Raw genomic sequence first — 51,643 nt, 5'->3', positions numbered from 1 at the left:
ACCGCGTCCTGGCTGTTCCTCCGCATGAACACCTGGCCGCCGAGCCCGACGATGGCCTGGTCGGGGTCGCCGTGGCCGTAGTGCGCCCAGCGCTCACGGTAGAGGCCCACCATGCGCTGGGTGTGCGAGGCCGGCCAGAAGATGTGGTTGGCGAAGAAGCCTTCGCCGTAGTAGGCGGCCTGCCCAGGTCTGCATTGCCCGGGTTGCGTCATCTATGCTGCGTAACGTGCTTGCCGACCTGTACGCGAGGAAGTCGTCCGCCGATGGCGGGAAGCCTGTCGAGCGGCAGGAGCGTGCGTGGCGGGCCGACTGCGCCGATCTTGAGGTGGGTCCGGGTCGGGTGTTCGTCGACCCCGACTTTTCGGCGAGCCGCTACGCGAAGCGAGCCCGCCCCGACTACCTGGCCCTCCTGGAGCACATCCGCGCCCGGCAGTGCGAAATGGTGTGCATGTGGGAGACCTCCCGCGGCTCCCGCGTTCCGGCGCTCTCACTGCCGGGCAGATCCCGAGGTGTCGCGCGGATGGCGATCGAGATCTGCGCTCTCGGCGATTCCCCGCGCGATGCCGAGCTCCACCAGGTCCTGAGGCCGCAGCCGCAATCGCTCGGTGGTCGCCCGCACCTCGGACGGCGGCCGCTTGAGGATGGCCGTGGCCGCCTCGGGTGAGATCACCGCGAAGTAGCTGTCCGGCGTGACCCACATCCGGCCCGGGGCGGCGAACGCGAGGGCACCGCCGGAGCCGCCCTCGCCGATCAGCATTGTGGTGACCGGCATGGCGGCTGACGCGATCGCGGTGAACATGTCCGCGATGGCGGCGCCCGCGGCGGTCTGCTCGGCTTCCGGGTCGTTGGCCGCGCCCGGCGTGTCGACCAGGGTCAGCACGGGGATGCCCATTCTGTCGGCCAGGCGGACCAGCCGTGCCGCCGTGCGGAACCCGGCGGGCCGCGTCACCGTTCCGCATTGCGCGGCATAGGCGACGGTGACGCCGTCACGATGGCCGAACCCGCAGAGCACTCCGGGGTCGACGCCGCCGCACCGGTCACCGCTGATCGATTCGCGCCAGTCGAAACACTCGTCGAGGTACGCCTGCGCGCGCGGACGATCGGGTGCGCGCGCGCGTCGTACGGCATCCCAGCCGGTCTCGGGCAGCGTCGCCGAGCCCAGCGCACCCGGCACGAATGCGGGCGCTGCCGAGGGCGTTGTCAGCAGCCGCAGCCAGCGCTCCAGCCGGCCCCTCAACTCAAGGTGGGATACGACCTGGTCGACCTGCCCCGCAGCGAATTGCTCCGCGACGGTGTACCCGGGTGGACGCACCCGCGATCCGGCGAAGCCGACCTGCGCTCCGTTCAGCCCGATGATGACGTCCGCGCCGGCGCCGAGCGTGGCCCAGCCACCGCCGGTCGCCGGGTCGCGCAGCACTGCGATGTGCGGAAGCCCTGCGTCACGGGTGAGAGCGAGCTGACGGGCGATGCGTTGCAGCTGGGTCAGCGCCGGCGTGCCCTCCTGCATCCGGCTGCCGCCGGTCGCGATCAACGACACCACCGGCACGGTGAGCTCGCGCGCCCTGGTGAACGCCTGCTCGATCCGCCGGCCGGTCCGGGTGCCGAGCGAGCCGCCGAGGAAACCGAATTCGAATGCCACCAGTACGGCTGTGACACCGCCGATGTCGGCGACACCGCAGACAACCGACTCGCGTTCGCCGGTGCGATCGCGCGCGCGTGCCAGCGCCTCGTCGTAGCCGGGCCAGCCGAGCGGGCCGTCCACTGCGGGCGGTTCACTCGCATCGGGCAGTTCGGTGAACGCCCTGGCCACTCGACTGATCATGGCGCGTGCGGGCTCACGCACGGAGCGCTCGCTTCACGACCTTGCCCATCTCGTTGCGCGGCAAGGATTCGACGAAACGGACGATTCTGGGGCGCTTGTGCGGGGTGAGTAGTCGTGCGACGTGGTCGACGAGCTCGCGTTCCTCCGGCGCGGCGCCGACCGGCACGACCCAGGCGACGATCCGCTCACCGACGTCGTCGTCCGGCTCGCCGGTCACCGCCGCTTCCGCTACGCCCGGATGCTCCAGCAGCGCGTTCTCGATCTCGCCCGCACCGATCTTGTATCCGCCGCTCTTGATGATGTCGGTGGCTTTGCGGCCGACGATTCGGTAGTGGCTGTCGGGGTCGCGCATGCCGATGTCCCCGGTGCGGAACCAGCCGTCGACGAACGCCTCGGCTGTGGCGTCGGGCTGGTTGAGGTACTCGGTGAAGAGGTTCGGTCCGCGTACCTGGATCTCGCCTATCGCACCGGATTCCTGGATCGGCACACCGCTGTCGTCGACGAGCCGCACCTCGACTCCCGGCAGCGGGACGCCGATCGAGCCGGGCTTGCGGTCGCCGTCCGCGCGGGTGCTGGTGTTCATCAGTGCCTCGGTCATGCCGTACCGCTCCACGACCAGTTGGCTGGTCGCCGCGGCGATGCGCTCGTGGTCGGTCGCCGGCAACGCCGCCGAACCCGACACGAGCAGCCGTGCCTGCCGCAGCGCCGCGACGAGTTTCGGGTTGCCGTTCACCTCGTCCGCGATGCGGTGGTACATCGTCGGCACGCCGAACAGCATCGTGCCCCCGTCCGCGAGCGCCCGTGCCACCTGATCTGTGGAGAAACCGCCGAGGTGGTGCAGCGTGCCTCCGCGGCGCAGCGGACCGAGCACGCCGAGGATGAGCCCGTGCACGTGGAACAACGGCAACGCGTGCACCAGCACGTCGTCCCCGGTCCACTGCCATGCCTGCGCCACTGCGTCCAATGTGGATATGATCGCTCGGCGCGGCAGCACGACGCCCTTCGGCGCTCCCGTGGTGCCCGAGGTGTAGACGATCAACGCGGGTGCCCCGGCATCCGGCTCCGGTAGCAGCTCGGCCCGTCCGGGGTCGAGCGTGACGTCCCGGCGGGGCACCGGCAGCAGGCCTTCCGGCAGTCGTGTGCCGGGAGCCGCGAGCACACCGGCGGGCGCGCTGTCCGCCACGATGTGCGCGAGTTCCCGTTCCCCGATTTTCGGGTTGATCGGCACGGCGGGCACCCCGGCGAACCAGGCGGCGACGACCGCCACGCACGTCTCGAGGGACGGCGTCGCCCAAACCGCCACCCGAGGCAGCCCCGCCAACTGCTGTGCCAGGGCTCCCGCGCAGGATGCCAACTCGGCGTGGGTGAGGGTGCGATCGCCGAAGCGAAGCGCGACGCGGTTCGAAGGCGATGCGATAAGCAAGACGCTCACCAGCCTCCGGGGACGACAAGGGCGAGCCACACCAGCGGCGGCGCCGCCGCCACCACGATCCCGCCGTAGACCATGAGCTGCTTGAAGAACCGGTCGCGGTCGACGTCCTGTGCACTGGCCAGCACCAGCGCGCCGTTGGTGGAGAACGGGCTCACGTCGACCACCGTTGCCGACACCGCGAGCGCCGCGATCAGCCCGACCGCGCTGACGTCACCACGCAGCAGGAACGGCACGGCGAGCGGGATGAGCGCGCCCATGATGCCGACCGACGAGGCGAACGCGGACACGATGGCGCCGATGTAGCAGATCAGCAGCGCGGCGATCAGCGGGGCGCCGACATCGGCGACGGAGTTGCCCGCCCACTTGATCGTGCCCATCGTCTGCAGCACGCCGACGTAGGTGAGGATGCCGCAGATCAGCAGCACGGTGGGCCAGGTGATCTGGGTGATCGCCTGCTTGCTCTGCTCCGGCCACACCACGCTGAGCAGCACCGCCACCGTGATGGCGGCGAGGCCGACGTCGAGGTCGAACACCAGCGTCGCCGCCACCAGCGCGGCCAGGCCGGCCAGGGTGGCGATGCGCGGTGCGGTCAGGGTGACGCGCTCCTCGGCCTCGGCCTCGGCCTCGGCCGCGTCGCCGTTGCCTCCGCCGCCGCCGGTGCGGACGAGCGCGGGCGCGTCCAGGGGACGCCTGGCCAGTTTCAGGCCACCGAGCACCACGTACACCACGACCGCGATCGCCAGGTTCACCACGGCGCTTGCCAGGAACAGCACGATCTCGTTGCCCGGCAGGCCCTCCTCGGCGACGATGCCGTTGACGATCGTGCCGTAAATGCTGATGGGGGAGAACCCGCCCGCCTGCGCGCCGTGCACCACCATCACGCCCATCAGCAGCGGGCTGATCTTGTATTTCGCGGCGAAGCCCATCGCGATCGGCGCGACGATCGCGACCGCCGCCGGGCTCACCGCACCGATCGCGGTCAGCACACCGGTGATCGCGAACATCACCCACGGCATCAATGCGATCCGCCCACCGACCAGCCGGATCGCCATGTGTACCAACCAGTCGGTGGTGCCGTTGGCCCTCGCGATGGCGAACAGGAACGTCACGCCGACCAGCACGACGAACAACGAGCCGGGGAAGCCCTCGAAGATGTCGTCGGTCTCCATGTCCGCGACGAGCGTGCCGACACCGAAGGCCGCGGCGAACGCGAGCGCGCCCATGTTGATCGACCGGGTCGTGGCGATCACGAACACCACGACCAGCACGAGTATCGAAATCAGTTCGGGGGACATCGGGCGCTCCCGTCGTTGGGACCCCAGTGGCGCAGTGGCTCAGCCACTTTCCCTCCGCGGCCCGGGAACTGTCAAGAGGTGGTCTAATGGCTGAGCCACTTCACGGGATACGCTGGACCGATGTCAGAAGCACTTCGGCCGGTGGTCAAGCCCCGCCTGTACGAGCAGGTCCTGGAACGCCTGCGCGCACATGTGGCGGAGGCGGGCCTGCGCGCGGGCGACCGCCTGCCCGCCGAGCGCGATCTGGCCGCCAGCCTCGGGGTGAGCCGCGCGTCGGTGAAACAGGCGATCGTGGTGCTCGAGGTCCAAGGCCTCATCGAAACGCGCCACGGCGGCGGGACCTACCTGGTGCGCGGCACCCTCGACGTGGAACCGGTCGAGCAGCTTGTCGAACGCCGCAAGCAGCTCCCGGACGTGCTGGACGCGCGGGAGGCGCTGGAAACAAAACTCGCCGAACTCGCCGCCGAACGCCGCACCGCGGACGAACTGGAGGACATCCGGCAGGCACTCGACTTCATGCGCGACGAGGTCGCCGAGGGCGGTTTCGGCATGGAGGGCGACCGGCGGTTCCACGCCGCGGTCACGGCAGCCGCGCACAGCTCGTTGCTCGCGGAGTTCATGAAGTCGATCGCCGGCCAGATCACCGAGAGCCGCACCGAGTCACTGCGCCAGCCCGGCCGCCCGCCCCGTTCGCTCGCCCAGCACACAGCCATCTACGAGGCCATCGCCGCAGGCGAGCCGAAAAAGGCGGCCGCCGCCATGCGCAAACACGTCCGCACCGTCGCGAAGGTGCGGCTGCTGACTTGGGAGCCAGAGGCCTGAGCCGAATCGGGCCGCGCCACCTACGGTGGCGCAGGGTGAACGTTGCCCCCTTGCCCAGCCCAGCGAATTCCGCGGGTGAAGCCAGATAGGACGTCACGGCCGAAGTACGTGATTCCCGGCCGCCGCCAGCGAGAAGCCCTCTCGTACCACTGCCCAAACTGTTGTCGGCGATTTCCATGACGGCAAGGACGGCCGCCGATGGCAACGGGGCTGGGTGATTAACGCCGGAACCCGCGCCGGCTGTCACGCGGTGTCGCGTTGAGGAACGGCCGGAACCACGCCTCCGGGCGGTAGTCCCCCATGCCAGCGCTCCGATTGGCCTCCGACTCCGGATCCTCGATGCCGTCCAACTGCCCATCGAACAACCGCAAGATGTCGTCGTCCTGCAGCAACACGTCAAACAGAGATTCCCAGTCGTAGTCGACGCCGTGCTCCGGCAGCGCGGCCAGGACATGCGCAGGTGTCCCCCACCCGTCGCGCGCCGCACCGTCGGCGGAACGAAACATCAGATGTACCGCCATCTCCTCCCCCGGGCACGTCGGCAACGGCCACCGCCCAACGGCAAGATCGGCGGCCAAGTCGTCGAAAGCACGAGCAGCCTGCCGGCGCCAGATGGCATCCTGACCCCACGTGATCCGGGGATAATCGGCGAACGCCACCCATCCCCCGTCCTCAAACACCCGGGCATCGCCGTACTGCGTGACATCGTCGTAGGCGAAGTCGGCATGCAACTGCGTGACCGACCACAACACCGCCGCCGTGCGCGGCGACACCTGGAAGCCAGAACACGCCTCACAATCGTCTACCGCACACCGGCACACGGGAAAAAGTCTCCCGAAGTCAGGATGTCCGCTGGAATCACCGCCGGCGCCACCGTCGCCTTCGGCGATGGATAGGTGAGAACCGACGACCTCGACGCCTACCCCAGTCTCGACAACCGCGTCTGCATCCGTCACCCAGCTAAGAGCAGCTGCGGTATCGCCACGTACGTCTTCGCGCTCAGCGGCAAGGACCTCGTCAGGGCCACGGTCTCCGTTCGCCACGAACGTGCCTTCAGCTACACGACTTAACGCCGCCTCCTGCAGAACCGCCGCGTCAGCCACCTCGACGGTCACTTCGGCTCTGATCGTGAACCGACGTCCTCGCTGACCCATCGGCGCAGCATAATCCGGCTCCTCGCCGGTCGGCCTACAAGGTTGTCCGAGGGCGGACAGCAGCGATCACGTTCGCAAACTGTGGGCATCCTAGGAACCCATCCTGAAGCCGCCCAGTCAAGTGTTTGGTATCCGCAAGAACGTCGAAGAGAATGGGAATTACCAAAGACACCGATCTTCGGTGCGGGCAAGTGGCCCGCCTGAAACTACGATGCGTAACGAAGCAGAAGTTCGACCCCCACACTGTCAGTGTGGTGCGCAGCTGCGGCGCCGGCTCAGGAGCAGGTGGCTTGGCAGGAGCGTACTCGGTCCTGCGGTAGAAGCTCGGGACGGATCACGACCCCCGACGCGCGGGCACCGGGAGTGGTTGCCTCCCCAAGGCGAACTCGGCGCGGCTCAAGCCGACCAAATCAGGCCCACCTCGAGCAGGGTACCCCAAGAGCCGGGATGACGGCGCGCGATGGCAATGGATGCAGATGCGCGGGGCAGCGCGCTTTACGGATCTGCCGAGATGAGGTGCGACACGATGTCGCTCGCGGTGAGTGAGCTGCGTTGATTGGAGGTCGGGTATATGCCCGGAACGTAGTTCCCGGTCAGTGTCCGCGACCGGTCCCCGCCCTGACGTGCGTGGCGAGTAATTGCCGGGTGCGAAGCTCAGGGAAAAGCCCAAGGGTTGCCGTACCGTCCGGGGACCACAGGTGAGGGGAAGGCCGAAAGGGTGAATATGGTGAACCCTCGTTGATGCCTCGTCACGGCAACTCTCCGGGACGGCCTGTTAAGACCGGGGAGACAAAGAGGCTGGCCGCTGAAAGTCGGCAGACGGCAGCCGCGGACTCTTCGATGGCTGTGTGGACACCGTCACCTCCGGGGTCAAGAGGGCACCCGACCCGGCCGTAGCTCACGCGTGGGAAACGTGGAAACCCCGTCTAGGTCCACCACCGTCTGGTGGTGGTAAGCCGACCGTGAGGAAGGCCCAACTCCTGGGCGGGAACAGGATGCCCAAGAAGCGAACGCCGGCAGCCGAAAGGAAACCGGAAGACGAGGAACGTGGTGACCGGTCCTTCAACCCGGTCGTTTCTCGTATAACCAGCCGGATACCGGGCTTGGTGCCCGGCTGTGAAAGCAGGCTGACGTGGGCAGGTGAGCCTGTGACGACGAAGCACCGGCACCACCGGAACCGAGGGACAAGTTAGACACCTGTAATGGGTGAACAGACCCGGGGACGTAGTCCACGACGGAGACGCCACCAGCTGACGTCTCCACCAGGACGACGCACGGCGGATACGGGACGGGATCGTCACGGCGACACGGGCAGGTGGGCTGGCCGACTGCCAGGTACACCGCACAGCCCAAGCCGCCATCGGGCTTGCTTGAGCCGTATGTCGCGACGAGTGACACGTACGGTTCTGAGGGGGCCTCGGCGCAGCAATGCGCCGGGGCTACCCGACTGCGTTGCGCAATCGATAGATAGCGGTTGGAAACACACAATAAATCGATCGATGATGGATTCCATAATATCTATTTAGCGGGATCGTCAACTGGCGCATCTGGCTTTAGGTCAATGTCGCCGAACAGCGCATCTTCATCGACTTCGTCAACCGAACCCACAATTGGCTCAGTCGCCGTCGCTGAACGATTCTGGCCAAGGGTTAGGCCCTGCTCGTCTTTCCATGAAACATTCCCGCTTAGACTTCTTCCCGCGATCACAGACGCTGCCGCAGAAGGGCTTCCGAAAAGATAGTCTTCGCCCAAGATATAGTTTTCGCCTTGCGGCTGAAGAACCTTGGTCTCAACGAGCCGGGCGCGTAGCGTCGAATATGACGGCGACATGACTTTTTGAGCGGTTGGGCCGCTGGCTCCCTTCGTCACCAAGAATCCGCTAGGGCCATCGTAGCCAACAGCTTGCGCTGCACCCGCCTGGAGTTCGTACTTGCGGGCAGAGGTGGTCGATCCACCAGTACTAGTTCGGTCTGCTCCGAAGGTCTGCGCTGCAGGAGCCTCGAATACGGACAGACCAAGGACCGGCAGCAGTACGAGCATCTCGTTCAGGTAGGCGTCCATGTCAGCCTGTTCGGGCTCACTAAGACGCCCTTCCGCCTCAGGTTCGGTATCGTTGTCTATTGCTGCAACGCCAGCCGCGCGAGCGAGTTCCAGAAGTCGAGCCTCTAAATAGAGAACGTGGGCCTTGTTTAAGGACTCAGCGTTCGACGTGAAGACAAATGCGCGGCTCCAAAAATCTTTTTCGATGTGATGCTTGTCTATCCGTACGCGGATGACATTCGACTCTCCTATATAAATCCTAGTTTCCTTGCCGTCCCCCTCGTTCGGGCCAACCAGGATATATACCCCAGTACGCTTTAGCTCGGTCTGCGTTCGGGCTTTATTGTAATCAGATCGGGCGAAATCGAAACTGCCGCCTGTCCACTGAGACAGACCGGAAAGTCTCCTACCGGTAGGTGTTCGATCGATAAGGAATATTCGAATTGATCGTCCCGGCTCGCGACTCGGCACCTGAACTTCCTCCGCAGTGGAAACCTATACTACCGCTGCCATGCTAAGCGAAGCATCGAACTCGTGCGCTAACTCTGCGAATAATCTGTATGCTGCGCCCAGGTCGACGCGCTGATTTGCCGCTGACAAGGCGCGGTCGAACGGTCTGCCGCACCGTAGCGGCAGCCAGCGAGGTCAGTGGACCGCTGAGACCCGCGTCAAGCCCGCGCCCGCTCTCCTGCCGCCGAGTGTGCGCGGCCGCCGGTGGACAGCCGTACTTGGTCTGATGCCAACAGCGGTCGGTGCGGTACGCCCCCCATGCCGGTGCCGCACGGCGGTCATCGAACGAGGTAGTCAGCTTCTACTGGGTCTGCGTCATCGACCAGATCTTGGTTCACTCGCCGGCCAGGCTTGAACGAAAGTTCTTGCTTCGTCGACGACCTTGGTCTGGGCGTCGAGCACCCGGCTCGTGTAGCCGGTGTCCCAGGTCGCCCAGTACTCGGCCGTGTCTTGGTGTTGCACGATGCTGGAGATCAATGGTTGCAGTGGCTCGGACTGGTCGTACGGGATTTCGGACCAGCCGTACCAGTAGATGTAGTGACCGCCACTGCGCACATCCAATACTCCGTCGACGATCAGCTGCGCCCACCACCGCACCAGCGCCCATGCTCGAGGTATCGGTAAGGTAGGCAGGTCGTCCGGAATCAATCTCAGCTCAGCCATTACCTGTCTGAACAGCTCCTGCGAATCCGGTTCTTCCGCGCGGTTCAACCCCGCAAGTAGAGGAAGTGAAGGACAATCGACTCCCGAAAGCAAGGCGTCGAGCCCGAGTTGGATAAGTCTGTCGGACCCGACGTGATGTCCCACTAGCTGATCGATCGCTACTTTACGCAGCGCCGCGATCGCGGCTTCGACGTCCATGACGTCACCAAGTATCGCCCGCCGTACTGCGCGAGTGTACGCACTTCACGTTAAACCAGCTCGACAGCAACCTCGATCGGGTTACGTGTAGAAGTACGTTGATCTCGGCACGCACTCATTTGCCGCAGATAATGCGCATTGCGTTGCTCGTCGTAGTAGGGACGAGATCCCGTCTCGCCTGATGGCCGAGGCCAAGACGGCGCCGTCGGGCCACGTCCGGCGTCATGTCAATGACGCCCGGCCGAACGCGAGCGCAGCGGAGACTTCCTCGGCGCGCTCGGCGCTTCTACTGTTCAGCCGAGCTCAGGCGTAAACGAAGGGGTGGACCGGCAGCTCTGATGTCGGTTCGAACCACGACCGCAGTACAGCGTCGAAGGGTGTGGGTCGCGAGCCTTCGGGTGCGGTAGTCCGGGTAACTCGGTAGAGCCACTCGTGATCCAGGTCCTCGAACGCTACTTCTTCGAATGTGGAGTACAGGTCCCGTGCCTGCTGCTCGTCGACGCATCCGTGGTCGACCAGAAGTCCTTCGGCGCGGCGTACGACGAGATGCATGGCGAGGGCTTCGGCGACGCTGGCCGGCGAGTTCCACTGGGGTTCAGAGAGCCGGCCGGTGACGGCGACCGCGGCGATCAGGAACTTGCGTGTGAAGCGGCTGTCGTAATGGTTGGCGAACTGAGGCGGTAGTTCCCCCAGCGTCAGGAGCCCGTCCACGCCGGCTCGGTCGGCCGGGTTTCGCTGCGCGAGGGTCACGATGTCTTCGATCAGCTCGTCGACAAGCATCGTGCCTGCCACAGCAAGGGCCCCGGCAGCGAGAACAGCGCTGTCGCTGCCGGCTCCCCCGTCGCCCGCCGCGAACACCGCCAGGTCAAATGCGCGAACCGACGCCGCGTGACCGGCGACCGGGGCCGACCAGTCGACCACTTCACCCTCACCAGGTCCATCAGTCGTGGCGGGTTGCTCACGAGCTGTCGGTGCGGCCCGCCCTGCGGGCTCAACGGGCTGACGACCAGGTTCTGTTGAGCTCGTCTCGGCATTCATTGGTCCCCCTCGGAGTTTTCGACGCCCAGGAGCGTCAGCAGGTTCTCGACCGCAATGACATAGCGTTTGCCCACCCGTAGGACCGGCACGGGGAAGTCTCCTTCGCCGACCAGTTTGTAGGCGGTGGTCCGTCCTATCCGCAGGATCGAGGCGGCGGTCTCGATGTCCGTTGCCATGCCAAGGCGGCGCACTTCGTCGACCGTCCAGACTCGCTTGGCCATGCTTTCTCCTCCCGCCGTGCCGCCAACCGCCGCAGCGATCGGCGCCACGTCAAGCGCACCACGACGCGGACGCCAGTCATAGATGCCAGGGGGTGACGGGTCATGACGCGCCGGGGCGCAGCGCGACGTCTCCGATCCGTGGACCCTCAGGCCGCGACCCACACGGTGGCCAGCGGCGCCGCCAACGACCGTGGGCTTCAACCAAACGCCGCTAACCCGCGTCGTCCCCCAATGCGGAGTCCATCAACTCTGCCGCCCTGCGCTCGCTTTCCGGCAGGACGTGGGTGTAGACCTCACGGGTTGTGCGCGCATCCGCGTGGCCGAGGCGTTTCTGCATCACGTGCTCCGGCACACCGGCATCCGCGCCGGCCGTCGCCGAGGTGTGCCGGGCGTCGTGCAACACGATGACCGGAACGCCTGCGGCCATGCAGGCGTCTTCCCACTGGTCGGTGTAGTAGCGCGGGTAGTACGGCTCACCGTCCTCGCGCGGGAAGACGTAGTCACGGTCGCGGTAGAGGATCCCCGCCTCCGCCTTCTCCGCGTCCTGGCGGGCTTTGTGCTCACGCAGCACTTTCACCATGGCCGGGCCGATAGCGATCGGCCGGCGACTCTTGCCCTTCGGAGATTTCTCGATGACCTTGTTCCCGCAAATGGTGCGCTGGATGTGGATGTAGACGATTCCCCGGTCCAGGTCGACCTTGGCCCATCTCAGCCCGGCGATCTCACCGCGGCGGGTCCCGGCGACCACCGCGAGCGCCCACGCCGCATACAGGCGTGCCTCACGGTGGAACTTGAGGAACGCCTTGGACTCGCCCGGCGTCCAGACCCCTTTGCGCCCGTGATTCTCCCGTTCGGCCGGCCGCGGCTGCCGGACCCCGTCGAGATTGATGCCGAGATCCTTGAACGCCTTCATGATGACCCGGTGCACAGTACGCACGGTGGTCGGCGACAGCGGTTTCTTGCGGTTCCCGCCCTCGCGCAGCAGCGTCTTGTACATGTCGTGGATGACGCGCTTGTCGATGCTGTAGAGCTGCCGGCCGCCGATGTGCGGGATCACGTACATGCGGAACAGGTTCCGGTAGTTGTCCAGCGTTGTTTCCTGGATGTCGAGTTCGCGCTCGGCCAGCCAGCCTTGAAGTTCGGCGGCGACGCTGCCGTCAACGTTGATGCTGGCTTCGCCGTAGGCGTGGCGTGCTTCGGTTTCCGCTGTCTCCGCAATCGTCTTGGTGGGGAAGCCTCGGCGCTTGTACTGGCGGCGTTTTCCGTCGTCGCCGACGGGTAAGTCGATGACGAAGAACCAGAGGGTCTTGTTGTTGGCGAGGGTGTACGAGCCGACGGTCATCGGACCTCCCGTGGTCACAGAGCGGAGCTGACCTCATCCACGGTAGGCCCGTCTGTGACCACGCCCGTGACCACAAGATCCACTAGAGCGATCTTGGGAGCGCGATGCCGATCAATGAAAAAAGCCGCTGACCAGGACCTTCGTCCTTGCCAACGGCTTCAAAAAGCTGGTCGGGCTGACAGGATTTGAACCTGCGACCCCTTGACCCCCAGTCAAGTGCGCTACCAAGCTGCGCTACAGCCCGCAACCACGCCCTACCGGACGCGGCAACCCCGACAGACTACCAAAGCCCTACCCATGCGCCCGACCGCGACCCCCCGGTCCCAACTTCTTCCGAGGCTTGACCGCGATCTCGATCGGCGAGCCCTCGAACCCGAACTCTTCCCGCAGCTTCCGCTCCACGAACCGGATGTACCCAGCGTCCAGCGGCCCGGTGGTGAACAGGATGAACTTCGGCGGCGCCACGCCGGCCTGGGTGGCGAACAGGACGCGCGGCGCGCGACCCCCTCGTACCGGATGAGGGGTCTGCTGTGTCACCGCCGTCAGCCAGGTGTTGAGGGCGTTGGTGGTGATCCGCTGCTCCCAGGAGCCCAGCGCCCGGCGGATGGCCGGCGCCAGCTTGTCGACCGCGCGACCCGTGCGGGCCGAGATGTTCACCCGCACGGCCCACGGGATGCGCTTCAGCTCGCGGTCGATCTCCTTGTCGAGGTAGAACCGGCGGTCCTCGTCGACCAGGTCCCACTTGTTGAAGGCGATGACCAGGGCCCGCCCGGCCTCGACGACCGAGGTCAGCACCCGCTGGTCCTGCTCGGAGATGGGCTCGGCGGCGTCGAGGAGCACCACTGCCACCTCGGCGGCCTCGACGGCGCCGGCTGTGCGCAACGAGGCGTAGTACTCCGTACCCGACGCCTGGTTGACCCGCTTGCGCAGGCCGGCGGTGTCGACGAACTGCCAGACCTGGCCGTCCATCTCGACCAGGCTGTCGACCGGGTCGACCGTGGTGCCGGCGACCGAGTCGACGACCGCGCGCTCCTCGCGGGCCACGCGGTTGAGCAGCGACGACTTGCCCACGTTGGGACGGCCGACCAGCGCGACCCGGCGCGGACCGCGCGGACCGGACTCGATGATCGGCGGCGCCTCGGGCAGCGCGTTCATGATGGCGTCGAGCAGGTCACCGGAGCCGCGGCCGTGCAGGGCCGAGACCGGGTACGGCTCGCCCAGGCCGAGCGACCACAGGGAGGTGGCCTCGAGTTCGAGGTTCTGGTTGTCGGTCTTGTTGCCGACCAGGATCACCGGCTTGTTGCTTCGCCGCAGCATCTTCACGGCGGCTTCATCATCGTCGGTGGCGCCGACGGTGGCGTCGACGACGAACAGGACGACGTCGGCGGTCTGGATGGCCATCTCGGCCTGGTTGGCGATGGCCAGCGCGCGGTCGCGGGCGTCGGGCTCCCAGCCGCCGGTGTCGACGACGGTGAAGCGGCGGCCGTTCCAGTTGGCGTCGTAGGGCACGCGGTCGCGGGTCACGCCGGGCTTGTCCTCGACGACGGCCTGGCGGCGGCCGATGATGCGGTTGACCAGGGTGGATTTGCCCACGTTGGGGCGCCCCACCACGGCCACCACGGGTACGGCGATCGACACCGCGGTCGGCGGCTCGTCGATCTCGAAGACGTCGGTCACTGATGCACCTTGTTCAGTAGGTTCTGCAGGTGCGCCACGACGTCGTCGATGCCCATCCCGGTGGTGTCCACCTCGATGGCATCGCCGGCGCGGCGCAGCGGGTCGGCCGTACGCGAAGAGTCAAGCTTGTCGCGACGCTCCAGGTCAGCCTGGGTGGCCGTCACGTCGGTGGCGTCCTCGGCACTGCGCCGCGCGGCACGGGCCTCGGCGGACGCGGTCAGATAGACCTTGAGGTCGGCGTCGGGCGCCACCACGGACGCGATGTCACGCCCCTCGACCACGATACGCGGGTGCCGGGCGATGATCGCCTGCTGCTGCCCGACCAGGTGACGGCGCACGGCGGGCACCGCGGCCACGGCCGACACGGCGCCGGTGACCTCGGGCCCGCGGATGGCCGCGTCGACATCCACCCCGTTCGCCCGGAAATGCGGGGCCTTGGGGTCGGTCCCGATCGCCAGCTCGGTCGCCAGCGCGATCTTGGCGATCCCGTCCGGGTCGGCCAGATCGCCGCCGGCATCCAGAACCGCCCAGGTCACAGCCCGATACATCGCGCCCGTGTCCAGATAAACACCATCCAGGGCCGTGGCCAGACGCCGGGAAACGGTGGATTTGCCGGACCCCGAAGGCCCGTCCACGGCCACGACACACCGCTCCGGCCGCACTACCTCACCCAACGCAGTCTCCCAACGCTCTCCAGCCCAACCCACCCATTGTGCCCGCTGGCGCGAAACACACCAAAAATCAACCTCTTGATGTACGGGCACAGGACCTGCTCGTCCTCGAGCCCGGCCAGGTGGGTGGCCAAGCTCACCACGCCGCTTCCGGGTCGGGTTGAGACCCGCGCCAGTTGCCTACCGTCATTGCGCGCCTCCGGAGCGCACATCTAGGGTGGGCCGGTGCCTTCGGCCGATGTCGATATGTTCTTCGATGACCGGAATACCGCACGGCCCACTCGCGGCCGCTTCCGCTACCAGGACGAATGTGTCGCCCTCCGCTGCATTCCCAACCTCGCGTCCGAGGGGATCACAGCGGTCCTGGTCGAGTGGTCGACCGACTACGTCGCGGTGCCGGCCGACGGTGATCCCGAGCTGGTCTCGGTCAAGCATCGGGAACCGCCACTCGGCGCGTGGCCCCTGAGTGATCTCGGTCCGGTGCTGGCCGACCTGCACCGCGTGTGGCGCGCCATGGATGAACGTTGCAGCTGCGCCTTCGCTTCCAACGCGGCGCCGTCCAGGAAAGCCCACGAGGAACTCGGGGCGAAGCTCAACCGCTACATCAAGGCTGAACCGGATGAGCTGGCGCGGTTCCTGAATGTGACGACACTCCCGCGTCTGCCGCTGCCGAGCCGAGTCGACATCACCGCCGTCGGTATCCGCGACATGGCCGGCGCGCTCAGCGTTCTCGGGCGTGACCCGCAGTTCGCGGAAGCCTGCTATCTCACGCTGGTCGGCCGGATCGCCTCGGTCGCAACCGAGGAACCCGACACGCCCGAACAGCGAATCGCGAAGCTGACCGGCTCGCTGCGGGAAGTTCGCGACCGGGACCGGCCCCGCCCGGGTGACCAGACGCTCCGGATCGCCGACCTCCGGGAGCTGGTTCTCGCCACGGAGAGAGCGCGGGCCCGGACCGTTCTCCCGCCGCTACGTGCCACCGTGCATTCCCGAGCCCCCGCGCCGCGAGTTGTTGTCCTCGGCGGTGACCGGTTACTACTCCCCCGCGCCGCCGCCGACCGCGACGCGCCGGACGGTTCCTACCGGGAGCTGCGCACGAACGCTCGCGGTGACTCGGGCGCCGGGGCCCGTCGCCGACTCACCCGGCTCACCGTCACCCGGGACAGCACGGAGTCGGCCCGTCGGCGGGCTGAGATCGCCGCCGAAGTCGAGCTGCACGCCCTCATCACCGACCTGCCCCGCGTGTTCGCACGCGTCGACCAGGACACGGTGCTGATGTTCGCGACGACGCTGCCCGACGCCCGCCCGCTACTGACCGAGTACGGGCAACCGCCCTACCCTGGCATCGTCCTGGACTCCGTGCTGGCCGCGCTGCCGCACCTCGCGGCAACTCTCGGTCGGTTTCACGACAGCGGCCGGGCTCACCGCGCGCTGGATCTCGAGGGGCTGCTCGTGCACGGAGATCGGATGTGGCTGCGGGACGCGGGACTCGCCACGACCGCTCCGGCGCCTGGCGAGGGCCCGACTGATTACCGGGCGCCTGAGCAGCAGCGCCCCCTGGTGATGCCGATCGGTCCGGCCACCGACGCCTATCAGGTCGCCGCCATCGTCTACCACCTCGCGACCGGGCAGCCGCCAGGGAACGACCCACCTCCGCCGTGTGTACTACGGCCGGGACTGGCACCGGGGCTGGACGAGCCGTTGCTGAGCGCCTTGAGGGAGGACCCGGCCTCGCGCTCATCCTTGGCCGGCCTGGTCTCCGGGCTACGAGCGGTGCGTCATGGCGGCGGGACCACGCGGTGCTGACGGGCGAGGTCCTGAAGATCGCTGCTCCGATCGTCATCGTTCCTGGGCTCAAGCTCGCCGCGAAGTTCGCGACCGCACGCCGGGACTTCCCCTATCTGCCCGACCCGGTGCGGCTGGTGAACGAGCTCAACCAGCTGAACGGCGAGGGCGGCGTGCCGGTGACCATCGACGAGGGCAAGCCGTGGATCCGGCTGTACGTCCGGCGCTCATGCGTCGCGCTGAAGGTGACGAACCACCAGGACGCCATGTCGGTCGAGTTCATCGAACCCATGAAGCTGGTCAATCACGGCAGGCTCGCGCGGAGCCGGCTCCGCCTGACCACACCATGCTGGTACTACGCGTCGCAGCTGAGGGAGGTGCCACCCGGATACCGGGTGCCGGAGCGGGACATCCGAGCAGCGTGGAAACGGACGTCGGGTGAGCCGGCGGCCGACCGTGGGCCGACCGACCTGGACCGATTCTGCGACGCGATGGATCTGGTCATCGAGGGCGGCCGGCAGATCGAGGCTCAACGGAATCCGCCCGACCGCATCGTGCCCTACTACGAGGTGCTCGCCACCGCGGAGCGCCGGCGATCCGCCGCCGGCGTCTATGTCTTCCGGCTGTCCCGCCCCAGCTCGACGCCGAGGGGCACCCTGGTTCACCTTCGCCGTGACGAGGCCCTGCGCGGTCGGGTGCTGGGAACTGACGGAGACCGGCTGACGGTCGCGTTCGACGACGCGGTCGACCGCGCGCGTATCCCCGACGAGGGCGAGCTCGTCGCCGGTACGAGCGACCTCGTCCAGCGCATCCAGAAGAACGCGGTGGCACGCGTGCGGGCGGGCACGACTCTTCATCCCCGCATGGTGGCCCTGTTGGTGGATGGCCAGTTCGGCGACTATCGCCCGTCAGCGGAGAGCCCGCGCGACCGCCTCGACGAGTTCCAGACGGCAGCGTTCCAGCATGCACTGGAGGTTCCCGACCTGCTCTGCGTCGTGGGCCCGCCCGGTACGGGCAAGACCAGAACAATCGTGCAGATCGCGACGGCCGCGGCGGCGCGTGGCGAACGCGTTCTGATTGCGTCGCAGACGAACACCGCGGTGGACAACGTCATCGAGAAGATGCCCTCCGAAGTCATCTCGGTCAGGGTGGGCAACGCTGAGCGGTTCACCGAGTCCGTGAGGCACAAGACGATCGCTTCGACCGCCGCGGAGCTGCAACGGCAGACCCTCGAGCGAACTGACGTGTCCCGGCGGCGGCTCGCGCCATGGCACGCGGATCCATCCCCGGTCACCGGATGGCTGCGGCGACTCGACGGCGCGTTGGCCGACGCCGACCAGGCGGAGACCAGGCGGCGAGCGGCCGAGTCGGCTCGCGATGCCGCCGCGGCCGCGATCGACGCCCGCGTCGGGGGCCTTGCTCGCAGCGCGGAGGGCACGGCACGCCGGTTGACGGCCGAGGCCGAGAAGGCGTCGTCGCGAGTCAAGCGGATCGCGTCCAAGCTGGCCGACGCCGAGACGCGCTCGGCCGGACCGTTCGGGGTGATTCATCGCTGGCGGGCCGGCCGGCTCCGGGCACGGCTGGCGACCGAGGAGCCGCGACGGATCCGGGCCGACGTCGCGGCGGAAGAGGCGAGATCCGCTCACGGGAGGCTGCGGGACGAACTCCGGCGGCAGATCGACGACCATCCGTCGGTACGTGAGGCGGCCGGCTTGGCGGCCGGCGCGAGTTCCGCGATCGAGCAAGCTCTCCATGTGGCCGGTCAAGCAGGACGGGAGCTCGTCCGCCTGCACGCAGTGGTGCTGGGCGCGCCCGGCTCGCCGCCCACCGACCGGGCGGCATTGGGCGATCTTGCCGGTTGGTGCCGAGCGTGGGAGCCGTTCCTGCGGGAACGCGCCGCCCTGCTGGACGAGTGGCGGGTCGTGCTCGCTCAGCCGACGGAGCGACTCCATGCCGAGCTGATTCGCTATTCATCCGTCATCGGAGCCACCTGCATCGGTGTCGGGGTCCAGGCGAATCTCCTGTCGGACCTGGACTTCGATCTCGCCGTGATCGATGAGGCGGGCCAGATTCCGGCCGCGTCGGCGCTGGTTCCGATGACCCGTGCGCGTCGGGTCGTGCTGGTCGGCGATCATCACCAGTTGCCGCCGTTCGTCGACGACGATGTGCGGCACTGGCTCACCCGGAAGGACCTGTCCGGAACCGGCGTCGATCCTCGGCAGCTGTCGGACCTCCTGACCCGGAGCGCCTTCGAGCGGCTGTTTCAGCGGGCGCCGGCCGGTAACCAGCTCCTTCTCAGCCGGCAGCGGCGGATGCCCGCCGTCCTCGCCGACTTCGTGTCGGCGGAGTTCTACGGCGGGCGGCTCATCAGCGATACCGAGCCGCGGCCGCCAGCGCCGATCTTTCGCAGTCCGCTGGCCGTGGTCGACACCAGCGGACTTCCGGCATCCGAACGAGCCGAGAACCGGCGGCGCCAGACCGAAACCTGGCAGGAGGCCGGCTGTGACAACCGGGCCGAAGGCCGAATCATCCTCACCCTGATCCAGCAGTACGCGTCGCTCGACTGGGTGGTGATCGCGCCATACCGTGCGCAGGTCCAGCTGATCAACCTGTGGGCGACGGAATTGCTCGGTGCCGAAGCCGTGCGCGACCGCATCGGCACGGTGGACTCGTTCCAGGGCCGCGAGAGAGACATCGTGCTGTTCAGCTTCACCCGCAGCAACCAGTCGGGGAATGTGGGCTTCCTCAGCGAATTGCGCCGCCTCAACGTCGCGATCACCCGAGCGCGCCAGCAGCTGGTGCTGGTCGGTGACCGCGACACTCTGACCGCCGCCCGGGACCCGGCGTTCCGGGGCCTGGCGCAGAGGATGTTCAGGTACGCCGACGAGCACGGCGATGTCGTGCCCGCTCAGCGACTGCGAGAGCGGCTACCGTGAGCAGACCCGCACACGTATCGGCTCGACGAATCCTCGAACGAGTCGCGGCGCTGCCCGACATCCGCCCGCTCCGCATCTTTCCGCTTCTGCTGCCGATGTGGCGTGTGGAGATCAAGACCGAGGTCCGGGAGTCACAACCGTACGAACTGTTCGATCAGTTCCTCTCCCGGGCGATCGCTCGGGCCGGGCTGCTCGACGTCTCACAGCTGGCCACGTTCTTCGGCGTCGACCGTGCCCTAGTCGACCGGGTCATCACCTTTCTCGAAACCATCGGGCACGTGCGGCGCTCCGGCGACGCGCTGACGCTGACCGGCATCGGGCAGCAGTCGGTCGCCGACGGCTGCCGCTACGTCGAGAAGAAGGGCCGGCAGGTCCTGTACTTCGACGGCTTCACGTCCGAGCCGATGCCCGCGACCCATTACGAAGGCACGGAATGGATCGACGACATCGAGCTGACCCTGAATGCGGACGGCACCCGGTTCCGCGTCGTCACAGGCTCGCGGTCCTTCAACTTCGAAGCGCTGGAAAGGCTCGCCTCCAGACCCGACCGGGAGGAGTTCAATCTCCCCGGATCGGTCAGCTCGATCAAGCCGATCGACGTGGGAAGTGCCTTCCTCCCGGCGTACGTCGTCGAATGCACCGAACGGCTGTTGGTGTTCGTCAAAGCGATGGACGGGCCGGATGAATACCTGGCCGACCTGGTGTCGACCGTTCTTCCCGACGTTCTGGCGGCCGAGGACAGGGTCGACGACATGCGAACGTGGCAGGACTGGCTGCGCGCTCGCGGGCTGGAGAACATCCGGCCGGAGCGTCTGCCGAACAACATTCTGCGAGCGTCGTTGCCCGCGAAGGAGTACGGCCGCCGGATCTCGTGGTGGCAGCTCGGTTCGTTCGAGGTGCACCGAGCCTCCTTCCTGCAGCTCTGGTGTGACGACGCCGAAGCCAGGCAACACGCCGTCCTGGACCGGGTGGGGCGCATCGTCAAGACGCGTGTCATCCGGGACGCCGACGAACTGGGCCGGCGCTTGTCCGATCTGGCCGGACAACTTCAGGTGACCACGCCGGGCATAGCGGACCTCCGGCGATTCGCTCGCGAGGAGAACGACGAATCGTTGCTGTCCATGGTCGAAGATCTGCTCACCACCTGAGCACGCCTCATTCGTTGATCCACCATGCGCACTTCTCCCGGCTCTCGGATCCTGAGTGTCGGCGCCTACCGCCCCCGCACCCGGGTGGGCAACGACGCGATCGCCGCGCGCATCGACTCGAGCGACGAGTGGATCCGCCGGCGCAGTGGCATCGAGTCCCGGCGTCGCGCCGCCGACGACGAGGACCTGGTCACGATGGCCACGGCGGCTGCGACGAAGGCTCTCGCCGGGGCCGGCGTCGCCCCGCGCGACGTGTCCGCCGTCCTGCTGGCGACGATGTCCTACCGCGGCCGCGCGACAACCGTGGCACCCCTGGTGGCGGCCGCCCTGGGCGCCACCAACGCGGCGGCGATGGACCTGGGCGCGGCGTGTGCCGGCTTCCCGTACGGTCTGGCCACCGCCGACGCCCTCGTCCGCAGCGGCGCCGCCGACAACGTGGTTCTGATCGGCGCCGAGCGCATGACCGACATCGTCGACGACCACGACCGCGGCACCGCGTTCCTGTTCGGCGACGGCGCCGGCGCGGTGGTGGTCGGCCCGTCCGAGACGCTGGGCATCAGCCCGGTGGTGTGGGGCGCCGACGGCGCCAAGAGCGAGCTGCTCCGGTACGCCGAGACGGGCACCCTGCGGATGGCCGGCCCCGAGGTCTTCCGCTGGGCCACCGCCGTGATCCCGCCCGTGGCCGAGCGGGCGCTCGAGGCCGCCGGCATCACCGCCGCCGACCTGGCGGCTTTCATCCCCCACCAGGCCAACCTGCGCATCACCACGGCGGCCGCAAGGGCCTTGTGCCTGCCGCCGCACGTCCGCGTCGCCACGGACGTCATCACGAACGGCAACACGGGCGCCGCCTCCATCCCGCTGGCGATGGCTGCCCTGAACGGCACGTCGGGGCCGGCTCTGCTGCTGGGGTTCGGCGCCGGTTTGGCGTACGCGGCTCAGGTTGTTGAATTGCCCTGATGGGTGTCCTTCGAATGGTGTAACCCGCGATGCCGGGTCGGGTTTTCGACTCGGCGACACCCACGGACAGTGCAGACTCCGCCGCGATGGGACAAACCGAAGGCGACCCGGAACGGCCTCAACCGCTGCTGCACCGTGAGCCGCTGACCCCTCTTCCCGCTCCGCTGGACGTCGCCGCCGGAGCCGGGTCGGCCGCCTGGTACGCGTCACCGGTGACCAAGGCGCTGATCGTCACGGTCCTGGGCCTGGGCAACCCCTGGGTCAACCCCGCCCTGACCGAGGCGGCGAACATCAACGATCTCGATCTGCTGGACCCGTTCGTGGGGCCGGGCCTGTACATCCTGCGCTGGCTCGCCTGGGATGTCGACGGAGCGGCCGGGTCCGGGCAGTTCGTGCCCGGCGACAACATCGCCCGGTTGCTGCTGTTCATCCTGATCGCGGCGTGGCTGGCCCACCGCGTCCAACGCGTCCTCGCCCTGGTGCCCGACCCGGCGGCACGAGGTCTGCGGCTCGCCCGGATGTTCGCGATCAGCGGCGCGTTCGCGGCCGGTGGCATCTGCGCCGGCTGGCTGCTGGCCCTCGTCGGCCTGGTCACCGGGGCCGACGGCGACGACCTGTCCTTCCACCTGTTCCGCAGCATGCTCGACGCGTTGTTCGTGAGCTGGCTGCTGGGTTTTCTCATCGCCGGCTGGGCCACCCGGCCCGGCCAGGACCGGCGCTCCCCGGCCGGCCCGGGCGACCTCTTCTGAACGTGAGGAGCTCGCGCTTGAGCGACGCCACGCGCTATCTGTGTGTCGCGGCCACGGTCGACGCGTCCTTCGCCGACCGGGTCCTGGCCGAGGTGCGGGACGACGAGTTGCGCGCCGCCGCCCCGTCGGTTCGCTTCGATCCGGCCGTGGTCGTGGAGTTCTGTCTGGCCACACGCCGGCGCCGGGTCCGCCGGGACATCTGGCTCGCCCTGGCCGGCGGCATCGCCTTCGCTCTCTCTCCGATGTGGACGCTGATCGCCGGCGCGATCATGGCCACCAGCGGCATGGTCGTCACACGCCGCAAGGTCCGCCCGTCGGCGCTGCAGGCCCTGGCCTCGCTGACGACCATGGCGGCCATCACCTTGATGATCACACTGAACCTGTCGTTCGGCTCCGAGACGTCCTGGCTGACCGGTTCGCCTCCGATAGCGCTGCTGGCCGGCGTCGTGGCGCATGTCATCCTGCTGATCAGCCTGCTCGCCACCCGCCGCACCGTGGTCACCCGGCTGCGCCGCGGCACCTTCCGCCCGGCCGAGAGCCAGGACCAGATCAACAACGTCAGCGTGTACGGCGGGTACGCGCCGTTCATCGGCTATGGCACGGCGGTCACCGGCTGGTCGTTCGCCCTGCCCCTGCTGCCGATCCCGGACTCCGCCGAGGCGGCGAACCGGGACGCCACCATCTCCATCGACGTCATCGACCTGATCGACTGCGTCCGTAAGCGCCTGTCCGCCATCGGCACGACGTCGTCCGTACCCGGCCGGCCGGCCACCGACGACCTGCTCCCCGACCTGGTTCTCCAGGACCGCGTGTTCGTCAGCGGGGACCAGCTCACCGACGACCGCCGCTTCCTGCCGGACCGCGGCGCCGCCCCGCGCCAGCACCTGACCGACGCCGAGATCGAGGCGATCGCCCGGCGCCCGGAAGGCGCCGCCCGGCACTACCTGTGCGCCCTGGTGCCCTCCTGGGGCGGCGAGGTGGCGGCGAGCACCTTCCTGCATTTCTCCACCGACGGCCGGCTGCTCTATCTGGAGTGCGCCCGCTCGGTGCTGGAACCCGTACGCCGCCGCTATCACGAGGTGGACCGGCTCCCCGAGCAGCTGAGCTTCGGAGCGCTGCTGGAACTCGCCGACCGCGCCGCGCAGCAACTGCTGCTGACCGCCCTGGGCGCGCCGTTCCGCCTGATCGGCGACATGGCCCGGCGGCTGGGCGCCGGCCGCCGCCGGACCCGCCTGTTGCGGGAGGCCCGGGAGGACGCCGGCCACAACTACGGCGCTCTGCTCAGCCCGCGTGAGCTGGCCGTCGACCCGATGGACTACCACAACTACTTCCAGCTGCTCGACACCGCGAAGCACCTGAAGATCGTCGAACGGCACGTCCTCGCCAGCATTCTCGGTTTCCTCGACGAGCGCGGCGTGGACACCGCCGAATTCCGTACCCGCCAGACCACGATCCTCAACCAGGGCATCATCCAGTCCGGCGGCCTGTCCGTCGTTACCAACCAGTCGGTAGGTACGGGCGCCCGCGCCGGTACCGATCGGGCGACAGCACGCCCGGCCGCCGCGACCTCAGGAGGTCAGCGATGACCGAACCGCACATCAACTACGGAGTCCACCAGTCCGGCGGAGTCAGCCACGTCGGCAACCAGGCCGTCGGCCCCGGCGCCTCGATCAACGCGAGCCCGGTCACCTGGGCGCTGCTGGACGACGCCCTGGACAAGCACGCCGAGCAGTTGCCACCCGAGGCACAGAGCGCCACGCTCGCCGTCCGCGAGGCCCGCACGACCGGCGCCGGATCAGAGGTCCTGAAGCACCGGCTCGACCAACTGGCGCTGCTCGCGGCGCCCGTCCCGGCCGTGGTGGAAGCCGTCAACGCCGTCCGGCAGGCCTTCGGCGGCTGAGCCGCGCCAAGGAGATGAGCGGGCCCGCACCGGATCGTTCGCCCCGGCGCGGGCCCGAAATCAGTCGGCCGCACGGGCCTTGTGCCTGCCCGCCGCACGTCCACGTCGCCACGGACGTCATCACGAGCGGCAACAGGGGCGCCGCCTTCATCCCGCTGGCGATGGCTGCCCTGAACGGCACGACCGGGCCGGCACTTCTGCTGGGGTTCGGCGCCGGTTTGGCGTACACGGCTCAGGTTGTTGAATTGCCTTGGTCGGCTCTCGTCCCAGTCCCATCATCGTTCGGAGATCAGGTCGCGAACGATGTGCCTGAGGTCGGCCAGGTGGGTCGCGCTGCGCTCGCGCTGGTGGATGATCCACTCCTTGCCCTCGGCGGCGATGCCTTCGAGAACCTCGAGAGTCCGGGGCAGACCGGACGCGTCCAGCGACACTCTCGACAGCTTCATCGGGTCCTCGCCCGCTTCGATCTCGCCGATCGCATCCGTCACCGGTACCAGGATGGGAGCCCCATTGACCAGTGTGAGTTCGAAGGTCTGACGCTGGGTGGCAATCCCGTCAATGCGGACCGCGGCGACCGCGTCGAAACGGTAGTTCAGCCGCTGAGTCGTCTGTTCGGAGATGTGTTCGAAGTCGAGGTGGGCATTTACCTGACGAACGCCGTCCTTGGTGAGCAGGAACAGAACGATCTGATACCGCGAGTAGCGCCACGGACCGTGTTTGACCCGAGCACGCCTCACACCGGACGCAGGTCCCTCGATGACAGCGTGCGCGATAATCTGACTGGCGTTGATCCGGTAGTGCCGCATCGCCTCGTCGACCATCAGGCGCCGGTCCGATTCCAGCCAGTCGGCCATCTCACGATCGGACGGCTTGACACTCAGTTTCCGTACCCATCGGTGGTAGGCCGCCTGACGATCCGAGAAAGCGGCTTGGTACTCCGCCTCGTCCGCGCCGACCCGCCGGCGCTCACTGTCGAGGCGGAACGCTCCTCGCAGCGCCACCCACCCCGCGACCACTACCAGCACTCCGTTAAGCGCACCGGCGCCGCCCGCGGTGGCCACGACAAGCAGACCCCCTCCCACAATCGCCGCCACCCCGGCCAGACAGATCAGCTTCACTCTCGCCGAAGTCCGGAGCTCCTCCCGATAGGACAGGAGTGTCGCCCGCTCCCAGCGCAGCCGAACGTCGCTGACCAGATATCGGACGAGCCAGGCGACCTGATCGGCGCCGATGCGCTCTTCCCGGTAGATCTCGACAACCTCGTCCCGCAGCCGCTGGCGGATTCCCGCTGTGTTCGTGATCCAAGCGGTGGGGTCGGTCCCGCGCGGCACGTAGCGATCGAAATAACGAGTGAAGAGCCGATCCACGCCGCGAGCGAAACCCTGTGGTGGCGCCTCCTGGTGCGCCCAGGAGTGAAGTTCCTGGTCCTTGAGCCGCGTGCGTTGCCGACGAAAATGCCAGTCTGAGCCGTACCGAACGAATGCCGCAGTACCGGCCATCGCGATCAGAAATCCTAGGACTGGGGCGGCGTCGCCCCGCCGGATGAGCGCTGAGATCAAGTTTCCGACCGTGAACACCAGCGCAAAGAGGCCGAACACGGTCCACAACACGTCATCCCGCTGGTACACAGCAGGCCTGGGGATTCGTGCTCGTGGACCGGCCGGAACGGGCTGGAAGAAGGTCCAGACACGAGCGGCTCGATCCCCCGCCGTTCGCCGCCCGGCGGCGAGCTGCACCGATTGCCGCCACATCTCGTCCTCCACCGGGCCCTCCAGCAGCACGGCGAGATGGTCGACGATGAGGTCGCGCTGAATCTGGGGCAGGCCTCCGAGCTCTTTGTCAACGAGAGCGGAGTCGGCCGCGCCCAGGGATGTGACCAAAGCGAGGACGGCTCGCAAACCGGCCGTCCACGGATCGCCGCCATCCAAACGGGTCAGGCGCGCGCAGATCGCCGCGAGGCTGTCGAGCCCGTCGTTGCCGAGCTGCCGGAGGGTGCGGCCACTCAACAACGCCAGCAGCCGGTAGAAGCGAACCTCATCGGTCTCGTAGCCGCGAGCCACCGCAGTCTCGATGAGATGCCGTGCTTCGTCCGGCATCCGTGCGTTGAGCCGGTTGACCCCGACACGAAACACCGCCTGCGGGGAGGCGTCCGGAGCTACCTGATAGACGGTGATGTCGCCGTGGACGACATTGGCCTGGACACCGATCTCCGCGTCACCTGAAGCCACGTTGGTGTAGGCCTCGGACGTCATGACAAGCCTTGCAGGCCGGCAATGATCGCTCCGGCAACCTTCGCTACCTCCGCGATGTCGGCGACAAGGCCTCGGAACCGCTTCAGTGCCAGCACGACTCGGCTTCGATCCGTGCGATTCTCCTGCGCGGTGTCGAGTTCGCCCTGAGCGGCCGCGTAGGTGGGTCGGTCGAGCTTCCCGCCATGGTGCGCCTCTTTCAGCAGACTCCGCAGCTCGGAGATCGCTGCATCGACATCGGGCGGTGCCTCGACGTTGCGGCCGATCACTACGCCGCCGTGTATCTGCCCTGCTTGGATACCTACCCGCGCGTTGCCGCCGGCGATGTTGGTGTACATGGCGCCTGTCGACATCTCTCCCGCCTTTCGCGACGAAGAACCCTCAGCCAGCTGCGGCGCGAGCGCGGCCGCGAATTCGGCCGCGTTCCGGGCGGCCTGGACCTGCCAGTTCTGTGAATCGGACGTGCTCTTGCTGCCATCCGCTCGATCGCTGATTCCTCGAACGACGACGATCGGGAGAGACCGGTTCAGATGGCCGGCCTGGGCGACTCCCGCCGCCTCCATCTCGATCGCCAAGGCATCGTTGTAGTGTTGCCGGATCCAAAGGGCATGAGCCGACAGCGCCGAGTCCTGGACGACTTCACCGGCGGCGATCGGGCCGAAATGGGCATGCGGCCGGCTCGTTCGCGATGGGGCGATCCAGGCCTCCGTACGGATCAGGTGCTGGATCATCTGCGCGGCCTGGTGTGAGGTCTCCCAAGTGCGCGGTCGCGCTTTCAACCCGTCGTTCTCGCTCGTCCCGCCGTGATACGCGTAGATCTGCGAGGCGACCACCACGTCGCCAAGCTTGATGTTCGGCCACAGCGCACCGGCCACGCCGACGAAGATCACCGCCGAGGGGGCGAACTCGCTGATGGCCCGTTCGGCGAGTACCGCCGCGGGATGGTTCCCCTTGCCGACGAGCGCCAGCGCCACCTGACAGCCGCCCCGGCCGAGCCGCCCAGTCTCGAAGCGTGTGCCTGCTGGGTGCCACTGGACGTGCGGATCGACGATTCGCTTATGGACGGCCTCGTACTCCAGGTTGAGAGCCGTCAGAACCACGATGTGTCCGTCACTCATGTAGCAGTCCTCCCGCTGTGAGCGGCATCAGTGGGCCGGCTCATCGGGGGATTCAGCGCTTGAGTCGGACCAGGCCGGAACAGCCGGGCCGGGCGCCCAGAGTCGGTCTTGCGCGTAGGACCGGCAGGAACGATGAATCCCGCGACGCTTTGGACCTTCCGATAGAAGTTGCGTGGGTCGAGCCGGACGCCCCACACCGCCTCGTAGACCTCCTGGAGCTCGGAGATCGTGAACAACGGGCCACAGAATGCGGTAGCCAGCGACGATTGTTCGAGCCTCACCCGCGCCCGTTCCAGGCCGTCGGTGATGATCTGTAGATGGTCGAAAGCCAAGGACACGTCTGACGTCAAGGCATGCTCGACTGGAACCCACCAGGCGTTGGCCGCATCGGTACCTGCGACGGGCGCAGGAAGCCGCGGAACGATCGCCAGGTATGCGACGGAAATGACTCGGCCGCGTGGGTCACGTCCTGGCGTGCCGTAGACCCCCAGTTGCTCGAGCTGAACCTCATCGGCAACGAGACCGGCCTCCTCCGCCAGTTCTCGTTGCGCCGCGTCGATCAGCCCCTCATCGACGTGGCCGAGGAAGCCGCCCGGCAGCGCCCGCGCCCCGCGAAACGGCTCTACGCCACGTTCGACCAGAAGCAACTGCAGCCGGGAGTCACGCAAGGTGAAGATGACCAGGTCCACCGCCACGAGAACGCTTGGCGGCACCCACTGATCGGCATCCATGGATTCGAGGCTAGCTTTATTGTCAATCTGACAGGAAGGGCGTGGGCGTGCCAATCCGTGGCGAGACTCGCGGAACCGGCTACAGCCTCGAAGGTCAAAAGGATCAGGCCCGCGCCGGAATTGGAAATCCCGTGCGGGCCTGAGGCGAACTCGATCAGCAGGCCTGGTAGGGCCCGTTCGGGCTGACGGCCGTGTCACGCTGGACGACGGACACCGAGGCGCCGACGGCCGTGCAGGCCTTGTTGAAGCCGCTGGTGGTGTACTCGATGACGATCACGCGGTTGCCGTACAGCGCCTGGTAGCCGCCGCACTCCGAGTAGCGGCCGCACTCCTCGGCCACCGCGAAGTCGAGGCCGGCGTCGCGGCCCGCGGTGCCGATGCCACCGTCGCCGAGGTCACCGATGGTGTTCTTCTGAGCGATGGCCAGGCCCTTGCTGTGGGCGTGCGAGATCAGCAGGGAGATGTACGCGATGGCGTCCTGCTCGTCGATCAGGTTCTGCGAGCGGCTGAACGAGTCGAGGTTGTCCGGCTCGACGGCCTTGAAGCCGTCGGCCGCGCAGCCGTCGATCCAGCCGTTCACCACTGCGGCGACGGCCCGCCGCTTGGCGTCGGTGGTGATGTCGAGCAGGATCTCGTCCCACTGCCCGTCCACGACCTCCTTGCCGCGGGAGTCCTTCAGGGTCAGCCCCTTCGCCCGCCACATGTCGATCTCGGACTGGATCGGCTGGGTCTGGAACGCGTTGACGTAGCAGATGTTGTAGATGCCGGACGCCGGGTCGTCCTGCCGGTCGCGGCTGACCACGGTCACCCCGGAGGGCGGCGTGTACGCCCCGCCGATCTGGTAGTCGAACTTGGCGTTCGCCGCCGGCGGGGTGACGGCGGCGACCCGGGACACCCCGGCCTGGGTCTCCTGGGCTTCGGCCGTCGAGGCGAACAGCCCGGTGGTGAGAAGTGCGCCCAGCGCGAGCGCGAGAACACGACGTGATGCGATGGCCACGGAACTCTCCGATGGTCAGGGGATCTGCCCCGCCTCGGGCAGCCGGAACCGCCCTGGCGATCTGGTGGGCTCGATCGCGTCACCGCCCATTCTAATCATCGCTGTCAATGAAGAAGATCAATATCTAGACAGCGATTCCGTACGACCGGCTGGTGCCCTGACCACAAACGTTCGCGGTGTTGGATGACACGCCGGACAACCTCTCTGCGCATCAGGGCAAGATCCGGGCGTGGGCAGCCCAGAACGGCCCCTGAAGTCGTAATGTCGCGCTATGGCCACTGCTCTGAACCTTATTCCCGGGGCCATCGACCGGTTCGGCGCCCGGGTGCTCGAGGTGCCCGTCGGCGCCTGGAACGACCCGACGCCGTGCACCGAGTGGACAGTGCGCGACCTGGTCAACCACCTGGTCGGCGAGCATCTTTGGGCACCGCACATCCTCGCTGGCGAACCCTTGGAGGAAGTCGGCGACCGCTATGACGGCGATCTGCTCGGCGACGATCCGATGAATGCCTGGGAACAGGCGGCAGAGCGGTCCCGGAAGGCCTGGCTCCACACTGACCTGTCGGGAACCTACCGTTTCTCGTTCGGCGAGGCTCCGCTGACCACCTACGCGGACCAGATGCTCGTCGACCTGACCATCCACGAATGGGACCTGGCCCGCGGCATCGCCCAGCCCGTCTCGTTCGACCCGCAGGCCGTCGAGCTCTGCCTGGCCTACGCCCGCGCCAACGTCGGACGCTGGGACGGCCTGGGCATCGTCGACCCGCCCATCCACACCGACAGCAACGACCCTCTCGTCCAACTTCTCTCGCTGACCGGCCGAGCCGTCTAGCGCCCTGACCACCAACGTTTGCCGGGTTGGTCAGGGCGGCCGGGCACGGAGAGACCATCCGGCAGCGCGGTCCACCCATTCGTCGGCATCCTTGGATCATCACATTGAGCCTCGCCGCTGTCGGCTCACCCCGCCCACGGTCACGCCGCCGCGGTGTTGCTGTTCCTCAATGGATTGAGGTCGTCGGTGGAGTAGTGGCGGCCGGCTCGGATCACGCCGATCAGCTGGTGGAGGTTGGTCGCTGCGGCGGTGGGGTCGGCGGACAGGAGGACCAGGTCGGCCTCCTTTCCGGGGTCGACCGTGCCGGAAACGTCCTCGCGGTGCAGGAAGCGGGCCGGGTCGACGGTGGCGGTCTGGAGGATGCGCAGCGGGGTCAGGCCCGCTTCGGACAGGAGGTCGAACTCGTCGTGGAGGGAGGCGCCGGGCACCACCCAGGCGGCGCCGACCGCGTCGGTGCCGGCCAGCAGCGGGGCGCCCTCCTCGTCGAGGATCTTGACCATGCGTTGCTGGAGGGCGAACTGCTCGGCGAAGACCGCCCGCTGGGACTCGTCGAACTTGCGGCGGAAGGCTTTGGCCGCGGCGGTCCAGGCCTTGCGCTCCTTGGCGGTTGCGTAGCGCAGGTCGGGGTCGGACGGGAAGACCGGGTCGGCGCAGAGTTGCTGGGCCTTGACGCGGATCAGGGTGGGGCAGTTCCAGGTCTCGGAGGCGGCGAAGTGGCGGGCCAGGGCCCGGGCCTTGTCCTCGGTGAAGGTGTCGATGGCCTCGCGGGTCGAGTCGAGCATGGCCGGGGTGGTCAGCTGGGCGGGGTTGAGGACGATGCGGCGGATCAGGATCTCGGCGATCCGGCCGGCGAACGGGATGGGGAACGGCGGGGCCTTCAGCGGGGCGCCGGCGATGGCCGTACGCAGATGGTCCTCGTGGTCGGAACAACCGGCCAGCAGGCCCAGGCCGGGGCCCAGGTGTTCGATCGAGCGGTACCGCGCCTTGCGGACGTCGATGCCGGTCGGCAGGTGGCCGACGACGGGCAGACCGGCGCGGTCGGCCTCGGCCTGGATCGCGGCATAGACCACCGGGGTCGCCACGGCCACCTTGATGAAGTCGGCGCCGGCGGCGGCCTGGCGGCGGACCTCGGCGGCGGCCTGGGCCGGAGTGCCCGCGTTGATCGGTGTGAGGACCGAACCGGGCGTGGCCAGCAACCGCGGCGACCGGGAGTCGGCGGCGGGGCGGTTCCGGAGCAGAGCCGGCGTGCCGCTCATCTGGCGGTAGCCGGTGATGCCGAACGAGAGCATCAGGCGCAGCGCGGGCGTGGGGTCGGCCAGGTTGAGCGGGTGCGCGTGCATGTCGACGAAACCGGGCACGACGAAGCGGGTCCGGCCACCACCCGGCGACGCGGTGGACCCGATCGAGGCGATCCGGCCGGCGGAGAAATGGATGTCCTGGTGCGGGGTGATCGAGCCGTCCCGGGGATCGACCACGGCGACGTCGGCGAGGTGGTCCATGGTTGCGCCTCCCAGCGACTTAAGGAACAATATTGTTCACTATGGTAGCGAGCCGCCACGGAACCGGAGCCAGCCGCCACGGAACCGGAGCCAGCCGCCACGGAACCGGAGCCAGCCGCCCAGAATCCGGAGCCAGCCAACGACACGGAACGGCAGCCAGCCGACGCCGCGGAACGGCACTGACCGAGGCGATCTTCCTCACCACGCTCGAGGAGCTGGCCCGGGCGAGCTTCGCCGAGCTGTCCTTCGACCGGATCGCCACGGCGGCGGGCACCGGCAAGGCGGCGCTCTACCGGCGCTGGTCGACCCCGGCCGAACTGGTGCTGGCCGCGCTCACCGACCCGGGCACCGGTTTCGGCGAGGCGCCGGCTCCCCCGCGTACCGGAAATCTGCGGGACGACCTGATCGCCCTGCTCACCCAGCTCGTGCGCGCGCTCGACGAACCGCGCGGCCGTGCCCTGCGCCCGCTGATCGCCCAGCGGAACCGGCATCCGGAGTTGTTCGACCAGGTGTGGCGGTCGGTGATCCGGCCCGCGCACGAGGTGTTGATGCAGGTGATGCGGGCGGCGGCCGAGCGCGGTGAAGCCGTTCCCGAGCGGGTCACCGCCCGGGCCGCCGAGGTCGGGCCGCGCATGCTGCTGGTCGAGGCGTGGCGGTCCGACACCGTCGGCGAGGACGAGGTGGCGGCCGTGGTCGACGAGGTTCTGCTGCCGCTGCTCAGGTCGGCGGGCGGCGGCGCGACCACGAGCCGGTGATGTGCTCGTACATCAGCCTTCCGGCGGCGTCACCGTCGCCCGCCGTCAAAGCGGCCAGAACAGCGCGATGCTCGTCCAAGGTGAGGGCGATATGCGCCGCGGTCGTCGTGCCCTGGTAGCGGCCGGTCGTACGCGCCTTGTCGTGAATGCTGGTGACGATCGCACGGCCGAGGCGGTTGCCGGAGGTGGTCATCACGACGTCATGAAACTGCGTGTCGGTGAAAGCGAACGCGGGCAGGTCGGCGGTCAGTCCTTCCATCGCGGCTAACTTGTCCGAGATTTCCGACAAATCATCAGGGGTACGCAGCGAAGCCGCCGCCTCCGCCATGTCCCGCTCCAGCGACGCCCGCACCGCCACCAACTCGTCCAAAACACCCTGCGTCTCGTCGTTGCGCACGAGCGCCGACAGCACCACGTCGTCGATCATGTCCCAGGCGGCCGACGGGCGAACCACCGTACCCACCCCCCGGCGGATGTCGACCAGCCCCTTGTCCTGCAGGAGCTTGGCCGACTCACGCACGACGGTACGCGAGACCCCGAAGTGGTCCCCGATCTCGGACTCGGTGGGCAGCGCCTCGCCGGGCCGCAGCCGCCCGCTCACGATGTCGTCGACCAGAGCCTCGACGACGGCCGTGCCGAGCCGGTCACCGCGGCTGCGCGGGACCACCGCCGACAGGTTGATCGGTGCGCTCACGGGGACTCCCTTCCGTACACATCATATGTATGATGTCATCCCTGGTATGCATCTCGCACACAGCCGTGTCGGCGGCCAGTCCGTCCCCGTGGTCCGCGTCGAGGGCCAATGGCGTGACCTGCGGCCGCTCACCAACGCGATCACCCCCGACGTGCTGTCCCCCGACTTCCTGGGCGGCATCCGCGACGCCGACCTCCCGGCGATCGACGAACCGGAGGCGTTCGGGCCGCCGCTGGCCGGCATCGGCAAGATCGTCTGCATCGGCCTCAACTACGCCGACCACGCCGCCGAGACCGGCGCCACCCCGCCGCCCGAGCCGATCCTGTTCATGAAGGCGCCGGACACCGTGGTCGGCCCGGCCGACGACGTGCTGATCCCGCGCCGCTCGGCCAAGACCGACTACGAGGTCGAGCTGGCCGTGGTGATCGGCTCGACCGCCCGCTACCTCGACTCCCCGGCCGACGCCGACGCCCACATCGCCGGTTACGCGATCAGCAACGACGTCAGCGAGCGCGAGTTCCAGATCGAGCGCGGCGGGCAGTGGGACAAGGGCAAGAACTGCGAGACGTTCAACCCGTTCGGGCCGTGGATCGCCACCGCCGACGAGATCGCCGACCCGCAGCAACTCGGCGCTCGGCTCTGGGTCAACGGCGAGCTCCGCCAGGACGGCACGACCAAGAACATGATCTTCGGCGTACGCCACCTCGTGCACTACCTGAGCCAGTTCATGACCCTCTACCCGGGCGACGTGATCAACACCGGGACGCCGGCCGGGGTGGCGATGGGCCGCAAGGACCAGCCCTACCTGCGCCACGGCGACGTCGTCGAGCTCGAGATCGACGGCCTGGGCCGGCAGCGCCAGACGTTCCGGGAGGCGTGACCGTGGCCTCCCTCGACGGATTGCGGGCGCTGGTCACCGGCGGCGCCTCCGGCATCGGACTGGCGATCGCCACCGCGTTCGCCGCGGAGGGCGCCCGTGTGGTGGTGCTCGACCGCGCCAAGGACCGCCCCTCCGGCCTGCCGGAGACGATCGGCTTCGTCTCGGCCGATGTCACCGACGATGCCGGGGTACGCGCGGCCGTGAGCGCCGCGGCCGGCCAGCTCGGCGGGCTGGACCTCCTGGTCAACAACGCCGGCATCGGGGCGCAGGGCAGCGTGGCCGACGCGACCGACGACGAGTGGCACAGCGTCCTCGACGTCAACGTGGTCGGCACCGCCCGTGTCTCCCGCGCGGCCTGGCCCTTCTTGCAGGCCTCCCCGCACGCCGCCGTGGTCAACACCTCGTCGATCGCGTCGACGGCCGGCCTGCCGCAGCGGGCGGTCTACTCGGCCAGCAAGGGCGCGGTGTCGGCGCTGACCCGGGCGATGGCCGCGGACGGGATGGCCGACGGGATCCGGGTCAACGCGGTGAACCCCGGCACCGCCGACACGCCGTGGGTCGGGCGGCTGCTCGACGCGGCCGACGATCCGGCGGCGGAACGGGCCGCGCTGGAGGCCCGCCAGCCGCATGGGCGGCTGGTCTCAGCGGAGGAGGTGGCGCATGCCGCGGTCTATCTCGCCTCGCCCGGAGCGGGGTCCACGACCGGCGCGGAGATCGCGGTCGACGGTGGCATGGCCGGGCTCCGCCTCCGGCCCCGGTCATGAAGGAGTGCCCGGTCATGAAGGAGTGCTTGCCATGAAGGTCCGGTCCGTCAACGGCATCAACGTCACCGAGCTGGGCTTCGGCGGCGCCTCGGTGGGCAACCTGCACCGCGCCACCGGCGAGGAGCAGTCGCTGGCCGCGATCGACGCCGCCTGGGCCGGCGGCATCCGCTACTTCGACACCGCCCCGCACTACGGGCTGGGCCTCTCCGAGCGACGCCTGGGCAAGGGCCTGGCCCGGCGCCCGCGGGACGAGTACGTCCTGTCCACCAAGGTCGGCCGCCTGCTGGTCCCCAACCCGTCACCGCAGGGCACCGACGACGACGGGTTCGAGGTCGCCGACGATCTGGTGCGGCAGTGGGACTTCAGCCGCGACGGCGTACGCCGCAGCATCGACGACAGCCTGGAACGTCTGGGCCTGGACCGGATCGACATCGTCTACGTGCACGACCCCGACGACTTCGTCGACCAGGCGATCGCCGAGGCCATCCCGGCCCTGATCGAGCTGCGCGACCAGGGTGTGATCGGCGCGGTCGGGGCCGGCATGAACCAGTGGGAGGCGCCGCTGCGGATGGTCCGCGAGACCGACATCGACGTCATCATGCTGGCCGGCCGGTGGACGCTGCTGGACCGGTCGGGCGCCCCGCTGCTCGAGGCGGCCGCCGAGAAAGGTGTGTCCATCGTGGACGCCGCTCCGTACAACTCGGGTCTGCTCTCGAAGGACCGGCCGCCGCAGGGCGCGCTGTTCAACTACGCGCCGGCCCCGCCCGAGCTGCTGGCCCGGGCGAACGAGCTGGCCGACATCTGCGCGAAGGACGGCGTGCGGCTGCCGGACGCCGCGCTGCAGTTCCCGCTGCGCAGCCCCCAGGTCAAGGCCGTGGTGTGCGGCATGAGCAGCGCCGAACGGGTGAACGACACGCTGGCGCGGCTGGCCGCTCCGATCGAGGAGTCGACCTGGTCGGCGCTCGATGGCTGAGATCAGGCTCGCGTACGGAAGAACCGGGCTGACCGTCGACCTGCCCGCCGAGCGCACCACCGTGATCACCCCGGTCGAGCACCCGGCCGCGGTCGACCCCGCCGCCGTGCTGGCCGACGCGCTGCGCAAGCCGGTGGCCGGTCCCCCGCTGCGTGATCGGGTGCGCCGGGGCCAGACGGTGGCGGTGTCGCTGTGCGACGTGACCCGGCCGCAGCCCCGCGAGCAGATGATCACCGCGCTGCTGGCCGAGCTCGGCGACGAGATCGACCGGGACGCCATCACCCTGCTGGTCGCCACCGGCACCCATCGCGGCAACACCGGCGCCGAGCTGCGCGACATGCTCGGTGTCCACGCCGACACGATGCGCGTGATCAACCACGACGGCCGCGACCCCGAGCAGACCCGATGGTGCGGCGTGTACGGCGACGGCGTCCCGGTCTGGCTCAACAAGCACTGGCTGGACGCCGACATCCGGATCACCACCGGCTTCGTCGAGCCGCACTTCTTCGCCGGCTTCAGCGGCGGCCCCAAACTGGTGGCGCCGGGGCTGGCCCGGCTGGAGACGGTGCTCACCCTGCATGACGCGCGGCGGATCGGTGACGCCAAGGCGATCTGGGGCGTGTGCGAAGGCAACCCCGTTCACGATGATGTACGCGCGATAGCCGCCGGAACGGGGGTCGACTTCGCGTTCGACGTGGTGCTCAATCGCGAGCAACACATCGTGACCGCGTACGGCGGAGATATCCTGCCGATGCACGAGGCCGCGCGCGCGGCGGTGCGAGAGATGTCCATGCGCCCGGTGGACGGCCTGTTCGACGTGGTGGTCACCACGAACGCCGGCTTCCCGCTCGACCAGAACCTCTACCAGGCGGTGAAGGGCATGTCGGCCGCGATGACCGTGGTGCGGCCCGGCGGCCTGATCATCTGTGCGGCCCGGTGCGAGGACGGCTTCCCGGACTACGGGTCGTTCCGCTCCGTGCTCGCCTCGGCGCCGACCCCCTCGGCGATCCTCAAGGAGATCGAGGCCCGGACCGAGACCGTGCCCGATCAGTGGCAGGTGCAGATCCTGGCCCGGGTCCTGTGCCACGCCCGCGTCGGCGTGCACACCGAGGGTCTCACCGACGCCGAGCTGCGCACCGCGCACCTCTACGCCGTACCGGACATCGCCGCCGCCGTGGCGGCCGAGGGCCCGGACGCCCGCATCTGTGTGCTGCCGGAAGGGCCACAGACGATCCCGTACGTGCGGTCGAGGTGAACACGCCGGCCGTCCGTACCGTAGGGGGTGTGATCGGCTTGACCGACGAAGTCGTGGGATGCCGCCCGTGACCGAGCTGCGCGGGATGACCTGGGACCACCCTCGGGGGTACGCGCCCCTGCGCGCCTTCGGGGGCGGGGTGACCTGGGACGCGCAGCCGCTCGAAGCGTTCGAGGCGCGGCCGCTGCGCGAGCCGGCGGCCACCCACGACCTGATGGTGATCGACCATCCCGGGCTGGGCGCGGCGATCGCGGACGGCGCCCTGCTCCCGATGAACGACCTGTTCGCGCCGTCCGAGCTGGCCCGGTGGCGCACCGCGACGATCGGCCGGACCTGGGAGAGCTACACCGTGTCGGGCCGGCAGTGGGCGCTGCCGATCGACGCCGCCACCCAGGTCAGCGTGTATCGGCCGGACCGGGTGGACGGGGTGCCGCAGCGCTGGGCCGACGTGCTCGGCGCGGTGCGGACCGTGCCGAGCGCGCTCTGCCTGGGCGGGCCGCACGCGATGCTGATGTGGCTGGCGATGCCCCGCGACGCCGCCTCGCTGCGCCTGCTCCGCGACCTGTGGCCGCACGTCGACCAGGCCGTGTCGCTGGGCAACCCGATCGACCTGCACGACGCGCTGGACGCCGGCGCGATCGCCTACTGCCCGCTGGCCTACCAGTACACCAGCTACTCCCACCTCGCCTGGGCCGACGCCCCTGACCTGCGCGGCGTGCTCGGCGGCGCCGGCCTGGCCGTGTCGGCCCTGACCACCCGGCGCGACGAGGTGCGCGCCTGGGTCCGCTCGTTCCTCGCCCCCGAGGTGCAGAGCGACTTCGTGCCGGCGCACGGCGGGCAGCCGGCCGTCGCCGCGTACTGGCGGGGCCGGCCGACCGTCCGCTCACTCGCGCAGGCCCAGATCCGGCCCCGGCACGGCGGCTGGATCGCGGTGCAGGACGCCGGTTCGGAGATCGTCCGCGAGGCGGTCACGGCCGGCCTCGACCCGGACAAGGCCGCCGCCGAGCTCAGCCGTCTGCTCACGTCTTCTCCTTGGAGGTAGGAACATGCTGGTCATCAGGTACGAGGTCCGGGGACAGACCTTGGTCGGGGTACGCACGGACGACGGTCTGGTCCGGCGCGCGTCGGCGTCCACGCTGGCCGAACTGCTCGCGGGTGACTTCCGCGGGGCCGTCGAGGAGGCCGCCGCCGGCCCGGCCGAGACCGCCGAGGTGCGGCTGCTGGCCCCGGTCGACGGGCGGACTGAGGTGTGGGCGGCCGGCGTCACCTACGAGCGGTCCAGCGAGGCACGACAGGAGGAGAGCGAGGTCGCCGACGTGTACGCCCGGGTCTACGCCGCCGACCGTCCCGAGCTGTTCCTCAAGAGCGTGGCCTGGCGGGTGTCCGGCCCCGGCGAGCCGATCGGCATCCGCACCGACTCGGCCGTCGACGTCCCCGAGCCCGAACTGGCGGTGGTGGCGGCCGCGGACGGCACGATCGTCGGCTACACCGTCTGTGACGACGTGTCCTCCCGGTCGATCGAGGGCGAGAACCCGCTCTACCTGCCCCAGGCCAAGATCTACGCGGGCGCCTGCGCGCTGGGCCCGGGCATCCGCCCGGCCTGGGAGGTCCCGGACCCGTACGAGCTGGCCATCGCCGCCTCGGTCCGCCGCGGCGACGACGAGGTGTGGTCGGCCGAGACCTCGACCGCGATGCTCCACCGGCGCCTCGACGACCTGGTCGGCTACCTCTACCGGCAGTACGACCTCCCGGAGGGCGCGGTCCTCTCCACCGGCACCGGGATCGTGCCGGAGCTCGACTTCACGCTGACCGCCGGCGACTCGGTCGCGGTCACCATCGATGGGATCGGCACGCTCACCAACCCCGTGGTCGACGCGTCGTCACTGCTACGCGGCCGCTCGTGAAGCCGGCCCGTGAGGTGGGGACGCGGCCGGGGTCGTACGGTGGGATGAACGTCGAACCCGCCTACCTTCGGAGAACGCCGTGAGCATCCAGGGCATCGATCCGCGTACCGGCTCCCCGGTCGGCTCCGCGGTGCCTCCCACTCCCCCCGAGCCCCTGCTCGCGGCCGCCGCCGACGCGTTCGGCGCGTTCAAGGCCACGACTCCTGGGGTACGCGCGGAGCTGCTGACCCGGCTGGCCGACCGGTTGGACGCGGCCGCCGGCGACCTCGTCCCGCTGGCGATGGCCGAGTCCGGGCTGCCGTCGGCCCGCCTGACCGGCGAGCTGGCCCGCACCAGCGCCCAGCTGCGCCTGTTCGCGTCGGTGGTGACCGAGGGCGCCTACCTGGAGGCGATCCTCGAGGACGCCGACCCGGGCGCGACCCCGCCGAGGCCGGTCCTGGCCCGGATGCTGGAGCCGGTCGGCCCGGTCCTGGTGTACGCGGCCAGCAACTTCCCGTTCGCCTTCAGCGTCCTCGGCGGCGACACCGCGTCCGCCCTCGCCGCCGGCGCTCCGGTGCTGGTCAAGGCGCACGGCTCCCATCCCGGGCTGTCGGCCGCGGTCGCCTCGCTGGCGTCCCGGGCGGTCGCCGACACCGGCCTGCCCGCGGGCGTCTTCGGCATCATCTTCGGCGACGACGAGGGCGTCACCGCCCTGAAGGATCCCCGCGTCAAGGCCGCCGGCTTCACCGGTTCGACCACCGGCGGCCGGTTCCTGTTCGACGTGGCGTCGTCCCGGCCCGACCCGATCCCGTTCTTCGGCGAGCTGGGCAGCATCAACCCCACCGTGGTCACCCCGGCCGCGGTGGCCGCCCGCCCCGACGAGATCGTGACCGGTTTCGTCGGCTCCTTCACCCTGGGCACCGGCCAGTTCTGCACCAAGCCCGGCCTGCTCTTCCTGCCCGCCGGCCACGGCCTCGGCCCGGCCCTGCAGTCGGCGGTGGCCGCCGTCGAGCCGGCGCCGATGCTCAACGCCCGCATCGCCTCCCAGCTGGCCTCGGGCCTCACCGAGCTGTCGGAACGGGTCTCCCTGCTCGCCTCCGGCCCGGACGCCCCGGCCGACGGTTCCTGGGCGTCGGCCCAGCTCTTCACCACGAGCACCGACGCGTTCGACGCCGAACTGACCGACGAGCACTTCGGCCCGGCCGCGCTGATCGTCGAGTACAAGGGCGAGGACGACCTGTTCGCGGCCCTGTCCACGATCGAGGGTTCGCTGACCGCGACCGTGCACGGCGAGCCCGGCGACCCGTTCCCGCTGCCCCGGCTGCTGTCGATCCTGGCCGACCGGGCCGGTCGGGTCGTCTGGAACGGCTGGCCCACCGGCGTGGCCGTCTCCTGGGCGATGTCCCACGGCGGCCCGTGGCCGTCGACGACCAACTCGGCCCACACCTCGGTCGGCGCCACCGCGATCCGCCGCTGGCTGCGCCCGGTGACCTTCCAGTCGCTGCCGGACGACCTGCTGCCCCCGGCGCTCCAGGCGGCCAACCCGTGGCACATCCCCCGCCGCGAGCCCGCCTGACGCCCTTCGCCCTCCCGCCCTTCTACCGGGCGGTCCGGCCGTTCTACTGCGCGGTCCGGCCGCCGGCCCGGCCCGGGAAGCGCGTGCCGAGGGCACGACGGTGACCGGCGCGCGGGGCCGGCGCCGGCGCCCTGTGGTGCCGGCGAGCTTCGTCCGCCACCGTCTCGTCGGCGTCGTTCTCCAGCTCCCGCCGGATGTGCTCCGGGGTGACCTCGGACATGGCCATCGAGCGGCGTACCTCCGCCGACCGGTCGGTCAGCAGCGCCCGCAGATCGGCCTCGGCCAGCTCCACCGCCCGCACCAGCGTGGCCCGGACGTCGGGCGAGGAGTCCTCGGCCAGGAGGTGCCGCTGTTCGGCGGTGGTCTGCTCGTTGATGGCGAGACCCTTACGCACCCGGACAGTGCGGTCGCGTAGCAGCGCCGCAATGGTGTCGGTGTCGTAGGTGTGGCGGGCGAGCCGCTCCCGGACCTCGGGCGAGGCGTCGCCGACGAGGACCGCCGCCAGCTCGGGCTCCAGCTCGGGCATCTCGGCCAGCAGGCCGCGCAGCTCCTTGTCCTGGGCCGTCACCATCACCTGCCGCACCCGGGCGTCACAGGCCGGGTTGGCCGCGACCGCCCAGCGCACCCGCCGATCGGTGTCGGTCACCAGGCGCAGCAGGTTCCCCTGCGAGGTGGCGGGGTTCCTCGCGACCGCCTCCCGGACCGAGCGATCACGATCTCGGGCGAGCGGCCGTAGGGCCGTCGCCGGAGCATCGGGCCGGGCCGCAACCGCGGCGCGGACCAGGACCGACGGGTCGGAGGCGAGCTCGTGAAGCTCGTCCGGGCCGGTCGTGCGGTCCTGCGCGAGGGCGACCCGCGCATCGATGTCGCCGGCCGCACGCTGATTTCCCATGGTCCGAATCGTCTCACGGGCCGCCCCGGCCGCCCTCATCCGTCCATCGTGCGGGCGTAAAGGAGCGTAGGGTCAGCATGCCGCACCGATTGTCATCGATTGCCCGACCGTTTCCGGGAGGTTCGATCATGTCCAAGGACTCGACGACCAAGGCGAACGTCAAGAAGAAGGGCAAGACGATCAAGGAGAAGCAGGCCGTGAAGCGCGTGAAGCGCGACGAGCAGAAGGGCCACCAGTCGACCATCCCGTCGACCGGCCGCTGACCCGGCCGTTCTTCCTGGGCCGGCCCGGCCGCGTTACTGTTCGGCCCGGCCGCGCCGCTGTCGGCGCTCTGGCGCGCTGCTGTCGGCCCGGGCGCGCTACTCGAGGCCGTCCCGGGAGATCGGCTCGCCGATCCGGAACTCGCGGAACGTGACATCCAGCCCGGCCCGTTCCGGCGAACAGCACATGACCCCGACGTCGACCGTCTCGGGCAGATCCAGGTGGCCGAGCCGGACCAGCTGCCACGAGCCGTCCCCGGTGCCGCGGTGCACACACACCGCCGAGCCGAAGCGGGTCAGCCGGAGCGTCAGCTCGCCGTCGTACCCGGGCACCGGCACCACCGACAGGTCGGACTCCCCCCGGGTGAGCACCGTGCTCAGCTGCACGGCGCCGGACGTGACCTCGAGCCCCGTCTTCAGCCACGACCGCGCGTCGGCCCGCAGCATCAGCCCGGCCTGATCGAACAGCGTCGAGTGCCCGGCCGCCACCACCACCTCGGCGGTGAAGTCACCGGTCACCGGGCGCCGGTAGAAGTGCCCGTTGTCGGTGACATAGCCGTAGAAGGTTTCGCGCCAGAAGTCCGTCTTGAGGCCCGTGACCACCCGGATCACGCCGTCCTCATCGGACCACTCCGGCGGCTCGTTGAGCCAGGACATCGATGTCGCCATCGCGCCAGCCTATGCGCCGCCCTCAGAACCTGCTGTTCGACCACCAATGCGCGAAGAGTTCCTGGTCGCCGGCGATCTCCACGTCCGCCGTACCCGCCGGCAGCCGTCGATTGAGCAGAAGCAACAGCTGAAGGGCCGGCCCGCGTACGGTGACCTGCGCCTCGTGCCGGCCGTACCGCCAGGTGACCCCGGCCGGGCCGCGGGTGACCGACCACTCGCGACCCGGCCCGAGGTCGTCGTCGGTGGCGACGAACAGCAGCGACTCACCGTCGCCGGCCAGGCCGGTGAAAGCGCTCGGCACCCCGAGGTCCGGACCGGACAGTGCCGCCGCGGTGTCCAGCACGTCGGACACGCCGTCAGCGGCGAGATCGGCCGCCAGCTCACCCTCGATGCCCAGAGCCAGCTCGGCGTCGAAGCGATGGATCACCTCGTCGTGGAGCATTCGTCGCAGCCAGAAGCCCGCCGACCGGTCCTTCTGCCACGTCCACACCGGCTGTTCCGGCCCGACGGCCCGCACCGCGTCGGCGAGCAGCCGGCCCCCCTCGACCAGCCACTCGCCCCGCGCGTCCGGGCCGGCCGGCACGACCACCTCGGGCATCGGGATCGGCGCCGGCAGACGCCGCCGGATGATCTCGGCCGCCCACCGGTGACCGCGGCCGACATGCCCGACCAGCTGCTCCATCGTCCAGCCGGGGCAGGTCGGGATCGGACGGTCGCCGCCGGCGTCGCGGGCCAGCCCGGCCAGTACGGCCGTTTCGTGCTCGAACTCCAGGAAGTACCGGTCGGCCTCGAGCACGATCTCACGCCCCGTCTTCGCTACGCGTGGAAGTTCAGCGCGGCACGACCCCCGACCATCGGCAGCCGAATGGTGCTGCTGGTTGGCCGTACCGAAATCTGCGTGCCGGGCAACGGCCGCAGCGTGTAATCGTAGTCGGTGGAGAGCACCACGACGCCGAGGCGGTGGCCGGGCGCGAAGGTGTGGTCCTGCGGCTGCATGTCCCAGCCCAGCCGGTAGGTCTTCCCCGGCGTGACCGGCGACGAGCGGGTGAGCGATCCGCGGTTCTGCGGGTCGGTCCAGCCGCGCGTCACGATCACCGGGTCCGTGCCGGCGGGGCCGTAGTCGACCAGCAGCGCGGTCAGGTTGGCGGCGGTCCGGTTGTCGACGCTGACGTCGAGCGTGACCCGCGGCGTGCCGCTGAGCCGGGCCGGCGACCGCAACGCCGGCGAGAGGTAGGCCAGGGAGTGGCCGGACGGCTCCAGCAGTTCCTCGGCGACCACGTCACGGCCGTTGTCGACGAAGGTGTCCGTACGCGGACGGCCCACCGCAAGCGGCAACGTGGCCGGCGCCGAACCGGGGACCGGCCAGGCCGAGGCGGTCTCGACCACGGCGGCGTCGGCGTCCTCGAAGGTGACCGCCGCCTCGTCCTCGATGCCGCTGTCCACGTCGTAGATGTAGTGGTCGATCCAGCGGCGCATCGCGGGGAAGAACTGCGGCGCGTTCGCCGATCCGTGGTCGCCGTCGTAGAGCCACAGCTTGCGGTCGACGCCGTGCCGGCCGAGCGCGTCCCACAGCTGGGTGCCCTGCTTGGTCTTGACGTTCCAGTCGCGCAGGCCCTGCACGATGAACACGCTGGCCTCGATGTTGCCGGCCTTGGACGCGTAGTCACGCGACGCCCAGAACGCGGAGTAGTCGCCGGTGACCCGGTCCTGCTCACGGGTCAGCCGGTCGATGGCGGCCGCGCAGACCTCCGGATGCGTACGGGACAGAATGATCCGGGCGTGGATGTCGGCGTCCTCGCCCTGCCAGGTGTACGGCGCCACCACCAGACCGTTGGCGCGGTACTCGTCGTACCAGCTGGAGACCGCCGACATCGGAATCACGGTCTTCAGCGCCGAGCGCCCGGTCACGGCGGCGGCCAAGGGCAGAGTGCCGTTGTACGAGACGCCGTACATCCCGACGGCGTGCGCCGACCAGTGCGCCGAGACCACCCGCCCGGCCGCGTCGTAGGCCCGCCCCGAGCCGCCGAGCCAGTCGATCACCGCGCGGGTCGCGGCCGCCTCGTGCGGGCCGCCGGCGTCCGGGCAGCCGGTGGAACGCGCGGTGCCCAGGCTCTCCATCGTGATCATGGCGTACCCCCGCCGGACGAAGTACTCCCAGAGCCCTTCCTCCGGATAGCCCTCCTCGTCGTCCCCCGCGCGGGACGCGCTAAGCGCCTTATTCGTCTCCCGTTTCCCTTCCTGAGGAAGCCGATCGACCTCCACCGAGTGGTACGGCGCGTCCACAAAATCACCCATGTACGGCGTGGCGATCATCAGCGCCCCCGACTTGAGGCCCGCGGTCTCGGTCTCGCCCGGCCGGGTGACATCCAGGTGTACGCGGTCCCGGGCCCCGTCCCCGTCGCTGTCCAGCGGAACCTCGACCCAGATCTCCTCGTTGATCGCCTGCGCGTAGTCGAACACCGGCTGGGTCGCGCCGTCCCGCACCACGATCGTCGCCGGCTCGTCGGCCGCCCAGGCCGGCATCCCGATGCCGACCGCCAGCACGGCGGCCACAACTGCGTATCGCATGAGTCCTCCACCAAAGGCCAGAGCTGTCCGCAATGGAAGACGCGGCCGAGAGGCCAGCCGTGGCAAGATCACGCCACGACATCCGCGCCGCGCTGCCTGAACCGTTACCAGCAGCCGCAACGCGACCGGGCCGCGGCACGACTTACGCCAGCCAGGCGCCGCGACCCCGGAGCCCGAGCACCGACGAGCAGGTTTCCGTACGGCCGCATGTTCCCCCGACCGAAAACGCCGCGGCCTACGTCGCCTGGATGGACGAGCAGTTCGGCGCCGCACCCCTGACCTTGTCGTCCTGGGCCCGCATCGTCGACCGAACCGCGGTCTTCGGCGCCTCGCCCGGCGCGACGCGGGCGGGGACGTCATCCTGACCGTCCGCCGCGGCTCCCACGGCGACGCATTCTGGGAACAAGAGCTCCCCCGAATGGTGGCCTGGGCCTTCGGTCACCGATCCGGATACTTATCATTCGCGACGATGCCTACCTTCGAGGAACTGACCGAGCTGGCTCGCCTGCCAGACCCGGCAACACTGCTGTTCGACGTACGGTCGGACGCGCCGGCGGATGGCGAGGCAGGCCGCCGCGAGGCGGTCGAGCACTGGTCCTTCCTCGCCGGCCGGGGCGGCTACACGATCACGCCGATGGACACCCGGTCCGGGCACGGCAGCGCGACGTACTGCGGTGACGTGGACGTCGATGGCCTGATCTACCAGGTGCACCGGGGCCCACGCCGACGAACCGTGCACGCCTGGGAGGACGAGGACGGCGCCTGGCAGGGCAAATTCGGGCTCACCGACGGGATATGGGCGGTTCCGGTACTGCCGGAACCGGAGCCGGTCGACTGTCCGTGGTGCACCGATGGGCCGCCGACCACGCTGCGGCTGGCCGGTTCGGGGCTGGTTGCCGGCATCTTCTCGGTCTGGGCGGCTGAACACGCCGATGGCGCCGGTCGGGGAATCATCATCCAGTACGAGCCCGACGACGAGGATGAGCCCCACACCGTGAGCTTCGAGCCCGCCCACTGCGTGGTAGCGGCCGGTCTGTGTGACTGGGCGATGTCCGACGATGAGCTGGCTCTGCGGTTCACCGATGCGGCCGCCGACACGCTGGAGATTCACGACGCCGACGGTTGGCTCCGGCTCCGGTTGGCGGTGACGACATCTGGCCGGCGTCAGCTACAGGCCGGGCTGCAGAAGATCCTCGGCCCGGCACGGTCATGAGGATGCTGCGGTCGGGGTCAGTGGTCGGCTAGTTCGCCGAGAAATCGCGCGATGCGGTGGGCCGCTCGCCGGTCGGGGTCCAGGTCGGTGTTGTAGACGCCGACGCCCAGGCCTCGGCACCTCGGGCTGCGCAGGGCCCGGCGGACGATGGTCGTGAGCTCGTCCCAGGTGAGGCCGCCGGGCATGGCCGGGTCGTTGGCGGCGGCGCAGGCCGGGAAGTTGTCGCCCCGCAGGACATCGAGGTCGATGTGGAGCCACCAGCCCGATGTGGTCCGGTCGAGGTGGTCGGTGGCCTCGTCAGCCAGGTGGGCGGCCTGCCCGTGGAGGTCGTGCGCGGTGTGCAGGCGGACGCGGTCGGCGATCGAGGGGGCGACGATCGCCTCGCGGTAGCGGTCGTCGCGTTGACCGAGCATGACGATGGCGTCGGCGTCGAGGGCGGGCAGGCGACGTCGCATCGGCTCGGGGGCGTTCTGGCCGGTGAGCCCGAGCAATAGTGCGATCTCCATGTTGGCGGCCTCGCCGTCCGGGGAGCAGGTCATGGTGGTCGCGTCCTCGTGAGCGTCGAGGAGGAGCAGGCCGGCGGCGCCCTGCTGGTCGCGCAGGGCGGGGAGGGCGCCGAGCAGGACAGCGCAGTCACCGCCGTAGAGCAGCGGGAAGCGGTCTTCGGCGAGCGAGTCCCGGACGCGTTGGTAGACGCCCTCGACCATGATCAGGAGCGCGGCCTCGTTCGCGAACCCGCCGGCGCCCCGGCCCGGGTCGGGCTCGGGCGCGGTGACGTCCGCCGTCATGGCCGCGCCGGGCAGGGCCTCGGTCAGTCCGGCCTCGCGGAGAGCGGAGGCCGCCTGCGCTTGACCGGCGGGCCGTCCCGAACCGTCGAAGCACACGCCGATCAGATCCACCGAGCCCGGCCACCTCAACGACATCGGACCAGGATGCCGGTGGCACGGGAGCTCGACAAGCGGCAAGCACAGCGTCGATCAACCGGGCTGCGGCGTGGCCCAGAGCACGCCTCGCTCTCGGCCGATCGCCAGGACAGGCCGAATCGACCGTCGGGCCCAGGTGTTCGACGGATCCGTCGACCAGGCCCACGAGCAGGTCGAGCACGCCGCCGGGGTGTTCCCACCAGTCGCCGTTGTCCGCGTAGACGACGGACGGCCAGTGGTCGGGGTCCGGGTCGGACTTGCGCCAGAAGAAGTGGCCGCCCTGGTGGGATTCGCCCCAGAGAAGCAGGCCGCCCACCTCGCAATGGAATCGGTAGCCCCCGACGCTACGATTCTGGGCCGGGCTCGGCAGGCGCCGAACCCGGCTGCCTAACACTTACTTCGTGTCAATGGTGAAGGTTCCGGAACTGTCGGTGGCCTGTTTCTCCAAGGCCTGCCAGGGCGTCGCGTCCCCACCGAGGATGTCGAGTAGGTAGGCGGAGACGGCGTCCGCGACGAGCGCGACGCGGGCGGGGTTCTCGTCGGTGGTCTCCTTCACTGCCTCGCCGGCGATCCCGCCCAGGGTGTGCTCGCCGTCGGCGATGCCGAGCAGCCGCTTCGGGGCGGGGCTGAGGTGGTAGGCGTCGGTGAACCAGTCGGGGCCGCGGGTGGACATGGCGGACTGGTCTTTGCCGCCGGCGATCACCAGGGCCGGAATGGTCATGGTGGAGTAGTCCGGGCGCATGAACGGCAGGTGCTCTACCGCAAACGGGGTCAGGCTGTCACCGGTGCCGGTTGCGGCAATGAGCGCGCCGGCCTTGACCGCGGGGTGGGAGAAGTCCTCACCCGGGTTGCCGGCGTTGTCGAGGACGCGGGCGCCAAGCAGCGCTCCGGTGGTCTGCGCGCCCCAGGAATGCCCGACGATCGCGACGCGGTGGTGATCGGCGCGTGCGGGCGGGCCGCTGACCTGGTCGAAGATGTCGCCGAGGTGGTTCAGGATCGCGTGCAGGTCCGCGATGCGTACGCGCCAGATGCTCGCGTAGCGGGAGTCGTCGAAGCCGATGCGGTTACGGCGGGAGTCGAGGTGGGTGGGCTGCACGACGGCAAACCCGGCGGCCGCCCACCGGTCCACGAGGGGCTCGTAGCCATCCATCGACCAGGCGTTGCCGTGGGAGAAGACGATGATGGGCAACTTGTCGCCGTCGACGGGCGCTGTGACCTTGACCTGAAGCGGGACGCTGCGGCCGGTGGCGGGCACGGTGATCGGCTTTACCGAGACGAGCCGGCGGTCGAGCGGTGTAGAGGGCATGAGAGTCTCCGCGACTGATGGTGGGTTTGCTAGCTTTGACGGAACGTCGTTCCGCAAACTTAGCGGAACAATGTTCCGTCAACAAGGAGGCGTGTTGTCCGACACACTTGGTGTGCGCCAGGCAGGTGCGCGTCGCAGCCGCGAGGCGGTGCTGACGGCGGCGGCCGCGGCGTTCGTCGAGCAGGGTGTGCAGGCCCCCGTCCGTGACATCGCCGCTCGTGCAGGTGTGGGGGTCGGAACGGTCTACCGCCATTTCCCGACGAGGGCAGACTTGGTGAGTGCCGTTTATCGCCATCAGGTCGACGACTGCACGGCCCTGGCCGCGCAATTGCGGCAGCAGCCGATCCCGGCCGTTGACGCCCTAGACCGATGGATTGCAGCCTTCGTGGACTTTCTGGTGACCAAGCATGGTCTCAGCGTCGCCTTGGGCTCAGAGGACCCGAGCCTGGCCAACCTCCACGCGCTGATACTCGATGAGCTCGTCCCAGCCTGCGCGACCCTGCTGGCGGCGAGCCAGGAGGCCGGGGAGATCGACCCGCAAATCACCGCGTACGCGCTGCTGCGAGCCATCGGGAACCTGTGCATCCTCGGGCCGGACTACGACCGGAACGACGCCAGGCAGATGGTCGCCCGCCTCCTGGCCGGGTGCCGCACCCCTGGCTCCACCATTTCCGGACCCGACCCGGCGCGAGCTGCACAGCGCCCGGGTTCCTGCTAGGCAAAATGCTGTCTGAAATCGGGATCTGCAGGACCATCTACGTCATCGCCGAGAACTCTCTCATCGGCTAAATCCGCGTATCCGCGCCCCGAGCGGCTTCATGATCCTTTGTACGCAACGTAAGCGGGCTCGGCGGGTGACGTCCACACCACCGGTGGTCCAGATCCGCGAGTGGTGCCGGTTCTCACGAACATTGCGGCGCGTGGTGCCGGCAGAGTGGCGCCGAAAGTCGCGAACATCTGGCGCCCAAACTCGGTTCTGTCACAGGCAGTGTGGAGGGTGCAACTAGATCCTCACCATGAGGTTCATGTCGGAGTCTGATAGCCGCCGGTCATGGCTGCTGCGCCAGGATGCGGTTCAGGTGGTAGTCCAGGGTGCGCCGTATGTTCGCCCGGGTGCGGCGTCGGTGCAGCAGGTCGAGCCCGAGTCCGCTGATGCCGCCGACGAGCAGGTCCGCCTCCCGGGCCGGGTCGATCGAGGGTCGGACGCCGCTAGCTTTGATCAAGGCGGCGACGAGGTCTTCCAGCGAGTGTTCCTGGTGCAGGAAGACCGCCGCCAGCGCGGGATCGGTGAGACTCCACGCGTAATAGGCGGTCATCACCCGCAGGCTCGTGCGGCGCTGCTCGTCGAGTGGGAGCAGTTCCTCGAGGGTGGCGCGGAGCAGTACTCGCGGGTCGGACGGGTCCCGTAGTGCCGCGATCCGTTCCCGGCTGCGGTGCTCGTTGTCGCGGTGCAGCGTCTGCAGGGCGGTCACCAGCAGGTGGTGCTTGTCGGTGAAGTGGTACTGCACCACCCGCGGGGTCACGTCCGCCTCGGCGGCGATTTCTCGGATGGTGGCCATCTGCAGGCCCCGCTCGGCGGCGATGCGCCAGACCGCCTCGACGATCTGGCGCCGGCGACCGGCCAGTTCCGGCACGGTGGGTGCAAGGACCGGCGGGTTCTTGCGTGACCGGTACGCCCGGGCCTGGCAGGCGCGGGAACAGTAGATCGGACGGCGACCGCGCAGGGACGACCGGACTGGGCCACGGCAGACCACGCACCTATTTTCGTCACGCACCTTCTCAGCCTAGCCGCATCTAGTGTGACGTTTCGTTCACTTCTGGCTTGCTGGCAGCCATTCGAATTGCTGTCATTGATACGTTCGTATCCCGATGGGAGTCAACTGTGGACGACGGCTGGTACCGGCTGGCAATGACTTTCACGCTTATCGCGGGCGTCTGGGAGGGCCCGATCGCGATCATCTTCCGAGTCTTCACTGACAAGGGCCCGAACGTGATGGTGGCGGCTAACTACCTGTCCGCTCCGTGGTGCTACGTCATCGCGGTCGCGGCGGCGGTCGTCGCGTTCGCGGTGATCGCCCTCCTGGAGACCCGACGTAAGCAGGTGATGTCCACCGTCGAATGACCCCAAGGTGCGGCAGTAACCGCTGGACCGTCGCGTCACACGGAAGTGCAACGAGCCATCAGAGATGATCAATCACACTTCCTGTGACAGAACCCCAAACTCACGAACAACGCCAGATGGGGCAGCAGGGCCGGTGCGCCGCGCTCGAGGTCACTCACCTTCAGCATCGCTCCCCAATCTGGTTGCTGGGCAGGAAGTCGGCAAGCTCTTTCACCGCCGCCGCCGCCGAGCGAAGCGCTCGTGCCCCTTTGGGCAACATCTGCTGCCCCCGGTTAGGTTCGGAGGTCGGTGATCTCGCGTCCTGCCGCGGGCATGGTGGAGTTGGCAACGTCTTTGTCGGGGGCGGGGGTTCGTTGAAAGACAAAGCCGAGGATCATGAGCCGGAACACCGCCGTCCGTCAACGCCGCACCAGAGCGATGACACGGTGGCCGACACCGCGGCCGGGGCTCGCCGCGCGCCCTCGGCACGACCGTTCGGCGTGGCCGCTGCTCAACGCCTCCAGTCCGCGGCCGGCAACCGGGCCCTGGCCGGCATGATCGCCCAGCGCCGCAAACCCACCTCCACCACCGCGGCCCCATCCACCGCCATCGCCGCCACCACCACAGCCACCGCCCCCACCACCACGTCACAAACCGCCGGCACCGAAACACTCGCCCCCGCAACCACCACAGCCACCGGCCCCACCACCGCAACACAGACCGCGGACGCCGGAACGATCGCCGCCGGAACGACCACAGCCGAAGCCGATCAGGACTGGGTGCCCGAGCTGCCGCTGCAGCGCCGGTCCCACGTGGACACGGAAACCGCGGCCGTGCGGGTGCGATGGCTCGCTCAGAACAGCGTGAGACCAGCGCAAGTCGTGCCGGTGAAGTCCGCCGAAGCGGAACTCGTTCACGAGACGGACGCAACGAGAAAGAACGTTCTTTCTCGCTCGGTGGACACCGCGCCGGCCACGGACACCGCGCCGGCCGCGCCCGCCGCGGTGCCGGTGCAGCGGTTGTCGCGGCCGCCCGCGTCCGCGCCCGCCGCGGTGCCGGTGCAGCGGTTGTCGCGGCCGCCGGCGGCGGCGTCGCCGAAGTTCGGGGCGTTGAAGTCGGAGGTGAAAGGTAAGCAGAACACCCTG

Annotated in this window: 48 protein-coding genes, 1 tRNA gene and 2 pseudogenes; 23 read left to right on the top strand and 28 right to left on the bottom strand. The window is 69.1% G+C overall.

Annotated elements, in window-relative coordinates; translation table 11 throughout:
* Positions 1–182: pseudogene (locus AB0M54_RS44260) on the bottom strand (5,10-methylene tetrahydromethanopterin reductase); the annotation flags it as partial.
* Positions 183–214: 32 nt separating this feature from the next.
* Between AB0M54_RS44260 and AB0M54_RS44255 the strand changes: the two are divergent.
* Positions 215–463, top strand: a pseudogene (locus AB0M54_RS44255) (recombinase family protein); the annotation flags it as partial.
* 24 nt (positions 464–487) lie between these two features.
* On the opposite strand, the gene AB0M54_RS44250 reads toward AB0M54_RS44255, so the two are convergent.
* From AB0M54_RS44250 to AB0M54_RS44240, 3 genes are read right to left on the bottom strand one after another with little or no spacing between them, the layout of a single operon-like run.
* Positions 488–1,810: a carboxyl transferase domain-containing protein gene (locus AB0M54_RS44250; RefSeq protein WP_364478651.1), complete on the bottom strand. Its 1,323-nt coding sequence runs from the start codon at positions 1,808–1,810 to the stop codon at positions 488–490.
* Between the two features lie 25 nt (positions 1,811–1,835).
* Positions 1,836–3,257, bottom strand: coding sequence for an acyl-CoA synthetase (locus tag AB0M54_RS44245; protein ID WP_364478653.1), 1,422 nt, complete (start codon positions 3,255–3,257; stop codon positions 1,836–1,838).
* Complete coding sequence (locus AB0M54_RS44240) at positions 3,251–4,549, bottom strand: SLC13 family permease (RefSeq protein WP_364478648.1); 1,299 nt, start codon at positions 4,547–4,549, stop codon at positions 3,251–3,253. The genes AB0M54_RS44245 and AB0M54_RS44240 overlap by 7 nt, the downstream gene beginning before the upstream one ends.
* A 141-nt stretch (positions 4,550–4,690) precedes the next feature.
* Here AB0M54_RS44240 and AB0M54_RS44235 point away from each other — a divergent pair, with 141 nt between their 5' ends.
* Positions 4,691–5,371, top strand: coding sequence for a FadR/GntR family transcriptional regulator (locus tag AB0M54_RS44235; RefSeq protein ID WP_364478645.1), 681 nt, complete (start codon positions 4,691–4,693; stop codon positions 5,369–5,371).
* A 218-nt stretch (positions 5,372–5,589) separates the two neighbouring features.
* On the opposite strand, the gene AB0M54_RS44230 is transcribed toward AB0M54_RS44235, so the two are convergent.
* The 9 genes from AB0M54_RS44230 to cmk form a co-directional block, all read right to left on the bottom strand.
* A complete protein-coding gene (locus AB0M54_RS44230; RefSeq protein ID WP_364478642.1) occupies positions 5,590–6,486 on the bottom strand; it encodes a hypothetical protein in 897 nt (298 codons plus the stop codon).
* Positions 6,487–8,043: 1,557 nt separating this feature from the next.
* Positions 8,044–9,036: a GIY-YIG nuclease family protein gene (locus tag AB0M54_RS44225; protein ID WP_364478639.1), complete on the bottom strand. Its 993-nt coding sequence runs from the start codon at positions 9,034–9,036 to the stop codon at positions 8,044–8,046.
* A 354-nt stretch (positions 9,037–9,390) separates the two neighbouring features.
* Positions 9,391–9,936: a hypothetical protein gene (locus AB0M54_RS44220; RefSeq protein WP_364478637.1), complete on the bottom strand. Its 546-nt coding sequence runs from the start codon at positions 9,934–9,936 to the stop codon at positions 9,391–9,393.
* A gap of 303 nt (positions 9,937–10,239) precedes the next feature.
* Complete coding sequence (locus AB0M54_RS44215) at positions 10,240–10,857, bottom strand: hypothetical protein (protein ID WP_364478634.1); 618 nt, start codon at positions 10,855–10,857, stop codon at positions 10,240–10,242.
* 113 nt (positions 10,858–10,970) lie between these two features.
* Positions 10,971–11,195, bottom strand: a complete 225-nt coding sequence (locus tag AB0M54_RS44210) for a helix-turn-helix domain-containing protein (RefSeq protein ID WP_364478631.1) — start codon at positions 11,193–11,195, stop codon at positions 10,971–10,973.
* A gap of 211 nt (positions 11,196–11,406) precedes the next feature.
* Entirely contained in the window at positions 11,407–12,537 is a 1,131-nt protein-coding gene (locus AB0M54_RS44205) for a tyrosine-type recombinase/integrase (RefSeq protein WP_364478628.1), read from the bottom strand.
* Between the two features lie 167 nt (positions 12,538–12,704).
* Positions 12,705–12,781 (bottom strand) — tRNA-Pro (locus tag AB0M54_RS44200).
* 47 nt (positions 12,782–12,828) lie between these two features.
* Positions 12,829–14,214: a ribosome biogenesis GTPase Der gene (gene der, locus AB0M54_RS44195; protein WP_364478625.1), complete on the bottom strand. Its 1,386-nt coding sequence runs from the start codon at positions 14,212–14,214 to the stop codon at positions 12,829–12,831.
* Complete coding sequence (gene cmk / locus AB0M54_RS44190; protein ID WP_364333617.1) at positions 14,211–14,888, bottom strand: (d)CMP kinase; 678 nt, start codon at positions 14,886–14,888, stop codon at positions 14,211–14,213. The genes der and cmk overlap by 4 nt, the downstream gene beginning before the upstream one ends.
* A 222-nt stretch (positions 14,889–15,110) precedes the next feature.
* On the opposite strand from cmk, the gene AB0M54_RS44185 reads away from it, so the two are divergent.
* Positions 15,111–16,691, top strand: a complete 1,581-nt coding sequence (locus tag AB0M54_RS44185) for a hypothetical protein (protein WP_364478622.1) — start codon at positions 15,111–15,113, stop codon at positions 16,689–16,691.
* A 91-nt stretch (positions 16,692–16,782) separates the two neighbouring features.
* On the opposite strand, the gene AB0M54_RS44180 is transcribed toward AB0M54_RS44185, so the two are convergent.
* The gene (locus AB0M54_RS44180) at positions 16,783–16,953 is read right to left on the bottom strand and encodes a hypothetical protein (protein ID WP_364333623.1); all 171 of its coding nucleotides are present in this window, start codon (positions 16,951–16,953) and stop codon (positions 16,783–16,785) included.
* 286 nt (positions 16,954–17,239) lie between these two features.
* On the opposite strand from AB0M54_RS44180, the gene AB0M54_RS44175 reads away from it, so the two are divergent.
* The 6 genes from AB0M54_RS44175 (at position 17,240) to AB0M54_RS44150 (ending at position 24,360) form a co-directional block, all read left to right on the top strand.
* Entirely contained in the window at positions 17,240–19,606 is a 2,367-nt protein-coding gene (locus AB0M54_RS44175) for an AAA domain-containing protein (protein ID WP_364478619.1), read from the top strand.
* Complete coding sequence (locus AB0M54_RS44170) at positions 19,603–20,754, top strand: hypothetical protein (protein ID WP_364478616.1); 1,152 nt, start codon at positions 19,603–19,605, stop codon at positions 20,752–20,754. Before AB0M54_RS44175 ends, AB0M54_RS44170 begins: the two co-directional genes overlap by 4 nt.
* Before the next feature lie 24 nt (positions 20,755–20,778).
* Positions 20,779–21,711, top strand: a complete 933-nt coding sequence (locus tag AB0M54_RS44165) for a beta-ketoacyl-ACP synthase 3 (RefSeq protein WP_364478613.1) — start codon at positions 20,779–20,781, stop codon at positions 21,709–21,711.
* Positions 21,712–21,797: 86 nt separating this feature from the next.
* Complete coding sequence (locus AB0M54_RS44160) at positions 21,798–22,460, top strand: hypothetical protein (protein WP_364333634.1); 663 nt, start codon at positions 21,798–21,800, stop codon at positions 22,458–22,460.
* Between the two features lie 17 nt (positions 22,461–22,477).
* Positions 22,478–24,046: a hypothetical protein gene (locus AB0M54_RS44155; protein WP_364478610.1), complete on the top strand. Its 1,569-nt coding sequence runs from the start codon at positions 22,478–22,480 to the stop codon at positions 24,044–24,046.
* Positions 24,043–24,360, top strand: a complete 318-nt coding sequence (locus AB0M54_RS44150; protein ID WP_364333639.1) for a hypothetical protein — start codon at positions 24,043–24,045, stop codon at positions 24,358–24,360. Before AB0M54_RS44155 ends, AB0M54_RS44150 begins: the two co-directional genes overlap by 4 nt.
* 275 nt (positions 24,361–24,635) lie before the next feature.
* Here the strand turns inward: AB0M54_RS44150 and AB0M54_RS44145 are convergent, their stop codons facing one another.
* The 4 genes from AB0M54_RS44145 to AB0M54_RS44130 form a co-directional block, all read right to left on the bottom strand.
* A complete protein-coding gene (locus tag AB0M54_RS44145; RefSeq protein WP_364478607.1) occupies positions 24,636–26,612 on the bottom strand; it encodes a hypothetical protein in 1,977 nt (658 codons plus the stop codon).
* On the bottom strand, positions 26,609–27,727 hold the full coding sequence (locus AB0M54_RS44140) for a 5'-methylthioadenosine/S-adenosylhomocysteine nucleosidase (RefSeq protein WP_364478604.1): 1,119 nt from the start codon (positions 27,725–27,727) through the stop codon (positions 26,609–26,611). Before AB0M54_RS44140 ends, AB0M54_RS44145 begins: the two co-directional genes overlap by 4 nt.
* A complete protein-coding gene (locus AB0M54_RS44135) occupies positions 27,724–28,458 on the bottom strand; it encodes an NUDIX domain-containing protein (RefSeq protein ID WP_364333648.1) in 735 nt (244 codons plus the stop codon). Before AB0M54_RS44135 ends, AB0M54_RS44140 begins: the two co-directional genes overlap by 4 nt.
* 154 nt (positions 28,459–28,612) lie before the next feature.
* Positions 28,613–29,455, bottom strand: a complete 843-nt coding sequence (locus tag AB0M54_RS44130; protein ID WP_364478601.1) for an endo alpha-1,4 polygalactosaminidase — start codon at positions 29,453–29,455, stop codon at positions 28,613–28,615.
* A gap of 271 nt (positions 29,456–29,726) precedes the next feature.
* On the opposite strand from AB0M54_RS44130, the gene AB0M54_RS44125 reads away from it, so the two are divergent.
* Positions 29,727–30,287 (top strand): TIGR03086 family metal-binding protein, encoded by a 561-nt coding sequence (locus AB0M54_RS44125; RefSeq protein ID WP_364478599.1) that lies wholly within the window; start codon positions 29,727–29,729, stop codon positions 30,285–30,287.
* A gap of 140 nt (positions 30,288–30,427) precedes the next feature.
* On the opposite strand, the gene AB0M54_RS44120 is transcribed toward AB0M54_RS44125, so the two are convergent.
* Positions 30,428–31,786 carry an amidohydrolase family protein gene (locus AB0M54_RS44120; protein ID WP_364478596.1) on the bottom strand — a complete coding sequence of 453 codons (1,359 nt, stop codon included), beginning with the start codon at positions 31,784–31,786 and terminating at the stop codon, positions 30,428–30,430.
* Positions 31,787–31,827: 41 nt separating this feature from the next.
* Between AB0M54_RS44120 and AB0M54_RS44115 the strand changes: the two genes are divergently transcribed.
* The gene (locus AB0M54_RS44115; RefSeq protein WP_364478593.1) at positions 31,828–32,541 is read left to right on the top strand and encodes a TetR-like C-terminal domain-containing protein; all 714 of its coding nucleotides are present in this window, start codon (positions 31,828–31,830) and stop codon (positions 32,539–32,541) included.
* Here AB0M54_RS44115 and AB0M54_RS44110 read toward each other — a convergent pair.
* Positions 32,504–33,235, bottom strand: coding sequence for a FadR/GntR family transcriptional regulator (locus AB0M54_RS44110; RefSeq protein ID WP_364478590.1), 732 nt, complete (start codon positions 33,233–33,235; stop codon positions 32,504–32,506). The two genes, AB0M54_RS44115 and AB0M54_RS44110, sit on opposite strands and share 38 nt — an antisense overlap.
* 46 nt (positions 33,236–33,281) lie before the next feature.
* Between AB0M54_RS44110 and AB0M54_RS44105 the strand changes: the two genes are divergently transcribed.
* From AB0M54_RS44105 to AB0M54_RS44075, 7 genes are all read left to right on the top strand, one after another.
* Complete coding sequence (locus AB0M54_RS44105; protein WP_364478587.1) at positions 33,282–34,115, top strand: fumarylacetoacetate hydrolase family protein; 834 nt, start codon at positions 33,282–33,284, stop codon at positions 34,113–34,115.
* Complete coding sequence (locus tag AB0M54_RS44100) at positions 34,112–34,879, top strand: SDR family oxidoreductase (RefSeq protein ID WP_364478584.1); 768 nt, start codon at positions 34,112–34,114, stop codon at positions 34,877–34,879. The genes AB0M54_RS44105 and AB0M54_RS44100 overlap by 4 nt, the downstream gene beginning before the upstream one ends.
* A gap of 31 nt (positions 34,880–34,910) precedes the next feature.
* Positions 34,911–35,852 (top strand): aldo/keto reductase, encoded by a 942-nt coding sequence (locus tag AB0M54_RS44095; protein ID WP_364478582.1) that lies wholly within the window; start codon positions 34,911–34,913, stop codon positions 35,850–35,852.
* On the top strand, positions 35,845–37,107 hold the full coding sequence (larA, locus tag AB0M54_RS44090) for a nickel-dependent lactate racemase (RefSeq protein WP_364478579.1): 1,263 nt from the start codon (positions 35,845–35,847) through the stop codon (positions 37,105–37,107). The genes AB0M54_RS44095 and larA overlap by 8 nt, the downstream gene beginning before the upstream one ends.
* A 67-nt stretch (positions 37,108–37,174) precedes the next feature.
* Entirely contained in the window at positions 37,175–38,149 is a 975-nt protein-coding gene (locus AB0M54_RS44085; protein ID WP_364333677.1) for a hypothetical protein, read from the top strand.
* A 4-nt stretch (positions 38,150–38,153) separates the two neighbouring features.
* The gene (locus AB0M54_RS44080) at positions 38,154–39,011 is read left to right on the top strand and encodes a fumarylacetoacetate hydrolase family protein (RefSeq protein ID WP_364478576.1); all 858 of its coding nucleotides are present in this window, start codon (positions 38,154–38,156) and stop codon (positions 39,009–39,011) included.
* Positions 39,012–39,090: 79 nt separating this feature from the next.
* Complete coding sequence (locus AB0M54_RS44075; RefSeq protein WP_364478573.1) at positions 39,091–40,566, top strand: aldehyde dehydrogenase (NADP(+)); 1,476 nt, start codon at positions 39,091–39,093, stop codon at positions 40,564–40,566.
* Positions 40,567–40,609: 43 nt separating this feature from the next.
* Here the strand turns inward: AB0M54_RS44075 and AB0M54_RS44070 are convergent, their stop codons facing one another.
* Positions 40,610–41,458 (bottom strand): hypothetical protein, encoded by an 849-nt coding sequence (locus AB0M54_RS44070; RefSeq protein WP_364478570.1) that lies wholly within the window; start codon positions 41,456–41,458, stop codon positions 40,610–40,612.
* Positions 41,459–41,586: 128 nt separating this feature from the next.
* Here AB0M54_RS44070 and AB0M54_RS44065 point away from each other — a divergent pair, with 128 nt between their 5' ends.
* Positions 41,587–41,721: a hypothetical protein gene (locus AB0M54_RS44065; protein ID WP_364333689.1), complete on the top strand. Its 135-nt coding sequence runs from the start codon at positions 41,587–41,589 to the stop codon at positions 41,719–41,721.
* A 96-nt stretch (positions 41,722–41,817) separates the two neighbouring features.
* Here the strand turns inward: AB0M54_RS44065 and AB0M54_RS44060 are convergent, their stop codons facing one another.
* From AB0M54_RS44060 to AB0M54_RS44045, 4 genes are all read right to left on the bottom strand, one after another.
* Complete coding sequence (locus AB0M54_RS44060) at positions 41,818–42,387, bottom strand: DUF1349 domain-containing protein (protein ID WP_364333692.1); 570 nt, start codon at positions 42,385–42,387, stop codon at positions 41,818–41,820.
* A 22-nt stretch (positions 42,388–42,409) separates the two neighbouring features.
* A complete protein-coding gene (locus AB0M54_RS44055; RefSeq protein WP_364478567.1) occupies positions 42,410–43,183 on the bottom strand; it encodes a maleylpyruvate isomerase family mycothiol-dependent enzyme in 774 nt (257 codons plus the stop codon).
* Positions 43,184–43,203: 20 nt separating this feature from the next.
* Entirely contained in the window at positions 43,204–44,955 is a 1,752-nt protein-coding gene (locus tag AB0M54_RS44050; RefSeq protein WP_364478564.1) for a CocE/NonD family hydrolase, read from the bottom strand.
* Between the two features lie 235 nt (positions 44,956–45,190).
* Complete coding sequence (locus AB0M54_RS44045) at positions 45,191–45,340, bottom strand: hypothetical protein (RefSeq protein ID WP_364478561.1); 150 nt, start codon at positions 45,338–45,340, stop codon at positions 45,191–45,193.
* Positions 45,341–45,373: 33 nt separating this feature from the next.
* Between AB0M54_RS44045 and AB0M54_RS44040 the strand changes: the two genes are divergently transcribed.
* On the top strand, positions 45,374–46,168 hold the full coding sequence (locus AB0M54_RS44040; RefSeq protein WP_364333704.1) for a hypothetical protein: 795 nt from the start codon (positions 45,374–45,376) through the stop codon (positions 46,166–46,168).
* A gap of 17 nt (positions 46,169–46,185) precedes the next feature.
* On the opposite strand, the gene AB0M54_RS44035 is transcribed toward AB0M54_RS44040, so the two are convergent.
* Together AB0M54_RS44035 and AB0M54_RS44030 are read right to left on the bottom strand one after the other, a co-directional pair.
* Positions 46,186–47,091 (bottom strand): arginase family protein, encoded by a 906-nt coding sequence (locus AB0M54_RS44035; RefSeq protein WP_364478558.1) that lies wholly within the window; start codon positions 47,089–47,091, stop codon positions 46,186–46,188.
* A gap of 394 nt (positions 47,092–47,485) precedes the next feature.
* Positions 47,486–48,397 (bottom strand): alpha/beta fold hydrolase, encoded by a 912-nt coding sequence (locus AB0M54_RS44030; protein WP_364478555.1) that lies wholly within the window; start codon positions 48,395–48,397, stop codon positions 47,486–47,488.
* Positions 48,398–48,491: 94 nt separating this feature from the next.
* Between AB0M54_RS44030 and AB0M54_RS44025 the strand changes: the two genes are divergently transcribed.
* On the top strand, positions 48,492–49,115 hold the full coding sequence (locus tag AB0M54_RS44025) for a TetR/AcrR family transcriptional regulator (protein WP_364478552.1): 624 nt from the start codon (positions 48,492–48,494) through the stop codon (positions 49,113–49,115).
* Positions 49,116–49,446: 331 nt separating this feature from the next.
* On the opposite strand, the gene AB0M54_RS44020 is transcribed toward AB0M54_RS44025, so the two are convergent.
* A complete protein-coding gene (locus AB0M54_RS44020; RefSeq protein ID WP_364478549.1) occupies positions 49,447–50,031 on the bottom strand; it encodes a TetR/AcrR family transcriptional regulator in 585 nt (194 codons plus the stop codon).
* A 248-nt stretch (positions 50,032–50,279) separates the two neighbouring features.
* Here AB0M54_RS44020 and AB0M54_RS44015 point away from each other — a divergent pair, with 248 nt between their 5' ends.
* The gene (locus AB0M54_RS44015; RefSeq protein WP_364478546.1) at positions 50,280–50,519 is read left to right on the top strand and encodes a hypothetical protein; all 240 of its coding nucleotides are present in this window, start codon (positions 50,280–50,282) and stop codon (positions 50,517–50,519) included.
* 116 nt (positions 50,520–50,635) lie between these two features.
* Positions 50,636–51,643 (top strand): hypothetical protein (locus tag AB0M54_RS44010; protein ID WP_364478543.1); only part of this gene is annotated, 1,008 nt, incomplete at its 3' end.

This window comes from Actinoplanes sp. NPDC051470 (genome assembly GCF_040682035.1).
GTDB lineage: Bacteria > Actinomycetota > Actinomycetes > Mycobacteriales > Micromonosporaceae > Actinoplanes.
The sequence above is the reverse complement of the archived record's forward strand: the minus strand, read 5'-3'. Positions and strand labels throughout refer to the sequence as shown.

What these genes read in the sequence shown, in the direction of transcription:
- AB0M54_RS44240 (WP_364478648.1), bottom strand. Translation starts at nt 4,549, where the DNA reads ATGTCCCCCGAACTGATTTCGATACTCGTGCTGGTCGTGGTGTTCGTG.
- AB0M54_RS44220 (WP_364478637.1), bottom strand. Translation starts at nt 9,936, where the DNA reads ATGGACGTCGAAGCCGCGATCGCGGCGCTGCGTAAAGTAGCGATCGAT.
- AB0M54_RS44210 (WP_364478631.1), bottom strand. Translation starts at nt 11,195, where the DNA reads ATGGCCAAGCGAGTCTGGACGGTCGACGAAGTGCGCCGCCTTGGCATG.
- AB0M54_RS44205 (WP_364478628.1), bottom strand. Translation starts at nt 12,537, where the DNA reads ATGACCGTCGGCTCGTACACCCTCGCCAACAACAAGACCCTCTGGTTC.
- AB0M54_RS44180 (WP_364333623.1), bottom strand. Translation starts at nt 16,953, where the DNA reads ATGAACTCGACCGACATGGCGTCCTGGTGGTTCGTCACCTTCAGCGCG.
- AB0M54_RS44165 (WP_364478613.1), top strand. Translation starts at nt 20,779, where the DNA reads ATGCGCACTTCTCCCGGCTCTCGGATCCTGAGTGTCGGCGCCTACCGC.
- AB0M54_RS44160 (WP_364333634.1), top strand. Translation starts at nt 21,798, where the DNA reads ATGGGACAAACCGAAGGCGACCCGGAACGGCCTCAACCGCTGCTGCAC.
- AB0M54_RS44150 (WP_364333639.1), top strand. Translation starts at nt 24,043, where the DNA reads ATGACCGAACCGCACATCAACTACGGAGTCCACCAGTCCGGCGGAGTC.
- AB0M54_RS44145 (WP_364478607.1), bottom strand. Translation starts at nt 26,612, where the DNA reads ATGACGTCCGAGGCCTACACCAACGTGGCTTCAGGTGACGCGGAGATC.
- AB0M54_RS44140 (WP_364478604.1), bottom strand. Translation starts at nt 27,727, where the DNA reads ATGAGTGACGGACACATCGTGGTTCTGACGGCTCTCAACCTGGAGTAC.
- AB0M54_RS44135 (WP_364333648.1), bottom strand. Translation starts at nt 28,458, where the DNA reads ATGGATGCCGATCAGTGGGTGCCGCCAAGCGTTCTCGTGGCGGTGGAC.
- AB0M54_RS44125 (WP_364478599.1), top strand. Translation starts at nt 29,727, where the DNA reads ATGGCCACTGCTCTGAACCTTATTCCCGGGGCCATCGACCGGTTCGGC.
- AB0M54_RS44120 (WP_364478596.1), bottom strand. Translation starts at nt 31,786, where the DNA reads ATGGACCACCTCGCCGACGTCGCCGTGGTCGATCCCCGGGACGGCTCG.
- AB0M54_RS44115 (WP_364478593.1), top strand. Translation starts at nt 31,828, where the DNA reads ATGGTAGCGAGCCGCCACGGAACCGGAGCCAGCCGCCACGGAACCGGA.
- AB0M54_RS44105 (WP_364478587.1), top strand. Translation starts at nt 33,282, where the DNA reads ATGCATCTCGCACACAGCCGTGTCGGCGGCCAGTCCGTCCCCGTGGTC.
- AB0M54_RS44095 (WP_364478582.1), top strand. Translation starts at nt 34,911, where the DNA reads ATGAAGGTCCGGTCCGTCAACGGCATCAACGTCACCGAGCTGGGCTTC.
- larA (WP_364478579.1), top strand. Translation starts at nt 35,845, where the DNA reads ATGGCTGAGATCAGGCTCGCGTACGGAAGAACCGGGCTGACCGTCGAC.
- AB0M54_RS44080 (WP_364478576.1), top strand. Translation starts at nt 38,154, where the DNA reads ATGCTGGTCATCAGGTACGAGGTCCGGGGACAGACCTTGGTCGGGGTA.
- AB0M54_RS44070 (WP_364478570.1), bottom strand. Translation starts at nt 41,458, where the DNA reads ATGGGAAATCAGCGTGCGGCCGGCGACATCGATGCGCGGGTCGCCCTC.
- AB0M54_RS44065 (WP_364333689.1), top strand. Translation starts at nt 41,587, where the DNA reads ATGTCCAAGGACTCGACGACCAAGGCGAACGTCAAGAAGAAGGGCAAG.
- AB0M54_RS44060 (WP_364333692.1), bottom strand. Translation starts at nt 42,387, where the DNA reads ATGGCGACATCGATGTCCTGGCTCAACGAGCCGCCGGAGTGGTCCGAT.
- AB0M54_RS44050 (WP_364478564.1), bottom strand. Translation starts at nt 44,955, where the DNA reads ATGCGATACGCAGTTGTGGCCGCCGTGCTGGCGGTCGGCATCGGGATG.
- AB0M54_RS44040 (WP_364333704.1), top strand. Translation starts at nt 45,374, where the DNA reads ATGGTGGCCTGGGCCTTCGGTCACCGATCCGGATACTTATCATTCGCG.
- AB0M54_RS44035 (WP_364478558.1), bottom strand. Translation starts at nt 47,091, where the DNA reads ATGTCGTTGAGGTGGCCGGGCTCGGTGGATCTGATCGGCGTGTGCTTC.
- AB0M54_RS44030 (WP_364478555.1), bottom strand. Translation starts at nt 48,397, where the DNA reads ATGCCCTCTACACCGCTCGACCGCCGGCTCGTCTCGGTAAAGCCGATC.